General features: G+C 36.4%; 50 protein-coding genes (2 of these 50 running past the window's edge). 21 read left to right on the top strand and 29 right to left on the bottom strand.

What is annotated here, in order from left to right:
• From NCE97_RS02635 to NCE97_RS02620, 4 genes are all read left to right on the top strand, one after another.
• Positions 1-230, top strand: partial view of a M43 family zinc metalloprotease gene (locus NCE97_RS02635; RefSeq protein WP_353777308.1) — the final stretch only. 1,975 nt of this gene lie to the left of the window's left edge; the window shows 230 of its 2,205 coding nt (coding positions 1,976-2,205); its start codon lies off the left edge, out of view; its stop codon occupies positions 228-230.
• A 230-nt stretch (positions 231-460) separates the two neighbouring features.
• Positions 461-4,795, top strand: coding sequence for a M14 family zinc carboxypeptidase (locus NCE97_RS02630; RefSeq protein WP_353777307.1), 4,335 nt, complete (start codon positions 461-463; stop codon positions 4,793-4,795).
• Between the two features lie 184 nt (positions 4,796-4,979).
• The gene (locus NCE97_RS02625; protein WP_353777306.1) at positions 4,980-9,974 is read left to right on the top strand and encodes an immunoglobulin-like domain-containing protein; all 4,995 of its coding nucleotides are present in this window, start codon (positions 4,980-4,982) and stop codon (positions 9,972-9,974) included.
• Positions 9,975-10,178: 204 nt separating this feature from the next.
• Positions 10,179-15,332, top strand: a complete 5,154-nt coding sequence (locus NCE97_RS02620; protein WP_353777305.1) for a DUF8693 domain-containing protein — start codon at positions 10,179-10,181, stop codon at positions 15,330-15,332.
• A gap of 5 nt (positions 15,333-15,337) precedes the next feature.
• Here NCE97_RS02620 and NCE97_RS02615 read toward each other — a convergent pair whose 3' ends face one another.
• Genes NCE97_RS02615 through NCE97_RS02600 form a run of 4 tightly spaced genes read right to left on the bottom strand, consistent with a single transcriptional unit; the run spans position 15,338 to position 18,863 of the window.
• Complete coding sequence (locus NCE97_RS02615) at positions 15,338-16,054, bottom strand: 3'-5' exonuclease (RefSeq protein ID WP_353777304.1); 717 nt, start codon at positions 16,052-16,054, stop codon at positions 15,338-15,340.
• On the bottom strand, positions 16,051-17,202 hold the full coding sequence (locus NCE97_RS02610) for a serine hydrolase domain-containing protein (protein ID WP_353777303.1): 1,152 nt from the start codon (positions 17,200-17,202) through the stop codon (positions 16,051-16,053). Before NCE97_RS02610 ends, NCE97_RS02615 begins: the two co-directional genes overlap by 4 nt.
• A 59-nt stretch (positions 17,203-17,261) precedes the next feature.
• Entirely contained in the window at positions 17,262-17,735 is a 474-nt protein-coding gene (locus NCE97_RS02605) for a methylated-DNA--[protein]-cysteine S-methyltransferase (protein WP_353777302.1), read from the bottom strand.
• Positions 17,736-18,863, bottom strand: coding sequence for a CNNM domain-containing protein (locus NCE97_RS02600; protein ID WP_353777301.1), 1,128 nt, complete (start codon positions 18,861-18,863; stop codon positions 17,736-17,738).
• Between the two features lie 166 nt (positions 18,864-19,029).
• Between NCE97_RS02600 and NCE97_RS02595 the strand changes: the two genes are divergently transcribed.
• The gene (locus NCE97_RS02595) at positions 19,030-19,380 is read left to right on the top strand and encodes a hypothetical protein (protein ID WP_353777300.1); all 351 of its coding nucleotides are present in this window, start codon (positions 19,030-19,032) and stop codon (positions 19,378-19,380) included.
• Positions 19,381-19,382: 2 nt separating this feature from the next.
• Positions 19,383-20,522 carry a hypothetical protein gene (locus NCE97_RS02590; protein WP_353777299.1) on the top strand — a complete coding sequence of 380 codons (1,140 nt, stop codon included), beginning with the start codon at positions 19,383-19,385 and terminating at the stop codon, positions 20,520-20,522.
• A gap of 105 nt (positions 20,523-20,627) precedes the next feature.
• Here NCE97_RS02590 and NCE97_RS02585 read toward each other — a convergent pair whose 3' ends face one another.
• The 12 genes from NCE97_RS02585 to NCE97_RS02530 all read right to left on the bottom strand — a co-directional run bounded on the left by NCE97_RS02585 (position 20,628) and on the right by NCE97_RS02530 (position 29,539).
• On the bottom strand, positions 20,628-21,125 hold the full coding sequence (locus NCE97_RS02585; protein ID WP_353777298.1) for a citrate synthase family protein: 498 nt from the start codon (positions 21,123-21,125) through the stop codon (positions 20,628-20,630).
• A gap of 108 nt (positions 21,126-21,233) precedes the next feature.
• Positions 21,234-21,920 carry a response regulator transcription factor gene (locus NCE97_RS02580; RefSeq protein WP_353777297.1) on the bottom strand — a complete coding sequence of 229 codons (687 nt, stop codon included), beginning with the start codon at positions 21,918-21,920 and terminating at the stop codon, positions 21,234-21,236.
• Positions 21,917-23,323, bottom strand: a complete 1,407-nt coding sequence (locus NCE97_RS02575; protein ID WP_353777296.1) for a sensor histidine kinase — start codon at positions 23,321-23,323, stop codon at positions 21,917-21,919. The genes NCE97_RS02580 and NCE97_RS02575 overlap by 4 nt, the downstream gene beginning before the upstream one ends.
• Positions 23,324-23,419: 96 nt before the next feature.
• Positions 23,420-23,824, bottom strand: a complete 405-nt coding sequence (locus NCE97_RS02570) for a c-type cytochrome (protein ID WP_353777295.1) — start codon at positions 23,822-23,824, stop codon at positions 23,420-23,422.
• Positions 23,825-23,827: 3 nt separating this feature from the next.
• On the bottom strand, positions 23,828-24,817 hold the full coding sequence (gene hemB, locus NCE97_RS02565) for a porphobilinogen synthase (protein ID WP_353777294.1): 990 nt from the start codon (positions 24,815-24,817) through the stop codon (positions 23,828-23,830).
• A 3-nt stretch (positions 24,818-24,820) separates the two neighbouring features.
• A complete protein-coding gene (locus NCE97_RS02560) occupies positions 24,821-25,252 on the bottom strand; it encodes a PaaI family thioesterase (RefSeq protein WP_353777293.1) in 432 nt (143 codons plus the stop codon).
• 11 nt (positions 25,253-25,263) lie between these two features.
• A complete protein-coding gene (gene hemF / locus NCE97_RS02555) occupies positions 25,264-26,166 on the bottom strand; it encodes an oxygen-dependent coproporphyrinogen oxidase (RefSeq protein WP_353777292.1) in 903 nt (300 codons plus the stop codon).
• A 60-nt stretch (positions 26,167-26,226) separates the two neighbouring features.
• Positions 26,227-26,760, bottom strand: a complete 534-nt coding sequence (locus tag NCE97_RS02550) for a GNAT family N-acetyltransferase (protein ID WP_353777291.1) — start codon at positions 26,758-26,760, stop codon at positions 26,227-26,229.
• The gene (locus tag NCE97_RS02545; protein WP_353777290.1) at positions 26,744-27,505 is read right to left on the bottom strand and encodes an EI24 domain-containing protein; all 762 of its coding nucleotides are present in this window, start codon (positions 27,503-27,505) and stop codon (positions 26,744-26,746) included. The genes NCE97_RS02550 and NCE97_RS02545 overlap by 17 nt, the downstream gene beginning before the upstream one ends.
• A 6-nt stretch (positions 27,506-27,511) precedes the next feature.
• The gene (gene nadD / locus NCE97_RS02540; protein ID WP_353777289.1) at positions 27,512-28,093 is read right to left on the bottom strand and encodes a nicotinate (nicotinamide) nucleotide adenylyltransferase; all 582 of its coding nucleotides are present in this window, start codon (positions 28,091-28,093) and stop codon (positions 27,512-27,514) included.
• A gap of 2 nt (positions 28,094-28,095) precedes the next feature.
• A complete protein-coding gene (gene gmk, locus NCE97_RS02535; protein WP_353777288.1) occupies positions 28,096-28,677 on the bottom strand; it encodes a guanylate kinase in 582 nt (193 codons plus the stop codon).
• A gap of 1 nt (position 28,678) precedes the next feature.
• Positions 28,679-29,539, bottom strand: coding sequence for a YicC/YloC family endoribonuclease (locus tag NCE97_RS02530; protein WP_353777287.1), 861 nt, complete (start codon positions 29,537-29,539; stop codon positions 28,679-28,681).
• A gap of 126 nt (positions 29,540-29,665) precedes the next feature.
• Between NCE97_RS02530 and NCE97_RS02525 the strand changes: the two genes are divergently transcribed.
• A complete protein-coding gene (locus NCE97_RS02525; RefSeq protein WP_353777286.1) occupies positions 29,666-30,142 on the top strand; it encodes an acyl-CoA thioesterase in 477 nt (158 codons plus the stop codon).
• Between the two features lie 48 nt (positions 30,143-30,190).
• Positions 30,191-30,625, top strand: coding sequence for a DUF1761 domain-containing protein (locus tag NCE97_RS02520; protein WP_353777285.1), 435 nt, complete (start codon positions 30,191-30,193; stop codon positions 30,623-30,625).
• 23 nt (positions 30,626-30,648) lie between these two features.
• On the opposite strand, the gene NCE97_RS02515 is transcribed toward NCE97_RS02520, so the two are convergent.
• Genes NCE97_RS02515 through NCE97_RS02500 form a run of 4 tightly spaced genes read right to left on the bottom strand, consistent with a single transcriptional unit; the run spans position 30,649 to position 33,865 of the window.
• The gene (locus tag NCE97_RS02515) at positions 30,649-31,824 is read right to left on the bottom strand and encodes a hypothetical protein (RefSeq protein WP_353777284.1); all 1,176 of its coding nucleotides are present in this window, start codon (positions 31,822-31,824) and stop codon (positions 30,649-30,651) included.
• A complete protein-coding gene (locus NCE97_RS02510; RefSeq protein WP_353777283.1) occupies positions 31,824-32,726 on the bottom strand; it encodes a DMT family transporter in 903 nt (300 codons plus the stop codon). The genes NCE97_RS02515 and NCE97_RS02510 overlap by 1 nt, the downstream gene beginning before the upstream one ends.
• Positions 32,719-33,072, bottom strand: coding sequence for an arsenate reductase family protein (locus NCE97_RS02505; RefSeq protein ID WP_353777282.1), 354 nt, complete (start codon positions 33,070-33,072; stop codon positions 32,719-32,721). Before NCE97_RS02505 ends, NCE97_RS02510 begins: the two co-directional genes overlap by 8 nt.
• A gap of 52 nt (positions 33,073-33,124) precedes the next feature.
• Positions 33,125-33,865, bottom strand: a complete 741-nt coding sequence (locus NCE97_RS02500) for a DUF3298 and DUF4163 domain-containing protein (RefSeq protein WP_353777281.1) — start codon at positions 33,863-33,865, stop codon at positions 33,125-33,127.
• 74 nt (positions 33,866-33,939) lie between these two features.
• Between NCE97_RS02500 and NCE97_RS02495 the strand changes: the two genes are divergently transcribed.
• Positions 33,940-35,079 (top strand): cystathionine gamma-synthase, encoded by a 1,140-nt coding sequence (locus tag NCE97_RS02495; RefSeq protein ID WP_353777280.1) that lies wholly within the window; start codon positions 33,940-33,942, stop codon positions 35,077-35,079.
• Between the two features lie 107 nt (positions 35,080-35,186).
• Here NCE97_RS02495 and NCE97_RS02490 read toward each other — a convergent pair whose 3' ends face one another.
• Both NCE97_RS02490 and NCE97_RS02485 read right to left on the bottom strand, forming a co-directional pair.
• Entirely contained in the window at positions 35,187-35,546 is a 360-nt protein-coding gene (locus NCE97_RS02490) for a YraN family protein (protein WP_353777279.1), read from the bottom strand.
• 2 nt (positions 35,547-35,548) lie between these two features.
• On the bottom strand, positions 35,549-36,583 hold the full coding sequence (locus tag NCE97_RS02485; protein ID WP_353777277.1) for a S66 peptidase family protein: 1,035 nt from the start codon (positions 36,581-36,583) through the stop codon (positions 35,549-35,551).
• A 57-nt stretch (positions 36,584-36,640) separates the two neighbouring features.
• Here NCE97_RS02485 and metG point away from each other — a divergent pair, with 57 nt between their 5' ends.
• The 8 genes from metG (at position 36,641) to NCE97_RS02445 (ending at position 43,625) form a co-directional block, all read left to right on the top strand.
• Entirely contained in the window at positions 36,641-38,698 is a 2,058-nt protein-coding gene (metG, locus tag NCE97_RS02480; protein ID WP_353777276.1) for a methionine--tRNA ligase, read from the top strand.
• Between the two features lie 172 nt (positions 38,699-38,870).
• Positions 38,871-40,139 (top strand): T9SS type A sorting domain-containing protein, encoded by a 1,269-nt coding sequence (locus NCE97_RS02475; RefSeq protein ID WP_353777275.1) that lies wholly within the window; start codon positions 38,871-38,873, stop codon positions 40,137-40,139.
• Between the two features lie 91 nt (positions 40,140-40,230).
• Entirely contained in the window at positions 40,231-41,133 is a 903-nt protein-coding gene (locus NCE97_RS02470) for a histone deacetylase family protein (RefSeq protein ID WP_353777274.1), read from the top strand.
• Positions 41,134-41,173: 40 nt separating this feature from the next.
• The gene (locus tag NCE97_RS02465) at positions 41,174-42,013 is read left to right on the top strand and encodes a helix-turn-helix domain-containing protein (protein WP_353777273.1); all 840 of its coding nucleotides are present in this window, start codon (positions 41,174-41,176) and stop codon (positions 42,011-42,013) included.
• Between the two features lie 91 nt (positions 42,014-42,104).
• Positions 42,105-42,263: a hypothetical protein gene (locus NCE97_RS02460; RefSeq protein WP_353777272.1), complete on the top strand. Its 159-nt coding sequence runs from the start codon at positions 42,105-42,107 to the stop codon at positions 42,261-42,263.
• Between the two features lie 31 nt (positions 42,264-42,294).
• Complete coding sequence (locus tag NCE97_RS02455) at positions 42,295-42,843, top strand: carboxymuconolactone decarboxylase family protein (protein ID WP_353777271.1); 549 nt, start codon at positions 42,295-42,297, stop codon at positions 42,841-42,843.
• Between the two features lie 16 nt (positions 42,844-42,859).
• Positions 42,860-43,213: a hypothetical protein gene (locus tag NCE97_RS02450; protein ID WP_353777270.1), complete on the top strand. Its 354-nt coding sequence runs from the start codon at positions 42,860-42,862 to the stop codon at positions 43,211-43,213.
• 28 nt (positions 43,214-43,241) lie between these two features.
• Positions 43,242-43,625, top strand: coding sequence for a cupredoxin domain-containing protein (locus tag NCE97_RS02445; protein WP_353777269.1), 384 nt, complete (start codon positions 43,242-43,244; stop codon positions 43,623-43,625).
• 58 nt (positions 43,626-43,683) lie between these two features.
• Here NCE97_RS02445 and NCE97_RS02440 read toward each other — a convergent pair whose 3' ends face one another.
• From NCE97_RS02440 to NCE97_RS02410, 7 genes are read right to left on the bottom strand one after another with little or no spacing between them, the layout of a single operon-like run.
• Positions 43,684-45,297, bottom strand: coding sequence for a sulfatase family protein (locus tag NCE97_RS02440; RefSeq protein WP_353777268.1), 1,614 nt, complete (start codon positions 45,295-45,297; stop codon positions 43,684-43,686).
• Position 45,298: 1 nt separating this feature from the next.
• The gene (locus tag NCE97_RS02435; RefSeq protein ID WP_353777267.1) at positions 45,299-46,672 is read right to left on the bottom strand and encodes a sulfatase family protein; all 1,374 of its coding nucleotides are present in this window, start codon (positions 46,670-46,672) and stop codon (positions 45,299-45,301) included.
• 15 nt (positions 46,673-46,687) lie between these two features.
• Positions 46,688-48,241: a sodium:solute symporter family transporter gene (locus tag NCE97_RS02430; protein WP_353777266.1), complete on the bottom strand. Its 1,554-nt coding sequence runs from the start codon at positions 48,239-48,241 to the stop codon at positions 46,688-46,690.
• Between the two features lie 9 nt (positions 48,242-48,250).
• Positions 48,251-49,885 (bottom strand): alpha-amylase family glycosyl hydrolase, encoded by a 1,635-nt coding sequence (locus tag NCE97_RS02425; RefSeq protein ID WP_353777265.1) that lies wholly within the window; start codon positions 49,883-49,885, stop codon positions 48,251-48,253.
• Position 49,886: 1 nt separating this feature from the next.
• Positions 49,887-51,965: a beta-L-arabinofuranosidase domain-containing protein gene (locus NCE97_RS02420; RefSeq protein WP_353777264.1), complete on the bottom strand. Its 2,079-nt coding sequence runs from the start codon at positions 51,963-51,965 to the stop codon at positions 49,887-49,889.
• Positions 51,962-52,786, bottom strand: a complete 825-nt coding sequence (locus tag NCE97_RS02415; RefSeq protein WP_353777263.1) for an IolE/MocC family protein — start codon at positions 52,784-52,786, stop codon at positions 51,962-51,964. The genes NCE97_RS02420 and NCE97_RS02415 overlap by 4 nt, the downstream gene beginning before the upstream one ends.
• Positions 52,786-53,592, bottom strand: a complete 807-nt coding sequence (locus NCE97_RS02410; RefSeq protein ID WP_353777262.1) for a phytanoyl-CoA dioxygenase family protein — start codon at positions 53,590-53,592, stop codon at positions 52,786-52,788. The genes NCE97_RS02415 and NCE97_RS02410 overlap by 1 nt, the downstream gene beginning before the upstream one ends.
• Before the next feature lie 210 nt (positions 53,593-53,802).
• Here NCE97_RS02410 and NCE97_RS02405 point away from each other — a divergent pair, with 210 nt between their 5' ends.
• The 4 genes from NCE97_RS02405 to NCE97_RS02390 all read left to right on the top strand — a co-directional run.
• A complete protein-coding gene (locus NCE97_RS02405; protein ID WP_353777261.1) occupies positions 53,803-54,576 on the top strand; it encodes an AraC family transcriptional regulator in 774 nt (257 codons plus the stop codon).
• A complete protein-coding gene (locus NCE97_RS02400; protein ID WP_353777260.1) occupies positions 54,573-55,469 on the top strand; it encodes a carbohydrate kinase family protein in 897 nt (298 codons plus the stop codon). The genes NCE97_RS02405 and NCE97_RS02400 overlap by 4 nt, the downstream gene beginning before the upstream one ends.
• A gap of 96 nt (positions 55,470-55,565) precedes the next feature.
• A complete protein-coding gene (locus NCE97_RS02395) occupies positions 55,566-56,162 on the top strand; it encodes a TetR/AcrR family transcriptional regulator (RefSeq protein WP_353777259.1) in 597 nt (198 codons plus the stop codon).
• Positions 56,163-56,326: 164 nt separating this feature from the next.
• Positions 56,327-57,671: the 5' portion of an efflux RND transporter permease subunit gene (locus tag NCE97_RS02390; protein WP_353777258.1), read on the top strand. Its footprint extends 1,031 nt past the window's final position; 1,345 of the gene's 2,376 nt are visible here — the first part of the coding sequence; the start codon lies at positions 56,327-56,329; its stop codon lies off the right edge, out of view.

The raw sequence follows: 57,671 nt of genomic DNA, 5'->3' as shown, positions 1-57,671 counted from the left end.
CTGAAGAAGATTTTGTATTGTATCCAAACCCAGTAAAATCTCAACTGAATATTAAGATGCTTGATAATAATGATGCTATTAATTACCGTATCATTAACATGCTTGGACAAACAGTTCAAGAAGGTAAAACAACCCAAATTATCGATGTTGAAAACCTAAGATCTGGCATCTACTTCTTAGAGGTAAATGATGGAGACGAGGTGTTAACTAAGAAATTTATTAAAGAATAATTTCTTCATAAAACAACCTAATTTTGGAAAAGCTCGGCGATTTTGCCGGGCTTTTTTGTTATTTACAAGTTTAATTTAAATGCAATTCATCGGTTATATGTGTATTTTATGGATTGTAATTGTTTGAATATTAGTTCATTTCTTACAAAAAATGCATTTCATCGTGTTTTTTTGCTTTTTATAGATATTTTGTTCTATATTGCCAATCGAATATTTAACCCACTTCTACTATGAAAATAACCTACCCTCTAGTACGTAGTCTATTTATAGGCGCGCTTTTGTTTGTGACCAATGTTTCCCTGTCGCAAACTACAAGCTTAGAAAAAGCTCAAAATTTCATTAATTTAAAAGGCGAAGTAACTTTTGATTTCCAAGTAAGTGGACGAGAAGCCTTAGGGCCTATCTCCCATCAAATGTCTATTGTTAATTTTGACCCAACAACAAATACTGTAAAGGTATGGGCCAATCAACAACAATTCGAACAATTCCTAACACAAGGTATTCCATTTCAAGTTTCAGACTTTGATAATGTCTCTGGTGTTTTACAAGAACCTCAAACGGAAGAACTTCCTGATGTCGCGTTTGATGCTCAGGCAAATACCTTAACATTTCCAATCACTAGTTATCCAACATATGCTGATTATGCTCAGCAGATGCAAGACTTTGCTAACGATAACCCTGGGATTTGTGAATTTGTAAATCTAGGAGCAACTGCTGAAGGTGATAAGGATATCTTATTTGTAAAGCTTTCAGACAATGTGACTACAAATGAACAAGAGCCTCGATTGTTATATACATCGTCGATGCATGGTGATGAAATTGCTGGGTATCCAATGATGTTAGAGTTAATTAACTATTTAATTACCGCTTACAATGACACTGGCCATGCTGAGCATGCAAGAGTCCAGGCATTATTGAATAATTCTGAAATCTGGATTAACCCAAATGCCAACCCAGACGGAACCTACTATAATGATCCAACAAACACATCTGTAGCTAATGCTAGACGTGCAAATCATAATAATATAGACCTTAACCGTAACTATCCAGACAATGTTGCTGGTGCGCATCCAGATGGTGAGGCATATCAACCAGAAACAATCCTATTTATGGATCTAGCGGACGATTATCATTTTGTAATGTCTGCCAACTTTCATGGTGGTGTAGAGGTAGTTAATTATCCATGGGATAATACGTTTACAAGACATGCGGATGATGCTTGGTACCAGTTTATTAGTAGAGAATATGCTGATAACTGTCAAGGAAGCGGTGCACCAATGGGTTATTTTGATTATCTAGATAACGGTATTACAAATGGAGCCGATTGGTATCGAGTAGAAGGGGGTAGACAAGATTACATGAATTATTACCACCAATGTAAAGAAACAACGGTAGAATTATCAGACCAAAAAACACCTCCTGCTAATCAATTAGATGATTTCTGGAACTACAATCGTGAGGCACTAATCGATTACTTAGAGCAAGGAACCTATGGTTTTAGAGGTGTTGTAAAAGATGCAACCTCAGGTAACCCTATCGAAGCTACCATTACTTTAGTAGGCCATGATAATAATGGATCACATACAATATCAGAGTTACCGCATGGAGATTTTTATAGACCAACTATTGCTGGTACTTATGACATCTTAATTGAAGCGACATGTTACCAACCCGTAACCTTGCCTTCACAAGCAATTTCAAACTATTCAGTTGTAGATCTAGGAGACGTTTTACTGACATCTGTAGCAAGTCAAGTACCGACAGGTTTAGCAGCTTCAAATGTATCTAGCTTTTCTGCAGATATGTCTTGGGGAGCAATTGCTTCAGCAAATTATGATATACGATATAAACCAACAAGCTCTGGTTCTTGGACTGAAGTTACTGGACTAACAACAAACTCAGAAGGTTTAACTGGCTTAACAGATACAACAGAATATGAGGTGCAGGTAAGAACTAATTGTGGTTCATCAGTATCAGCTTACTCTTCTTCTGTAACGTTTACAACAACAGCTCCTGCTCCTTGTACAGGAACTTTAATCACATCCTACCCTTATGTTGAAACTTTCGATTCTGGTATAGGTGATTGGGTTCAAGGTTCTGGAGATGATGGTAACTGGACATTAGATGCCAGCGGAACTCCAACTAATAATACTGGACCATCCAACGATATTACTGGTGGTGGCAACTATTTTTACACTGAAGCAAATGGTGCAGGTTTAGGTAATAATAACACTGCTTATCTAGAAAGCCCTTGTTTTGATCTAACCTCAGCATCTAATCCTTATTTTACTTTCTATCATCATATGTATGGAAGTGCTATGGGTACATTAACCTTAGAAGTTTCTGTCGATGATGGATCTAACTGGTCTTCCTTATTCTCTCAAAATGGAAACCAAGGAAACCAATGGAATACAGAAAGTATAGATATCTCAGCCTATGTTGGTCAAACTGTTAAGTTCAGGTTTACTGGTTTAACTGGAGGTGGCAACAGAAGTGATATGGCTATAGATCAAATACGTGTTGGAACTCCACTTTACTGTGCTTCTAACGGAAACAATACTAATGATGAGTATATTTCTAGAGTTCAGTTGAGTTCAATAGACAATTCATCAGGTGTTGGAACTTCAGGTACAGGATATTCAGACTTTACCTCAACAGCAAGTACTGACTTAGATGTTGGAACACAATATACAATTACAATTACGCCTACTTGGCCAGGCACACCTTATGATGAAGGCTACTCAGTTTGGATTGACTACAATGCTGATGGTGACTTTAATGACGCTGGAGAACAGGTCTTTACACAAGCACCGACGCAAACTAATCCAGTAAGTGGAAACTTTACGGTTCCGGCTAGTGCAAAATTTGGTACTACTAGAATGCGTGTGTCGTTAAAATACAACGGAATACCTACAGCTTGTGAACAACCATTTAATTATGGTGAAGTTGAGGATTACGCCATAAATATTACTTACGATGGATTACTATACATGAACAATGCATGGACGCCGTATGCTCCTAGTGGATCTACAGGGTCTGAAAATGTATTAATCATGAATGGATCGTGTAGTATTAGTTCTGATATTATGTTGAACAACATGACAGTAGAATCAGGTGCTTCGGTTGAAGTTGACAAAACTGCATCGATTAGTCTTGGTGGAAATTTGGTAAACAACGGAAACATTATCTTAAATTCAGATTCTGATGAGTATTCAAGCTTAATTGTTACTGGAACAGTTACTGGAAATGCACGCTACTTAAGACATGTTAATGCTAATGCTGGCGGAAATGATCTTATTGCGCCTCCAGTTTCTGGTGAAGCGTTCAATTCGTTCATTACTAACAACAGTAATATTCTAAGTAACCCTGGAAATACACAATTCTTATTTGGACCTTTCGACAAGGCCACAAGTAATTACTTATTATATTCAAATACTGAAACTGCAACGTTAGATGCCGGTACAGGATATAGAGCTGCATCTACAGATAATTCAACCTTTAGCTTTAATGGTACTGTAAGCACAGGTAATGTTAACATCCCTATTTTAGATTCTGGGTCTTCATTTGCCAAGTGGAATCTTATAGGTAACCCATATACATCTTATGTGTCTTTAGCAGATTTCCTTACGGCTAATAATACACAACTAGATGGATCTAGTGCTGGTGTGTATGGTTACGATGGTGACGCTTCTAATGGTTGGACAATATGGAACCAAGCCTTTTCTGATGCTAACCCTGGCTCTCTTATTGCGCCTGGTCAAGGATTCTTCGTAGCCTCGACATCTGGTGGAGGAACTATTGGGTTTACACCTAGTATGCGTTCTACAGGAACCAGTGATGATTTTATTATAGGTAGAGAAGGTATAGTTGGTAACATTTCTTACTTGAAATTAAATCTAGATAATACTACTAACACTCATAACACAGAGTTTTATTTCAGTGATAATGCTTCTCTTGGTCTTGATCCTGGATATGATGCTATGTCATTTGGTGGAACAGCTCCAAGCTTTGGAATCTATTCTCACTTAGTTCAAGATGGTGGTGGTACAGATATGGCTGTACAAGCCGTTGGGAACATTGACATAAATAATAGTGTTGTTATTCCTCTAGGAATCAATGCTGCACAAGGACAACAGCTTACAGTGAGCATTGCTCAAACAACTTTAGATCAAAATGTTGATGTCTACTTAGAAGATAATCTGACCAATACATTTACATTACTTAATGAAGGAGATTATGTCTTTACACCAGACACTAATCTTGATGGTACTGGTCGTTTCTTCTTACGTTTTGAGCCTGAGGCATTGTCTACTAATGAAAATAGTTTTGATGCTTTAGAAATATATACTACAAGCAAGCCTAAACAATTAATTATAAAAGGTCAGTTACAACAAGATACTAATCTTAACCTTTATGATGTTCAAGGCCGTTTGATTATCTCTAAAGCATTAGATTACAGTTCTATCAATAATGCTGTCAATATGACTAGCGTAGATGATGGAGTTTACATTGTGGAGCTTGTCAACAAGACACAATCAAAATCCACAAAAGTGATTATCAGGTAAATTAGTTACAACCCTAATCTTAAGCATGAATGTGCGGATTTTCCGAATATTTTTTACGGATTTTCCGCATATTTTGTTGATTATCAGATTTTTTATTAACAATTTACTTCACCTGCGCTGAAAAAGGGTTACATTAATAAAGAGTCTTCGGACGCTATTAATTAATCACAAATAACCCTCGCAAATGAAAGCTAGATTTTTGGCGCTCATCTTTTTGATGAGCTTATCAAACTTGTTTGCCCAAAACAGCCCTCTCTGGCAAACAATGTCCTCGAAAAGTAACAGCGAAATTAAAGCTGCGCATCGTAATTCAACTCCAACCAATCTTTACAATTTAAACATTGAAGGATTAAGACAACAACTAGCCAACTCACCAAACAGGCTGGTCAATGGAGCATCTTCAAATGTTATTATATCCATTCCAAATGCTGAAGGCACACTAGAACAGTTTAGGGTATTCGAAGCTTCTGTCATGCACCCAGACTTACAAGCACGCTATCCTAACATTAGGTCTTATGCAGGGCAAGGTATAGATGATCCTACTGCGGTATTACGCTTCAGTATTTCTCCTTACGGATTTAGTAGTATGGTATTGTCTGCAAACAAACCAGCATCCTTTATAGAACCCTATACTGAAGATTTAAACACCTATGTAGTCTACAATCGTTCTCAAAGACTCAACACTAATGACCCTTTCGAATGTTCTGTCGTAGAGGGAGTGTCTAAAAAAATGTCTGGAGATGCAAGTATGCAGCGAAACGCTGATGATAGTATTCTTAGAACTTATAGACTTGCCGTCTCAGCAACTGGAGAATATACACAATATCATGGTGGTACTAAGGCTCAGGCTTTAGCTGCTATCAATACTACGATGACTCGTGTTAATGGTATTTTTGAGGTAGACTTTAATGTTAACATGGTACTCATCGCGAATACCGATGACGTTATCTATACCAGTACTTCTTCGGATCCTTATGGCAATACTACAGGTGGATACAACTCTGCCTTACAAAGTACATTGACCTCAGTTATAGGAGAAGCAAATTATGATATAGGACACCTTTTTGCTAATCTGCAAAATAATGGTAATGCCGGTTGTATCGGTTGTGTTTGTGTGAATGGACAAAAAGGTAGTGGATGGACGTCTGGAACTACACCTGAAGGCGATTTCTTTGATGTAGATTATGTTGCTCACGAAATGGGACACCAGTTTGGTGCCAATCATACATGGACTCATGGTGGTAATGAAGGCACTAATGTTCAAGTTGAACCTGGAAGTGGAACAACCATTATGAGTTATGCTGGTATTACAGGTTCTACAGATGTTGAACCCAATGTAACACCAAACTTTCATGCTGTCTCCATTGAACAGGTCACAGATTATGTAAAAACAACAAGTTGTCAAGTAAACACCAATACAGGAAACTCAGTGCCAACTGTAAATGCTGGTGCTAATTATACGATTCCTAGAGGTACGCCTTTCATTCTTGAAGGATCCGCAAGTGATGCAGATACTGGAGATGTGCTTAGCTATGTTTGGGAACAAATGGATGAAAATAATGCTTCTACTACATTCCCAAGTACTACTGCAACATCTGGTGTAGCATTTAGAGCATACGAACCAACAACTGACTCATTTAGATATTTCCCAAGATTACAAACCATCAAAGCTGGTGCGACGTCTTGGCAATGGGAAGCTGTTCCAAATGTCGCCAGGACGCTCAACTTTAGACTCACAGTAAGAGATAATGTTGCTGGCGGCGGAACTAACAACAGTGATGATATGATTGTTACCGTGAATGGTACTGCAGGTCCTTTCGTAGTGAATTCACCGAATACCAATGTAACTTGGAATGCTGGGACTACCCAGACGGTAACCTGGGATGTTGCAGGTACGACAGGCAATGGTGTTAATGCAGCTAATGTAGATATCTTCCTTTCAACTGATGGTGGTGACACCTATCCTATCGCTTTAGCTTCAGGCGTGCCAAATGATGGATCGCATGACATCTTAGTGCCAAATAATCAAGGAACACAAAACAGGGTTATGGTGAGAGGTTCTAACAATATCTTCTTCGATATTTCTAATACCAACTTTACCATAGCGGGTGAGGTCGTTTGTAATCCTGATGTTCCTACTGGACTAGCTGCTTCAAATGTTGCTACTACGACTGCGACTCTAAGTTGGGATGCAGTTCCTGGAGCAACTTATGATTTACGATATAGAGAAGTTGGTAGTTCTACCTGGACTACAAATGCTGTAACTGGTATATCTGATAACCTTTCTGGACTAGCTGCTTTAACGCAATATGAAGCTCAGGTAAGAAGTAAATGTAGCGGCGGAAGCAATTCAGCTTATACAGCTTCTGTGACGTTTACAACCTTGGACGTTCAACTTAATTATTGCGGTTCAACAAGTTCGAATGTAAACGATGAATACATAAGTAGAGTTCAATTGAATACTATTGACAATTCTTCTGGAGCACAGTTTTATTCAGACTTTACAGGAATCAGCACAACGCTAACTAAAGATACACAATACACGATTTCCATTACACCTACATGGACTGGTACTTTATATAATGAAGGCTATTCAGTATGGATCGATTATAATAGAGATGGTGATTTTGATGATGCAGGCGAACAAGTGTTTACGCAATCTCCGACACAAACCACACCAGTTTCAGGAAACTTTACAATCCCTTCAAGCGCGGTTGAAAATTCAACGAGAATGAGGGTTTCCATGAAATATAATGATGTACCTGATCCTTGTGAAAGTTTCACTTGGGGAGAAGTTGAAGATTATACAGTCATTATTGAAGGCTCTGGTCCAGATACCGAAGCTCCAGTAATTACATTGAATGGTGCTTCAACAGTAAATCTAAATGTTGGTGATACTTATACAGAATTGGGTGCAACTGCAGTCGATAATGTCGATGGTGATATTTCTGGTAATATTGTCATTGGTGGTGATACCGTCAATACAAGTATAGCAGGAACTTATGTCGTAACTTATAATGTAAGCGACGCTGCTGGAAACGCAGCTACTGAGGTCACCAGAACTGTAAATGTGATTCCAGATACTACTCCTCCTGTAATTACCTTGAATGGTTCGGCAACTGTAAATCTTAATCTTGGCGAAACCTATAATGAACTAGGCGCTACTGCTACAGATAATGTGGACGGTGATATCTCTGGTAGCATTGTTATTGGTGGTGATACCGTTAACACAAGTATAGCCGGAACTTATGTCGTGACTTATAATGTTAGTGATGCTGCGGGTAATGCTGCTACAGAAGTCACCAGAACTGTAAATGTAACTGCGGATACTACGCCTCCAGTAATTACTTTAATAGGAAACGCATCTATAAGTTTAGAACTTGGACAAACATATAACGAGCAAGGTGCGACGGCAACAGATAATGTGGATGGCGACATTTCTGCCAATATTGTAATTGGTGGCGATACGGTTAACACAGGTTTAGCCGGAACTTACATCGTTACTTATAATGTAAGTGATGCAGCAGGTAATGCAGCTACTGAAGTGACTAGAACTGTAACTGTAAACCCAGATACTACGCCACCAGTGATTGTACTCAACGGATCGTCTCCTGTAAACTTAACGGTTGGTGATACCTACACGGAGTTAGGTGCAACAGCTACTGATAATGTCGATGGTGATATTACAGGAAGTATTGTTATAGGTGGTGACACCGTAAATACAGGCTTAGCTGGAACATATGTGGTCACTTATAATGTTAGTGATGCAGCAGGTAATGCAGCTGCTCAAGTCACTAGAACTGTTAATGTATCTGACCCTTCTAGTGGTTGCTCGGGTGGTATTTCCACCTATCCATATTCTGAAGGATTTGAAGGAGGAATTGGTGCCTGGAGTCAATCTGGTGCAGATGACTTAGACTGGCTAGTAAATTCTGGCACAACACCTTCAAACAATACAGGTCCATCTAGTGCTACTGAAGGTTCTAACTATATTTATGTGGAAGCCTCTGTCAATGGTACAGGCTATCCAAATAAGCGAGCAATAATTACGTCGCCATGTTTTGATTTGAGCGGATTAACTAATCCTAATTTCGATTTCTCTTACCATATGTTTGGCGCTGCAGATATGGGAACAATCGACTTAGAAGTTAGCGATGATGATGGTGGTTCTTGGACTAGCATTTGGAATCAATCAGGTAATCAAGGGAATCAATGGTTAGATGTTAGTATAGATCTCTCTGCTTACGCTGGAAGTAATATTCAATTACGTTTCAATAGATTTGTAGGTAGCACATGGCAGGCTGATATTGCTATTGATGATATTAATCTATTAGAACCTGCGGCTCCTACCTGTGATGATGGTATCCAAAATGGTGATGAAGAAGGTGTAGATTGTGGTGGTTCATTCTGTGATCCTTGTAGTACTTCCAATGTGGTATTACATCAAGGGTTCTTTGAAACTGGGCTTGATGGCTGGATCGATGGTGGTAATGATTGCGCAAGAGTAAACTCTGCAAACTCTTTTGAAGGTAATTTCTCTATTAGAATACGTGATAATTCTGGAGTAGCATCTTCAATGACCTTCTCTAATGTTGATGTAACGCCATTCTCAGAGGTTGAAGTTGATTTTTATTTCTATGTAGAAAGCATGGAGAACAACGAAGATTTCTGGCTTAGATTCTTTGATGGTTCTACGTGGATAACTGTCGAAACCTGGGTAAGTGGTGGAAATATTGAGAACAACAACTTCTACAATGCCACAGTCACGATTCCTTCATCAACCTATAATTTTGCGTCTGATTCTGGATTTAGATTCCAATGCGATGCGTCTGGTAATGGAGATAGAATCTTTATCGATCAAGTTACTATTACTGGTATTTCAGGCACTTCTAGAGGTAACAATGATAAACTGGTAATTGTTGGATCGAGAGATGTTATTGCTGATAGCTTTGAAGAAGATTTCAAACTCTATCCAAATCCTGTTAAAGGAAATATCCTAAATATTGAATTACCAGAAGGCGATAAATTCACTTATAGAGTTATTGATATAATGGGTAAAACTATAATGAATGGATCTTCTGAAGGTATTATAACTATTGAGAAGCTAGATGCTGGTATTTACTTCCTTGAAATTAATGATGGTGAAGAGATTATGAGGAAGAGATTTGTAAGAAACTAATTAACTATACTATTTAATTAACTGAAACCCGGGCAAATAACCCGGGTTTTTGTATGGTAATTCTTACTTATGGTGCATCTTGTCTATATTTCTTAAAATTTTCATAATTTCTCGATAAAAGTCATTATTTTGCGATGTATCGCTAACAATAAAACTTTTTTTAACTCACTATAAGTTTTTGCCTTAGGCCATAAATTTTAACCTATGATCAAAAAAATACCTCAACTCTTCGTTGTATGTTTTGTGCTTGCACTTACTATCACAATTTTTCAAACTAAAACAGAAGAAACTTCAACAGATACCAATCAAGTTTCGATTGAAGAACTAAGAGAAAAGCATAAAAGCTTCTTGGAAAATAGCCCGTTTAAAGAAACGCTCACATGGGATAAGAAAAAGCGTAAACTCAATGGGTTGCCGCCAAACCGTTATTTCGAACAGATGTGGGAGCTTAGTATAAACCCTTCAACAGGAAAATTGGATGATGGTGAGCTTACACTTCTTAGAGAACAATTAATACAACAAAGGGAATCTCAAAGAAATCCGGGTGATGCCATGAATGCTTGGGAAGAACGTGGACCAAATAATGTTGGGGGTAGAACTCGCGTTGTTATGTTCGATCCGAATGACGGAACAAATAATACTGTTTATGCTGGTGGTGTAAGTGGTGGTTTATGGCGAAATACAGATATTTCTAATCCTGCTTCATCATGGACTAGAGTAACTAATGTTCCTGGAAATCTTTCGGTTACATCTATAACTGTTGACCCAAGAAATTCTAATACTTGGTACATAGGAACTGGAGAGCAATACACAGCTGGTGATGTTGTCGGAAATGGTGTATATGTTACCACTGATGGTGGAACGACCTGGACAGCAGTTAATATTCCTCCTGCTGGCGCTGGCACTTTTAACTTTAACGCTTCTAACCTATTCTTATCTGGAATTTACTACGTAAATGATATCATTGCATGGGATAATGGTAGTTCAACCGAGCTATTTGTTGCTGTTGGAGCGCACCTTTATGATCAGGCAGCTAATCCAACCAACTGGTTAGGACTTCAATCCGCAGGATTGTATCGTTCTACAGATGGAGGCACAAACTGGAGTCGAATCGAATCTGTTAATATGCGTTTTTCATTTAGTGGAAGTAACTATTATTATATTCCTAATGACTTTGAAATTAGTGCCAATAATACACTATGGATGGGAACCATTGCTACGCCAGGAATTGGTGGAAGTGGTGGTAGAGTTTATAGCTCTACTAATGGTAGTACATGGACAGAAGCTGCTGCTTCTCCTCTCACAGATTCTAATAGAGTTGAATTAGAATGTTCTGCAACAAACGCTAATAAAATATATGCTTTAACGCAAGGTGTTAGTTCGCCTGTTCATATTTATGAAACTACAAATGCTTTTGGAAGTACCTCATCATTGAGTTTACCTAATGATGTAGATACAGGGATTCCTGCCAATGACTTTTGTCGTGGTCAAGCTTTTTACGATTTAGTCATTGAAGCAGATCCAACCAATGATGATATTGTTTACGTTGGTGGTATTGATTTATTTAGGTCTACAAATGGAGGTAGTTCTTGGGCTCAGATTTCGAAATGGTCTAACAACAACAATCTGGCAGCACTTAACTGCTCATTAATGCATGCGGATCAACATGCATTGACTTTTAGACCAGGAAACTCTAATCAAGCGGTTATTGGTAATGATGGTGGTGTGTATTATGCCTCTAGTTTATCAACAGCACAAACCTCCGATGTTTTGGGAGCGAGAAATACTGAATATAATGTTACCCAATTTGTAAAAGCTGGTATTGGACCAGATGGAGTTGGTGACACAAATGGTATATTTTCTGCTGGTTCTCAGGACAACGGTACTCAGGCGTTTAGAGATGGAAATACTTCACCTGGTATAAATCCTTCCGAGGAGCTTAGTGATGGTGATGGTTTCTATACGTTTATTGATAAAGACGGGCAATATGCTATAGCAACTTTTGTAAATAATGTCATCTACAGGTTCAACTTACCTTGGAATGGTTTAGGTAGAAGACAAGGTGGTGCAACGACCCTTTTGAGTGATCAAACCACAGGAGATTTTGTTAACCAAATGGGCTATGATAGTGATGCTAATCGTCTTCTAACAAACAATTCAGTTGGTACTAGTTATTCTATTCGTAGTATTAATGTTGCTGCCAATAGCAATGGTTCGTTTACGAATGCTGCATTAACTGGAAAGCCTACAGCCTTCAGGGCATCTCCGTTCGCTGCCAATACTTGGTATGTCGGTATGTCTGATGGCGGATTATTAAGGTTAACCAGTGTGACAAATTCTTCAGCCACTTGGCAAACCATAACGACGCCTTTTGTTGGTTCTGTGTCTTCGGTTCGTTTTGGAGAAACGTCTCAAGATTTAATTGTTACCATTCACAATTATGGTGTTACTAGTATTTGGTATTCATCAAATGGAGGTACAAGCTGGGTAAGTAAAGAGGGAGACCTTCCAAATTTACCTGTAAGAGATTTTCTTCAGAATCCATTAGAGCCAAATGAAGCTATTGTTGCAACACAATTGGGTGTTTGGCAAACTTCCGACTTTGATGTTGCGAACCCATCATGGACTCAGGCTTACAATGGTATGAGCGATGTTAGTGTTACATCTTTTGATTATTGGGATATAAGCGGAGATGATACCAACAATATAGTTATCGCTTCAACTTATGGTCGAGGTGTATTTACAGCTAGTTTTACAGAAACAGCAGCACCAGATACAGAAGACCCTACTGCACCAGCTAATTTAGTGTCATCGAATATTACTTCAACATCAGTAGATTTGAGTTGGGATGCTTCAACAGATAATGTTGGTGTTACAGAATATGAAGTGTATCAGGATGGCGGATTAATTACTTCGGTTTCTACTACAACACATACGGTTACGGGATTAACGCCTTCAACCAATTACGATTTTTATATTATTGCCAAAGATGCGGCTGGTAATAGTTCGCCTCAAAGTAACACTGAGAATATTACAACATTGGCTCCAGATACTGAGGATCCAACGACGCCTTTAAACCTTATGGCTTCTAATGTTACCTCAACAACTGTAGACCTCTCTTGGGAAGCTTCTACGGATAATCAAGGTGTTGTAACTTATGATGTTTACCAAGACGGAGGTATTATCACTAATGTGTCTACAATTACACATCAGGTGACAGGTTTAACACCAAACACCATTTATGTTTTTAAGTTAAGAGCAAAAGATGCTGCCAATAATGAATCTGAAGATAGTAATGAAGTTGCTATTCTAACCTTGCCTACTAGTTTAACCTATTGTGGTTCTCAAAGTAGCGATGTTAGTGATGAATATATTAGCAGAGTACAATTGAATACTATAGACAATTCTTCTGGTGCTCAGTTTTATTCAGACTTTACAAACATATCGACTTCTCTAAGAAAAGGAAGTTTATACACGGTAACGATAACACCAACCTGGACTGGTTCAGCTTTTAATGAAGCCTATTCAGTTTGGATCGATTATAATAATGATGGTGATTTTGAAGATGCTGGAGAGCAAGTATTCACGCAATCGCCAACACAAACCACACCTGTTTCTGGGGACTTTACAATCCCTGCTGGTGCTATGGAAGTTGATACAAGAATGAGAGTCTCTATGAAATTTAATGATATTCCTGATCCTTGCGAAAGTTTCACCTACGGAGAGGTAGAAGATTATACAGTCAGAATCGTTGGTAGTAGTGATCTCATTTACTCAAGTAGCGCTTGGTCACCATATGCGCCTTCTTCTTCAACAGGAGCAGATAACGCTATAGTTCTAGATGGCACATATAGTCTTACAGGTGATATAGAAATAAATGATATTAGAGTAAATAGTGGAGCCTCTATGGTTATTGAAAAAGCACAATCCTTAACTGTTAATGGGAATCTAATAACAAATGATAATGTTGTCTTAGAATCTGATTCTGATGAGTTTTCTAGCTTAATCGCAAGCAACCCAGTCGTTGGAAATGTAGAGTATAGACGATATGTAAATACTACTTCTGCTTCAGCTGGAAATGACTTAATAGCGCCTCCTGTTTTTGGAGAATCGTTTACAGATTTTAGAGCCGCTAACTCTAATATATTAAGCAATCCAGGCAATACATTATTCCTGTTTGGACCATTTGATAAGCCTACAGCTACCTATCTGTTATATTCCAATACTGAAACAGCACCTATGTATGCTGGTACTGGTTACAGAGCGGCCTCAACCAATGCTAGTACGTTTACATTTACAGGATTAGTTGAGACAAGAAATATGAGTGTCTCCATTGTAAATAGTGGCCCATCGTACTCTATATGGAATTTAGTAGGAAACCCTTACCCTTCCTATATCCTATTGTCTGATTTTCTAGCAGCTAATAATGCTCAATTCGATTCAATGAGTGGTGGAGTTTATGGTTATGATGGTGATGCTTCCAATGGTTGGACAGTGTGGAATCAAGCCTATTCGGATGCAAATCCTAATGCAAGAATCGCACCTGGACAAGGATTCTTTGTGAGTTCAGGGAATAGTACAGGTACTATCAGTTTTACTTCAGCAATGCGTTCTAATGGAAATTCAGATGATTTTATTCTTGGAAGAAGCGGAAATAGCAATGACATTGTTCATCTTGGGTTATTGTTGGAAAACTCTTCTCAAGAAGACTTCAAGACTAATTTCTACTTTACCAATAATGCTACTAATGGTTTAGATCCTAACTATGATGCAAGCATTTATGGCAATGTAGCACCTTCAAACTTTGCATTGTATTCTCACTTACTTGAAGATAATAATGGTATCGATATGGCTGTACAATCCTTGGGATTTGATGCATTATCTGATGCAGTTATTCCTCTGGGAATTCATATTCCTCAAGGGCAGCAATTCACTTTAAGTATTTCTGAGACTACTTTACCGTCGAATATCGAAGTCTATTTAGAAGACACACTCAATAATACATTTACCTTATTAAATAATGGTGAATTTACTATGACTGCAAATGAAGATTTAAATACTATTGGACGTTTCTTCTTACGTTTCTCAGAAGATACGCTGAGTGTAAATTCTAATGAAGCTAACGCCATAGATATCTATACCATAGATCAACATAAAGCACTTTATGTAAAAGGTCAGTTATTGGAAGATTCTCAATTATCGATTTACGACGTTCAAGGTAAATTGATTAAGTCTCTAGAATTAGCTAGTAATGAAACCTTGCATACTATTGATATGGCTTCCTTTACTACTGGAGTTTACTTTGTATCGTTAGAAAATAATAGACAGAGTAAGGTTCAGAAAGTAATCATAAGATAGAATTTCTATACGTGAAGGATTTCATTATCCTCTAATAAGTTATCACCTCGCAATCGTAATAAAATTTGAGCGATTGCGATGGTGTCTTTTTCACAATAGGTAATGATTCTGTCAATGTCTTTATCCTTGTAGTATACTTCATAGACCTGACTTCCATCAATATCATCTTTTGGAGATGGAATGCCAAGTACATTGGTCATTAACTTTAAAGAGGTATAGTGCTTATAGTCTCCAAACTTCCAGAGTTCAAGTGTATCTATATGTGGTACTTCCCATGGTTTTTTTCCAAAAAGATTGAGTTTATACGGCAACTCTATTCCATGAATAATCATTCGCCTTGCGATATACGGAAAGTCAAACTCTTTACCATTATGGGCACACAGTAAGTGTTTTGCTTGGCTAAAATGAGAGATTAAGAGATTCTTGAAATCGTTCAGTATTTTCACTTCATCTCCAAAAAAAGAGGTCACTCTAAATTGTCTTGGATCACTTGTAGCATTCGAAAAATATCCAACCGAAATACAGATAATTTTACCAAACTCAGCCCAAATCCCTGCTCTGTTGTAGAATTCTTCAGCAGTAAATTCGTCTCGTCTTTGATACTTAGATTTGCTGTCCCACAACTCTTGTTTTACTTCATCTAAATCATTAAAGCTTTCTGTTTCTGGGACGGTTTCAATATCTAAAAATAAAATGTCTTCGAGGTTTAATCTTGAAATCATTGGCCTAATAGTTTATAGGCTTCATCGATATAAATTCCAAGGTCTTCAGAAAACATCCCAACTGTAGCGTCTGGACTTTTTTGATGCCCTAGTCTAATAATAATAACATTATCGTTTGGTTCCACTACGACATATTGTCCAAGATGTCCGCGCATCATAAAGAATGATTTGTCTCCGTCTTCTTTTAGCCAAAACCCATAACCATATTGTGGGCTATCAGAAAAACGTGGTGTTATAGATTTTGCTACAAACGTAGAGTCTAATAATTGTTTGCCGTTCCATTTTCCATGGTCTTTGTATAGCTTTCCAAGTCTTGCAAAATCTAATGCATTACTAGCTATACAACAATAGGCTTTCTCGTGTCCTTCTCCTTCGCTATCAACTTGCCAAAACGCATCGCTTTCGCAGCCTAAAGGCTTCCAATAGCTTTCTGTTAAGTACTCGGATAAAGACTTTCCAGTAGCTTTTTGGAGAATCAATCCCAATAATTGTGTGTCTCCACTTAAGTATTTGAAGCGTTGACCAGGTTCTTCAATAATCTCTCTATTGAGCATTACTTTTTCCAAATTATCATCGAAGTAGGCTCTTGTAGTCACAGAAAATGGGGAGTAATAAGCCTCGTCCCAATCCGATCCCGAAGCCATAGATGATAGGTCTCCAACTGTTAGTTTTGCAGCATTGCCTTCACTAAATTCAGGATAAAAATCGCTCACAGGTTGATCTAGTCCTTCTATCTTTCCTTCCATGATTGCCTTACCTAGCATAGCAGATACATAGCTCTTTGCCATAGAAAAGGAATTACTTTTAGAGGTTTTTCCAAAACCATCGTAGTATTTTTCGAACCAGACACTATCATTTTTAATAATTACATAAGCTACTGTACCATATTCTTCATTTGCTTGATTTAACCCTTCTGTTTCGGTAACAGTATTATAATCTTTGTGGTTTGGCCATGGTTGTGCAGTGCCATTACCAATAGTATTGTTATCAAACTCTTTATAATCTTCCAAGTAGGCCGTAGTATGCCCTTTCATATAAATAGTTCTAACTGCTTTTATGAGGTAATCTGTATCTGTTATATACAATAACCCAACTAACAGCACTAATACGATTAATAGCCATTTCACAAATTTCTTAATGTACTTCATAATATTATCTAGGATTGAATTCTAAATATAATAAAATTACACTGTAAAGTGCTTTAACTCTAAAAGAGCTTTTGTTGCTTCGCAGGGCTTTCGTGCTCTAGAAGCCATTGCTTTCTGTGCAAGCCTCCTGCATAACCCGTAAGACTGCCATCACTACCAATAATTCTATGGCATGGTACAATAATCCACAATGGGTTTTTACCATTGGCACTAGCAATGGCTCTAATTGCTTTTACATCTCCTAACTCTTTTGAAAGGTCTAAGTAAGACTTACTTTTACCGTAAGGTACTTTGAGTAGTTGATCCCAAACACGCTTTTGAAAATCAGTGCCTTTTGGATTGAGTTTCAGGTTGAATTCTTTACGTGTTCCTTCAAAATATTCATTAAGCTGTACAGCACATTCTTGAAGGTTTTCAGGTATTGTATCTGAAAGCGACTCTACCTCATCGTGAACAGACACAGAACTAATCCCATCTTCGTTTCCTTCAATATAGGCTACTCCGATAGGTGTATGTATGTAGCAACTTTGCATTTATTCGTTAGATTCAGGATTTTGTTCTTCAATGAGACCAAGACGTTTAGCTCTGGTTTCCCAACTTTTTCTAGCGTACATCTGTAGGTCAGCAACATTATCACTCTCGTCCATAATTTCGAATCCAAGCAGTGTTTCTATGACGTCTTCCATAGTTACCAAACCACTTACAGATCCATACTCATCCACAACTAAGGCAATATGATTTCTGTTTTTAACCAATTCTTCAAAAAGCGTTGGGATGGGTGTATCTCTATTAGTAACGAGAATATCGCGTTTTATTTCATCTAACTTTTTTTCGCCATTGTCAAACGCCATTTCTTTAAACACATCGTCTTTTAGAACCAAGCCAATAATGTTATCGAGCGTATCTCTGTAAACTGGAATCCTTGAAAATCTAAGATTGGTGTTTTCCTTAAAGAAGGCTGCAATCGATGTGTTAGCATCTTCTACCTTCATCACTGTTCTTGGTGTCATAATATCCTTTACCAAAACTTTTTTGAAGGATAACAGGTTTTTAATCACTGTGCTTTCATTCTCTTCAAAAACACCTTCTTCTTGTGCGATATCTGCCATGGCATGAAAATCTTCGCGACTTAACACACTACCATGATGTCCTTTGCCTCCAATCAGTTTTGTCGTAAGTTGCAACAGCCATAAAATGCCTGTCCATTTCAACGGAAAGATTAAAACATTGAGTGCTTTTGTAGTAAAGTTCGTTAGTTTCTTCCAGTAGGTTGCACCGATTGTTTTTGGTATAATTTCGGAAGCAACTAAAATTAAAATCGTCATTATTGAAGATACAATTCCCACCATAAGGTCTTCGGTAATTTCGATTCCTAAAACACTTCTAGTTTGCGTTCCGTACATTTCGGCATAAGCAACTTTTGCTTGTACACCAACTAAAATAGCACCAACAGTATGTGCTATTGTATTGAGCGTAAGAATAGCTATGAGTGGCCTATCGACATCTTTCTTGAGTTCTTCTAAATTATTGGCATAGGCCTTCCCTTCTTGCTTTTTTACATTGATAAATGTCGGCGTAACACTTAGCAATACAGCTTCTAAAATGGAACATAAAAAAGAAAAGAAAATGGAAATGATTCCATAGAAAATGAGTAAGCCCATAAACAAATAGATTTCTGCTGCTAAAATAGTCAAAAAAGATTTTGTAACTTTATAGATATATCCCTCTTATCGGGTATTGTTTTCCTTCCCTTAAGTTCTCATATTAGTTGCATCCTTGTTAATTCATTGTAACAGGTATATTGTATAATCATATATTAAAAACACCATGGCAGAATTTGAAATGCAACCCAATTCGCAAGTAAAACTTTATGTAACGATTAGTTCTGATGCTATTGTCGGTTCTAATGTATCACTAGATGGTAAGTTTATAAAGAAGAGCATTAGCTACAGGTTTACTGTAGATTTAGGTAATAGTAACGATTTAAACAATTCTAAAGTTAGAACGTTCTCTCACTTTCTCATTGAATCTGGAGACATCGATCCTATTATGGAAAGTACTACAATGAAGTGTGTGATAAGAGATGGTCATAATGAGCAAGAGTACCAAGGTCGAAAAATACCTGGTGATGATGACTATTTTGTTGCTTTGAGATCCATTAAATTAAAATTGGCTTAATCATGAAAATCAAATTATTTTTTATCGGTTTAATGATTCCTGCTTTTCTGTTTAGTCAAGATGCAGAATCTAGTTTGGGTGATTTTACACTATCTAATAATTCTTCACCAGCTTTTTTGCTAGTCGAAGAAACACCAACGTCTATTTATACACCAGAGAATTTAAGAGCTCTAGCCATACATGCGTTGGACAATTTGGGTCAAAGCATTTCTATTGAGTTTGCACCTTACTTTTTTATTGGCAAGGAAAACCGAACATATTACAATTACGTTGGTTTAAAAACTGAAGACGACTCCGATTTTAAAGCAGATATGAAGACCAGTGAAATTAAACAAGACATCTTTTCTGGTGCGTTAAAAACCTTATCCATTTCTGGTGCTTATGTCGATAAAGAGTTTGCTGGTATTGGTGATAAACGAAAAACGTATTCTATTGGTGCTCGAACAACGCTTATTAGAGTCTATAGTAATGGTAGCAAAAAACGAATCGTAGATAATGCGACTTCCCTAGCTAAATTGTTAGCTGATTTTGAGTTGAGTGATGATGCTTTCGATAGGATTGAAAATGCAGCTACAGATGAAGAAGCACAACGAATTTTAAAAGAAGAAAGAAAGGCATTTGTTAAAAGTACAGATGCGCAAAAAAAATTCCAAAAGACTGAAAAACCTGCATTTAGACTTGATGGTGCACTTGGTTATAGTGCCTTATTTAAAAACAACAATATTGATTCTGGTACTGCAAATCGTTTTGGCAGTTGGTTAACTGCTGAGGCTTCTTTGATTCTCAATGCTGGAAAGGATAGTAAAACCAATGATTATTTTAACCTCTTTTTTACTGCTCGATATGTAGAAGATGAATTTAACCTGGACACTGAAGGTAATTTTACAACCAATTATTATAGAGATTTTGGTGTAAAGGGTGAATTTGAATTTGGACGATTCGCTATTTCTTATGAGTATATCTCAAGAAATGGAACGATTGATAGTGAGCGCTCTGTTGGAAATGTCAAATTCGTAATCAATAAAGACATTAGTATTATTGGTGGCTTTGGTAAGGATTTCCCTGAAAATGATAATCTAATTACCATATTTGGGCTCAATCTTGGATTGAATATGGGAGATAATACGGTTTCGTTAAAATAAAAACACCCTTTTGGTCAATACCCAAAGGATCATTTTAAAACCATTAAATAAAAAAGCCAGAATACTTCTTATTCTGGCTTCTGTGACATCTATAAAATATCTGCTTTAGTTTCTTTTCTGTTCTAATCGTTTCTTGGCTTCTTCCAATTCTTGTTTTGCTTTTGCTATTTCAGCTTCAGCACGTTTAATATCATCTTCTGGGCTACCTCCAGAAATTAAATATTTTAAATCTTTTCCTATGTCTTCTACAAGTTCAGCAAAGGTTTCATTCGTGAGCTCATAGTCCATGTGCAGTCTCAAACTGGTTCTGGTAAGTTTACATTCGAAGTCGTTAGCTCCATTTGACCATAGATAAGAATTCCCTTTTATGGTTAAATCTTGCTTACCTAAATTATCTATAAGGTAACTCTTCACGATTTCGAATCGAGACTTATGGAAACGTGCCTTTATTCTGTAATCGTCATCTGTTTTACTTACAGATATAGAACTACTGTGTGAAGAACTATAAGTTTGTGGAGGTTTTGGTGGTTCAGGAGTTGTGGTTTGTGCATTTACACTAATTGAAAATACTAAGGCTAATACCATCTTTACTAAAGTTTGCATAACTGTTCGTTTTAATAATTAATACTGAAGCAAATGTATAGTGTGATTTCTGATAAAAAGAAGAAAACAAGAGTGTTAACCTAGGATTAACCAACTTTAGAAAGTGTATTAACTCAACTTAAATTCTAAGCCTACACCTCTTATGCTTTCAATTGAAATAGAAGGGTCTTGTTTAAAGTATTTGCGCAATCTACTGATAAATACATCCATACTACGACCAGAGAAGAAATCATCATTATGCCATACCGCTTTGAGGATTTCTTGTCGCTTTAGCAATTGATTTTTATGTTCAAACAGGAATACTATTAAAGCTGCTTCTTTTTCTGTTAACTGCTGAATCGTATTATTAATTGTAAGTTGTAGTCGCTTTGTGTCAAAGACATACTTTCCAATCTGAATCTTTGTGTTGCTAGGAATTGAATGAGCTACCTTAGAAGTGCGTTTAAGGATGTTGCTCAAGCGTAAAACCAATTCGTCTGCTTCAAAAGGTTTTACGATATAATCGTCTGCGCCTAATTTTAACCCTCTGATCTTATCTTCTTTCATTTTTCTAGCTGTAAGGAAAATAAAAGGGATTTCCGGGTTGATCTCAATGATTTGTTCAGCTAAGTTAAAACCGTCCATCTTTGGCATCATAACATCCAACACACAGATATCAAAAGTTTCCATTTTAAACTGCTCCAGAGCTTCATTACCATCCTTTGTCCAAGTAACTCCAAATCCAGAAATTTCGAGATACTGCTTGAGTATTCCTCCAAAATCTATGTCGTCTTCTGCTAAAAGGATCTGTTTCATTGGTTTTTATGGATTGGAATCGTGATTGTAAAAATAGCACCTTCTCCCTCTGCACTTTCAATAGTGATCTTCCCTTGATGGGCTATCACGATTTGATTTGTATAGTATAATCCTAGACCAAGGCCTTTAACATCATGTACTTCTTTATTGCCTACTCTATAAAATTTTTCAAAAAGCTGTTTCTGATTATGTTCTGATATCCCTATACCATTATCTGTAATAGAAATTTTCAGATCATTTTCTAAATCTGCCGTAAAATCTATATCTACATTTCCTGCATTATATTTTACTGCATTCTCTAAAATATTGAATAACCCAGTGGTGAAATAAAATTTATCCAGAATAGCACTCGCGCTATCAGTCATTATGTTACGCTGAATGTTTACGTTATCATTTTTTACTGAAAGCTGAAAGTCATCCAGAACAGTGTTTAAGTAGTCACTAATTACAACCTCCTCCTTCACCAATTCTATATCCTGATATCCAAGGCTATTGTTTAGTACTTGATCAATTAGCTTTTGCAATCGATTAGTTTGCCTATCGATAGTATTGATTGTACTTTCTACGATAGTTTGTTGTGCTTTCACCTCTTCTTTTTTCAGCATTTTAGTAGATAGTGAAAGTGTCGCCAATGGAGTCTTTAATTCGTGAGTAATATTATTGATAAAATCCGTTTTTACTTCTGCAATCTTTTTTTGTGTTATAAGGCTTTTTATTGAATAATAGAGCAATCCGATAACCAGAGAAAAAATTAAAATCGAAAGCACCAGCACACTAGTCATTCTGCCTAGAACAATACCTTTCCAGCCATCTATATTAATATAATCTTCTGTGACTAACTGAAAATTATAGCTTAAAACTTTTGAAACACCATCTTCCACATAATCACGCTCATAGTCTGTTCTTACTTGTGAATTATTGATCGCATAATCATTATGAGCTTCAAATGACTTTCCTAGTAAAAATGTTTTTTTATTATCTACAAATTCAAAATAAAGTGTGTCATTTTTTAGACTATCTAGTATAATTAGAGATTTCAGGCGCTTCTGGTATTCTAAAGGGTACTGTACTCCTCTTCTTTTAAATTCATCTTGATAGGCATTAATAAACAACTCATTAACAGAATCTCTTACTTTTGGAACTTCTCCAAGCAATTCGGTTTTATCAATTCGATTTAACTTATAGTCAGAAATCTTTAAGAGCAAGTGACTGAACATCCTGTCGTAGATAGAATCCATAATTGGCATGTCATCATCAAACCGAGAAATTGTTCGTTTTGTTTCCTCTAAAAAAACATCTTTTTCTAGCTTATAAGTGTTATTTATGAGGTATGCCTGAATAAAGGATAACGCTATAAGTCCTAAGATGGAAACAATGATAAGAATGCGAATGTTCTTCTTCATAGGTCAAAAATAGAAGAAGTCTTGGATTATATCGCTTCTATATTGTGCGTTAACCTAGTGTTAACCTAAAAATCAAACAGATTTACGAGATATTAATCAGTAATGGTAGGCGTTGATATATACTAGTAAATTATTAATATCGTCTTCGGACAAGTGAGGGAAAGAAATACAATGTTGTGAAAAGTCTTCTTGTTTTTCTACAACTCTTTTATTCTCTTTCACAAACGAAGTAAAACTAATTGAATCGTAAGGTTTAATAACCGATTGCAAAGCAGGACCAGTCATATGTCTGCTCAATTTATGACAAGCTGCACAATTGGTGTTGAAGACTTGCTTTCCTAAGGATGCCGATTCACTAGATTCATACAATAAATATGTTCCGCAAACAGGTTCAGGGTTAGGTGTTGCACACCCCAAAGTTTCAGAGCTTTGCAAAACTATCCATAACAATACTAATCCTGAGATTAAGACTAGTGTTGATATGAATAAAAATCGTTTCAAAACTTAACCTAAAATTTTCACTACATCTTTAGCAAAATAACTTGCTATAATATCAGCGCCTGCACGCTTAAAAGCCATAATGCTTTCTAATATAACCTGGTCATGATCTAACCAACCATTTTGTGAAGCTGCTTTAATCATTGCATATTCTCCACTAACCTGGTATACTGCCACAGGAACATTGAAGTTATTTTTTACATCTCTTACGATGTCTAAATAAGGTATGCCTGGTTTTACCATAACGATGTCAGCACCTTCTTCAATATCTTGGCCTGTTTCTCTAATGGCCTCATCTCTATTGGCAACATCCATCTGATAGGTTTTCTTATCCTTAGGAACATCAACCATGTCTACTGGAGCTGAATCCAAAGCATCTCTGAAAGGGCCATAAAACGACGAGGCATATTTAGCTGAATAACTCATAATACCTGCATTATGGTAACCTTCATTTTCTAACAGCGAACGGATTTCCAAAATACGACCATCCATCATATCACTTGGTGCCACAAAGTCTGCACCTGTCTGTATATGTGATAAGCTCATCTGAGCTAAAACAGAATTGGTAGCATCATTAATAATCATTCCACTATCTACAATCCCATCGTGCCCATAAGAGGAGTAAGGATCTAAAGCAACGTCAGTCATCACCAACATATCAGGACAAACATTCTTAATAGTTCTTATAGCGCGTTGCATTAAACCATCTGGATTTAAAGCTTCAGTCCCGTTGTTATCCTTCAAGTTATCTGGAACTTTTACAAAAAGTAATACTGCTTTCAACCCTAAAGCCCATAGCGTTTTAACCTCATCTTCTAATAAGTCTAAACTAAAGCGAAAGTAATTGGGCATTGAGGTTATTTCTTCCTTAACGCCTGTTCCTTCAACTACAAATAATGGGACTAAGAAATCATTTGGCGTAATGACATGTTCTCTTACCAAACTTCTTATGGCTTCATTTTGACGTAAGCGTCTATTTCTTCTAAGTGGAAACATATATTATTTATATCCTATTTCTTCTGTCAAAAGTACTTTGCTTTTCGCAAAATGCCCAGTGCCAAAGGCAATTTCTTTACCGTCTTCATTTACCAAACTGCTTTCAGCAATGAATAAATTTCTTGATTTGAATTTTACCTTTCCTATTGCAGTTATAGTGCCTTCGCTTATTGGACGAACTAGGTTAATATTGAAATTTGTCGTCAATACAAAGACATCGTTTACAACAGAGTTCACGGCAAAAAATGCTGCGTCATCCAAAAGCTTAAAATACACAGAACCATGTATAGCGCCTAGAGCATGGAAGTATTTTGGCTCAATAGTCAATTGAATTGTAGCTTGTTCTTCCTCTATATGTATTGTAGTTGATTGGTAAATTTCCTTATTGAAATTTGCGCTCAAATACATTCGCTCTAACTTTCTATAATGCTCCATTTATTCTAGTTTTAGACCCAATCTACGGGTTTTTTGAGAACCTCAACAAGTTTTTCTTCCTCGCTACCTATCTCTGGGTGATAATCGTATCGCCATTGTACGTGTGCTGGTAAACTCATCAAGATACTTTCTATGCGACCATTGGTTTTCAATCCAAATAAAGTTCCTTTATCATGTACCAAGTTGAACTCCACATATCGTCCTCTTCGTATTTCTTGCCAATCGCGTTGTTCCTGTGAGTAATCCAACTCCTTTCGTCTTTCAACAATAGGTACATACGCATCTAAAAAGCTGTCTCCTACTTCTGTAACGAAGCTGTACCAATCTTCCATGGTCATCTCATCAGTCTTCTTACAGTAATCGAAGAATAAACCTCCAATACCTCTACCTTCATTGCGATGTGCATTATGGAAATACTCATCACATCGTTTTTTATATTCTGGATAGAATTTTGGATTGTGTTTATCACACGCAGTTTTACATACTTGGTGAAAGTGTTTTGCGTCTTCTTCAAACAAATAGTATGGCGTCAAGTCTTGTCCTCCACCAAACCATTGGTCCACAATATTGCCTTCCTTGTCATACATCTCGAAGTACCTCCAATTTGCATGTACTGTCGGTACCATAGGGCTTTTTGGATGAATCACTAAACTCAAACCGCAAGCAAAAAAATCGACATCACCTACATTGAAATACGCTTGCATAGATTTTGGGAGTTTGCCGTGTACTGCAGAGATGTTTACGCCGCCTTTTTCAAACACATTCCCGTTTTGAATGACACGTGTTCTTCCGCCGCCACCTTCTGGTCGTTCCCAAAGGTCTTGTTGAAATGATGCCTTACCGTCAATCTGTTCTAGCGTTACTGTAATAACATCTTGTAAGTCCTGTATGTACTGATAAAATTTGTCTTTCATGTTTAAAATTTTCTACAAATATCCTTCGACATTTTAATGGAATCTATGACATAAATCATATTAAATCGATAACTCATACAACTCCATATCCATAGGCTCTCCATTTGGAGGTGTATACGATTTTAATAATGTTTTCTTCCAGATAAAATCGTTCTTCTCAGCTACTTTAATACTTGCTAAATTGCTTTCATGTGCAATTATTTGAAGCGTCTTTAATCCTAAATTTTCAAAAGCATGTTGTGTTAGTTGCTTTATAGATGTACTGATAATGCCCTTTCCTTCATATTCGTAACCTATGCAATAGGCAAACTCGCCTTGTTGTATTGTCCAGTCGAGCTCTTTGATATACACCAATCCTACCAAACCCTTCTTTTCCTTTTCTTTTATCGTGTAGAGAAACTCTGTTTTCTCTTGAAATTGTTTTGCCTTTTTTTCTGCAAAGAATTTTGAAAGCTCTGGCGTAAGATTCTGCGCCAAGGTTAAAGGAAAAAATGCTCTCAATCGGTCTTCATTGGCTACAGCGAAGTTGCAAAGATTCCAGTAGTCTTTTTCGTGTACTGGTTGGATATTGAATTGATCAAAGCTTAACAACATCTGATGTATTCGTTTCTTCTAAAGCCTCTACGGTTCTAATAGATGCAGCGGTTACAGACAATGGCAATACCAAGATGATTCCAACGACAGGAATCAACAACAGCAACATAAATCCTATACCATTTCCAATGGCCAAGCCTCGTCTTTGCCTTACAAAAGATAAGCTTTTGGAATAGTTGTAATGACGTTCCAATGTATAGTCCATATTACCAAAACCTGCATAATAGGCTTGTACTAAAAATAGTAATGCTGTAGAAAAGATATTGACGATTGGAATGACCTTCAAAATAAGAATCGGTATAGTCAGCAACAATTCCATTCCGAGGTTTCTGATATTGATGCGTATGCCTCGCCATAATTGCGATTGAAATGTACTTTTGCGATGCGAATGCAGTCCTCCTCCAGTAAGATGATTTTCTATTTTCTCTGAAACTGGACTCATAAACGGTGCCGAAAGCGCCATAATAATGTGCTTATACAAGATCAGCCCAATAGCCAAAATGATAATCCCAGAAATAAAATTACCTATACTGGTAAAGGTTTCTTTCCCCCATTCCCAAGGCCAGATTTTTGCGATATAAGCGCCAAGGTTATCGGACAAACCGTAAGCCGCTATTATAATTAAAGCTGCTGTGACTATGCTAATGATAATGGGGACACCAAAATATTTCCAAAGTCCTAGCTTAGAAATCAAATTAAATGATCCTGCATAAGCTTCTAATCCTTTGACTGTGTTCTTTAGCATGGTTGATTATTTATAAAAATTCATCTCGTCTACATATTCCCAAACATGTTCTGGAAGCATTGGTCTTACGTTTTTTCCTGCCATTATCGAATATCTTATAAAGGTAGAGGATAATTCCATAATTGGTGCATCGACTTTAATGATTCTAGGATGATCATTGAATTGAGAATCTACTTTTCCATCGGAAATTCTTGGGTAGACAAAAATGTTATGGTTTTCTAATATCACTTCGTAGTTTTTCCACTTGTGGAAACTCTTCAGGTTATCTTCTCCCATAATCAAAGCAAATTGATAGTCTGGGAATTTCTCTTGAAGGTATGTAAGTGTATTGATCGTATAGTTGGGCTGTGGTAAACCAAACTCAATATCGTTAGGTCTTAATTTTGGATATTCTTTTGTAGCTCTGTATACCATCTCCAACCGATGATGGTTATCCAATAAAGAGCTTTTCTTCTTGAAAGGACTATGCGGCGTGACCACAAACCAAACCTCATCCAAATCACTATTTTCAGCCAAATGGTTTGCTATAGTGAGATGTCCTACATGAATAGGATTAAACGTCCCAAAGTATAGTCCTATCTGTTTCAATTTTACTTTTTTTTTGAGTCAATAAACCCTTCAACTAAGTCTTCTGCTTCTTTAAGGGCTTTATTTAAATCATCATTAAGAATGACTTTATCAAACAGTGGTGCTGTTGCTAATTCGGCTGACGCTTTAGCAATACGCATATTGATCTTGTCTTTAGACTCTGTTTTGCGCTTTTTCAATCGTATCTTGAGCTCATCTATACTTGGCGGTTTCACGAAAATTGCCAGTGTTTGTTCTGGAAATTTGCGTTTAATTCTTAAACCTCCTGAAACATCAATATCAAAAATAACGTGCTTACCCGTAGCCCAAATACGTTCGACCTCGGTTTTTAAAGTCCCGTAAAAATTATCGCGATAAACTTCTTCCCACTCTAAGAATTCATCATTTTTTATTTTGTTCTTGAATTCTTTGAGCGACAAAAAATAGTAGTCTTTAGCATGTTCTTCTCTTCCTCTTTTTTCTCTTGAAGTTGCAGAAATTGAGAACTCTAAATTCAGTTTTTCAATATCTAATAAATGTCTAACGATGGTGGTTTTTCCAGAACCAGAAGGTGCTGAGAATACAATTAACTTTCCTTCTTTCATACTAGAGAACGTTTAGCAGTTGTTCTTTGATTTTCTCTAGCTCATCTTTCATCTGAACCACTAATTTTTGCATAGGAGCATAGTTACTCTTAGAGCCAATGGTATTAATCTCTCTACCGATTTCCTGGCCTATAAAGCCTAGCTTTTTCCCGTTAGAGTCATTAGAGTTAAGTTCTTTAATAAAGTAATCCAAGTGGTTTTTTAATCGGACTTTTTCCTCAGTAATATCGAACTTTTCTATGTAGTAAATTAACTCTTGCTCAAAGCGGTTTTCATCTACACGTTCTTTGATCTCTGCAATGCCTTTTTCTAATCGCTCTCTTACGCCTTGCATACGTTCTGGGTCCATAACGATAACAGCTTCTAGAAGTTTATCGATATTCTCTACTCTAGCTGCAAAGTCTTTTTCTAAGGCATTACCTTCATCCGTTCTGTAGGCATCAATCTTTTTTAGCGTGTCTGCAATGGTTTCAGAAATAATCTTCCACTCGTCTTCATCAATATCTTCTCTTTGTGTAGTGATAGCATCTGGTAAGCGAATTGCCATCTGTAGATAATCTGTATCATCGCCAGTTCCGTCAACAGCTTTTAATTGCTTAATGTATTCTTTGATAACGACATCATTAATCTTACTCGAGGTTTCTTCACCTGTAATTTCTACGTACAGTGAAAAGTCAATTTTTCCTCGTTTCAATACTTTGGCAATGGCACTTCTTATCTCTAGTTCTTTCTCTCTATAGATTGAAGGCATTCTACTATTGAGATCGAGGTTTTTACTATTGAGCGATTTTATTTCGATCGATATTTTTTTTGTTGGTAGTTGAATCACAGATTTTCCGTAACCTGTCATGGATTGTATCATAGACACTAATTGTAAATGTTGCGCAAAGGTAAGCAAAAACGCACAGTTATAGTGAAGTAATTGTATCGAAACCATCCTTGAAAAGCAAATAGAAGTTTTAAATTTGTGACTACCTAAACACAAGAAATGTATTTAAAAGAATTTGAAATTCGCTGGAGCGATATTGATGCCAATGGTCATTTAGCCAATTCGGCCTATATAAACTTTATGAGTCATACCAGAATGTCCTTTTTTACAGAATATGGCTTTTCACTCAATGAAATGGTGAGCCACAATCTTGGACCTGTAATGTTCTATGAAAACATCTATTACTTTAAAGAATCTTTTATCGGGAGACCTGTTAGAGTTAGCTTACAATTATCGGGTCTAAGTGAAGATGGGATGTTCTTTAGGTTTACACACAATTTTTACAATTCTAAGGGCGAAAATTTAGCCACTTGTGACGTAATGGGAGCTTTTATTGATCTAAAACAAAGACAGCTTTGCGGCCTGCCTGAAGAGCTTTTAGAATTAACGAATAAATTCCCAAAATCTGATGATTTTAAAGTGCTTACAAAGGAGGATACGCGCAGTCATGGCAAGCGTCCAGTAAATCTGCACTAAAAATAATTTTGTAAATTGAAGCCACTAACTTTTAAATTTTAATCTATAATGGAACACATTAATTGGCTTGCTCTTGTAGTGGCTGCCTTAATTCCTCTAGCTACTGGTTTTGTATGGTATGGTCCTCTTTTTGGAAAGGCTTGGATGAAAGAGTCTGGCATGACCATGGAAAAGGCAAAACAAATGAACCCTGTAAAAACTTATGGTTTGTGTGTGGTATTTGCATTTATTCTTGCTTTTTACTTAAACATTGAAGTTTTTACTGGAGGAGCACCACCAGATGACCTTCACGGTACTCCTGCCTTTATGACCTTCAAACATGGATTGCTTCATGGTGCATTTTTACCTGTATTTACAATTCTTCCTGCTTTTGCGACCAATGCGTTATTTGAGCAAAAATCATTTAAGTATGTGGCTATCAATGTCGGATATTGGATTTTAACTGCTGGTTTAATGGGCGGATTAATTAACGCTTGGGTATAATCTGAGTAAACACAACAAAGACATTAAGAGGCTGTTTTGGCCTCTTTTTTTGTGCTTGAGTTTTCTTTGAACGGTTGATGCTGCTTATAAGACTTTATCTGCACATTCTTAATGAATGGTTTCATCAATTGATTTTGAATCGTTTTTCTATGTCTTATATAGCATGTTAAATCTTCAGGTAGAGCACCCAATGTGCTTTTTATTTCTGAAGCTGTTCTACCTAAATTGATGCGTTTAGAACCATGTTCAATGCCAAGACGTACATAGTCGTTGAGAATTCTGGGGTAAATAGCATGTGATTTATTCAAACTATAATCTAATCCTATAAAATGAGCATCTAGATTATCTTGATTGACCATCGCAGATAGATAACCTACCAGTTTATCATCTGAGAAGTAACCCTTCACAATAAACTTATCTCCAAAAAAGGCTTTAAGGTGTGTATAGGTATTAAGGTTTAAGACTTGGGCATTAAAGTTGGAATTAGAAATAGTATTCTCATACAATGCTTGCAGCTGGTCTTTGTATCGTTCTATACATTCTGGAGTGAACAACTTTGCCTTGAGACTTTTACTAGTCGAATCAGCTTTGTTTGCTTTCACCCTATACTTAGACTTAAGCGCATTTTTATAATCATCAAAACTTGTCCACTCCTCTTTGAGATAGATAATCATATTGGGCTCTACCTTCATAGGGATATAGTCATAGCATCTTAGGGAGTTTGTAATATAAAGTGACTCTTGCTTGAAGTCTTTTATGAAAATCGCATTGAGAGTTCTATTGGGTTTATAAAGCTCTTTTACAGCATCGGCTATCGCTTTGAAAGTCTCTTCCTTATCCTCTCCTTTTTTCAAAAATGTACCATATTCTCCACTTAAAAAGACATTACCGCAAAATAAAATACGTGGGCTATTCTTATTGAAAAAGTTATTGATGTTGCGCTTTATTGTGTCCGAAATCTTGATATTCTTAGTAATCGTTTCAATGCTAATGGTAACGATTTGTGTATTCGCAAAAGCTATTGCCTCATCTCCTCTAAAAATAATGATGTACTTAAACTCTATGTCATCATGAGCTAGTTCGAAAGCTTTAAAAAATTCTGGAGTATAATAAGTATTATCACAGCAACCCAAACTATCCCAATGTTTGGAATCAATATCATCGATGTGATCAAAAAAAGAAGCTGTCAACTGTCCCATTAGGTTGATTTAAGTTTAGATTTAGGATTAAACGAAACTAAGTATACGCCAGCAAAAATTAGAAGCATTGCGATAATTTTAACACTATCTATGCCATCGATTCCCATGACCAAAGCAAAAATTCCTGCTATTACTGGCTGTAGATAGATAAATGCGCCAACGGTCGAAGCCCTTAGTTTGGTTAGTGCTAATGGATTCAATATATAAGTCGCAAAAGTGGCTCCTATTATTACAAATGCTACGGAAAAAGTAATGTATGGCGTGAATGTTTCCCATTGGATTTCCATTAATTCACCATAACCAAAAGGAATGACTAATACCAAACCAAATAGGAACAACCATTTTATAAACGTAAATGGATGGTACTTAGCTGTAAGCCTCTTAATCAAAATTATATAAATACTGTATGAAATCGCGTTCAGAAAAATAAAGGTATTTCCAAGTAAAACATTATCTGCTGCTCTTGGAGATTTTCCATAAATAGTTAAAACTATGGCTCCGCAAAACCCAAGAAATACACCCAATATTTTCAGCTTGGTGACTCGTTCTTTTAGTAATATTGATGATAGAATTAATATTATAATCGGTGTACTAGTTACAATAGCTGAAGCATGTATTGGTGAGGTATACTCTAATCCTTTGAGGAATAAAAGCATATTGATCGCTACCCCAAAAATTGCTGCATAGAAAAACTGCAAATAGTCTTTCTTCTCAACTTTTTCTGATTTGAAAAACAGACCAAATAACCAAAACAATAGTGTTGCGCCTGCTACACGTAAGATTACAAATGCAAATGGTTTTATGTAGCCGCCATTCATAACAATTTTGGCAAACGTATAGTTAAACCCATAAAGCAGCTGTACCAAAAAAACAGCAATTAATGCCAGCTTCCGATTAAACATGCATTGCTAGTTTTGCTGCTTCCACATTTTTCTTGGAATTGCCAATAAAAATTTGATCATCTACAATCATTACTGGTCTACTCAAAAATGTATAATGGTCCAAAATGTAGTGCTTGTAATCTTCCTCAACTAGATTTTGATTCTTCAAATCCATCTCTTTATAAAGTTTTGCCCTTTTACTGAATAAGCTTTCATAACTCCCTGAAAGTGCTTTCATTTCGTCCAATTGCTTTACAGTAATGGGTTCATTTTTTATGTCTTGGAGAATGTAGTCGTCTGATGGGTTGAGTTCTTTCAGAATACGAATACAAGTGCTACATGTTTTGAGGTAATATATTTTTTTCATTTTGAATCTTAAATAGACTACAAAGAAACGGTATTCTGAGTAAATCTATATCTTATTCAACCTTCAAAAACGAATCTATGTCCGAGAAAGGAATCACAAATTCTGTATAGCCTTGGGCATACGAAGCAATTTCGTAGACATTGTACAGAAATACAACTCCTTCTTCTGTAAACCCTATGTTGGCAGGTAGATGAAATGGTTCACCAAAAAAGTAATCCTTAATTGAAGCATCTTCAGCATTAACTTCTTCTTCAAAATATTTTTGGGCAAGTTCAGTTAATTTATCATTTAACTTCAGAATATCTTCATTCTTAAGTAAGTCTCCTGTTTCAGCATTAAAATTCAGAAATGTGATATTGTCATTCCCATGAGCGCCTCCAGTATCTAAATAGGTATTCATAGCTACCGAAATAATCTCTGGAGATTGATAGATGACTTCTCCTTCTACTGAAGCAGTCCACTCTTGTGCACTATCTGGAAATTCCTCTTTGAATCGTTCGTATTCTGTGTTGAAGGTCTTAACAGCATCAGCCAAATGGACATCCGTTAGTTCTTCTTCAGAAAAACTAATCGCATTCACCACATGATTTTCTATAACCTTGTTTATTTTGGAAACTGCAGGTGTGTTCCCTTCCGCCTCGGGATACAGGATGGTGATTTCAGCACCTTTTACAGAAGCAATAGCTTCTTCTGAAAACGCAATGTTTATTTCCTTCTTACATGAAAAGAGTGCTAACGAAAGCAGTAAAATTGCTACTCTAAAAATGCTGTTGATAGGTTTTTTGTTAAACATCGTCTAAAGGTACCTCTAAGATTTGAATACAACGAATTTAAAATTAAATTTGTTGCGCTGATACAATAAGATTTATGAAATTTAATACTAAAACTATACACGGAGGACAAGAACACGATAAGGCTTATGGTGCAGTGATGCCTCCAATCTATCAAACCTCAACATATGCTCAGAGTACACCTGGCGGTCATAAAGGGTTTGAATATTCTAGAACACACAATCCAACACGAAAGGCTTTAGAAAATTCTTTTGCAAGTATAGAAAATGGTAAGCATGGTTTTGCATTTGCCTCTGGAATGGCAGCCATTGATACTGTAATAAAGCTGTTAAAGCCAGGTGACGAAGTCATTTCTACTAATGACCTCTATGGTGGTTCCTATAGACTTTTTACCAAAGTGTTTTCTAAATATGGTATTAAGTTTCACTTTATTGGTATGGACAACGCCGATAAGATAGCTTCTTATGTCAATGAGAATACGAAACTGATTTGGGTTGAAACACCTACAAATCCAATGATGAATATTATTGATATCAAAGCTGCTTCAGAAGTTGCTAAAGCCAATAATATTTTACTAGGAGTTGATAATACTTTTGCGACACCTTATCTACAAAGACCATTAGATCTTGGTGCTGATATCGTGATGCATTCTGCTACAAAATATCTTGGTGGCCATAGTGATGTGGTGATGGGTGCGTTGGTTGTAAATGATGATGATTTGGCTGAAGAAATAGCATTTCTTCAAAACTCAAGCGGTGGTGTTCCAGGACCTCAAGACAGTTTCTTAATGCTGAGAGGTATAAAAACACTACATATTAGAATGCAACGCCATAGCGAAAACGGAAAAGTCATTGCAGAATATTTAGCGTCTCATCCTAAGATTGAAAAGGTATATTGGCCAGGGTTTGAAAGTCATCCTAACCACGATGTTGCTAAAGCACAAATGGACGATTTTGGCGGGATGATTTCTTTTGTAACTAAAGGCAACAGCTACGAAGACGCAATTAAAATAGTTGAGAAGCTTAAGATATTCACTTTAGCAGAATCTCTCGGTGGCGTGGAGTCTTTGGCTGGTCACCCAGCAAGTATGACACATGCTAGTATCCCAAAAGAAGAACGTGAGAAAACAGGTGTTGTAGATGCTTTGATTCGCTTGAGTGTTGGTATTGAAGATGTAGATGATCTTATTGCTGACCTAGAGCAAGCCATAGGGTAAAAGTTATTTGTCATACCTGCGCAGGCAGGAATCTATATGACATTTTAAGGGTTTTGCATCACACTTCGACTTCGCTCAGTGTTCATACAGAAGGGTCAAAGTCGGTTTTAAAAATGATAAAATGCATCTTCTAGATGCTCTATCTCAAAATCATTATTTTGTTTTACGATAGCAATAATATCGAATCGTACTTCGACATCAAGACTATTGACATTAACATACTCATCAACCGCTTTTATGAGGTTTTTGATTTGCTTGGGTTTTACAAAATCCTGAGGGTTTCCAAAATCTGAAGTAGATCTTGTTTTTACTTCAATAATTGCAAGTATTTCACCTTGTTGTGCTATGATATCGACTTCGGCTTTATCAAATCGATAATTGCGTTCTAGTATGTCATATCCTTTTTCAACTAAGAAGTTTACAGCTAACTGCTCGCCTTTTTTACCAAGTTCAGTGTGTTTTGCCAATCTTAATTTTTGAAGGTTAGTATTGATTGGTCTTTTCCTGATTTTAGCTCAACCTCTCTACCCAAAATCATAGCACGATTATCTCTTTCGTGTCCAGCAGGCATGTTAAAGGCAATTGGGAAGTCATATTCCGAAAGTGCATCGACGATGAGTTGTTCTATGGAGCTTCCCCAAAGTGCAGTGTTATTCTTTTTCATTTTGGTAAAATCCCCAACCAGAACGCCTTTGCAGTTATCGAAATAGCCCGCACGCTTTAAGGTTTGCAGCATACGATCGACATGATATTTATATTCACCAATTTCTTCTATAAAGAGAATTTTTCCAGAGGTATCTATAGATGTATCGGAACCCAGCATGGTATGTAATAGCGTAAGGTTTCCACCTACTAGTTGTCCACTAACCGTTCCTGATTTATTTAAGGTGGATCCTTCTAAAGTATAAGACAGAGACGCTCCAAAAAGTGCATCTTTAAAGGTGTCAATCGCTGGTTTTATCTTACTCAAATCCTTAGTAAGGCTTGTACACATCAAAGCATGGATAGATTCAAACCCTTCGTTATGCAATTGATTGTGCAATGCAGTAATATCGCTATACCCTATGAGCCACTTTGGTTTTTCTTTGAATTTGGTATAATCAATCTTATCCAAAATTCTAACAGTTCCATAACCGCCTCTGGCACACCAAACAGCACTAATAGTTGTATCATCCATCGCGTTTTGCAAATCTTCGCAACGTTCATCATCAGTTCCTGCAAAATGGTTGTTTTGTTTGAAGACATGTTGCCCTACAACCACATTCAACCCCCAACTTTTTAGCAGAGCTTTAGCCTGATCTACTTCATCTTCACGATTAATTAAAATTCCAGATGGTGCAACAATCGCAACGGTATCTCCTGCTTTTAGATATGGTGGCTGTATCAAGGTGTTTGTGTTTTCAGAGTCTTTTTGTTGTGTCGTAGCTGTATTCATTCCGAAGAAAAAAAAGCAACATACAACAGATATTAAAAAGGCATATTTGGACATATCGTAAAAGTACATTTTTTTTCCTTATCCCTTTAAGAATGCGTACTTTTGTGCCCTCAAAAGATGAATATTATGTCGAACAGATATACCATAACAGCAGCACTTCCATATACCAACGGTCCAATTCATATTGGTCACTTAGCTGGTGTATACGTGCCTGCTGATATCTATGCAAGGTACTTACGCTTAATTGGTAAAGATGTTGCCTTTATTTGCGGAAGTGATGAGCATGGTGTGCCAATTACCATCAAAGCAAAAAAAGAAGGTGTCACACCACAAGATGTCGTTGATAAATACCATGCTATCATAAAGCAGTCTTTTGAAGATTTTGGAATCTCGTTCGATAATTATTCGCGTACTTCTGCGAAGATTCATCATGATACTGCTTCAGAATTTTTCAAAACGTTATATGACAAGCATGAATTTGTAGAGGAAGTTACCGAACAACTGTATGATGAAGAAGCAAAACAATTCTTAGCAGATCGTTTTGTTATAGGAACCTGTCCAAAATGTGGTTATGAAGAAGCTTATGGCGATCAATGCGAAAACTGTGGAACAAGTCATAATGCTACAGATCTTATAAATCCAAAATCAGCCATTACAGGAAACACACCTACACTTAAAGAAACTAAACATTGGTTTCTACCCTTAAATAAGCATGAAGATTTCTTGAGAGAGTGGATCCTAAAAGGGCATAAAAAAGACTGGAAACCAAATGTGTATGGACAATGCAAATCTTGGATCGATGATGGGTTAAGACCAAGAGCCGTAACCAGAGATTTGGATTGGGGAATTCCTGTTCCTGTTGAAGGAGGAGAAGGTAAGGTGTTGTATGTTTGGTTCGATGCTCCTATCGGCTACATTTCTGCTACAAAGGAATGGGCAGAACGCGAAGGTAAAAACTGGGAAGACTACTGGAAAGATGAAAACACCAAACTTGTACACTTTATAGGTAAGGATAATATTGTATTTCACTGTATCATTTTCCCATCGATGCTAAAGGCTGAAGGAAGTTATATTTTACCTGATAATGTCCCTGCCAATGAATTTTTGAATTTGGAGGGCAATAAATTGTCAACTTCAAAAAATTGGGCTGTTTGGTTACATGAGTATTTAGAAGATTTCCCTGAGAAACAGGATGCATTGCGCTATGCTTTAATTGCTAATGCACCTGAAACAAAGGACAATGATTTTACTTGGAAAGATTTTCAAGCTAGGAACAATAATGAATTGGTTGCCATCTTCGGAAACTTTATTAATCGTGTGGCTGTACTCACTAATAAGTACTATGATGGGGAAGTTCCTGAGCCTTCAGAATTTACTAAAATAGATGAAGATACTTTAACAGCAGTTAAAGCCTATCCTGCCGTGATTGCTAGTTCTATAGAACGTTATCGTTTTAGAGAAGCAAGTCAAGAACTTATGAATCTTGCACGTTTAGGAAACAAGTACTTAGCAGATGAAGAGCCTTGGAAAAAAGTTAAAGATGATCCTGAACGGGTAAAAACAATCATGTTCGTTGCGCTTCAAATAGCATCTGCATTAGCTATACTCAGTGAACCATTGTTACCATTTACTTCAAATAAGCTGAAGTCAATCTTGAATAGTGATGGTAATTCTTGGGAAGAGGTTGCAACTAAAGATATTCTACTTCCTTCTGGTCATAAACTTCAAGAAGGAAAAGCTGAACTATTATTCAAACCAATAGAAGAAAAAGACATCCAAGCACAATTAGATAAGTTAGAGGCTAGCAAAAAAGCTAATGAAGCTGCCAATGCTACTGTTGAACCTCAAAAGGATACCATTACTTTTGATGATTTCACGAAGTTAGATATCCGAGTCGGTACCATCCTCGAAGCGGAGAAAATGCCAAAGGCCAAGAAGCTTCTCGTTTTAAAAGTGGATACTGGAATTGATGTTAGAACCATTGTATCTGGTATTGCTGAAAGTTATAAAGCGGAAGACGTTATCGGAAAAAAAGTAACTGTTTTGGTGAATCTTGCACCAAGAGCCTTGAGAGGTGTGGAAAGTGAAGGCATGATTTTAATGACCGAAACACCTGAAGGTCAATTGGTATTTGTGAATCCAGATAACTCTGTTGAAACTTCTAATGGGTTGAAGATTAGTTAAATAAGTCAATATTATCTAACTAATCTTCAGCATAATACTTTTCATATTACATCTCTGTTTAACACTAGTTAACACTCATTGACACCATTTTTTTGAGATCCTAAAAAGTATTTTTTTATTTTTGTAGTACTTTTATTACAAAAAAGTCCCTTAATCTAAAAAATTCTTTTATATGAAACGAAATCTACTTACGCTTATAGTATTATGCATAACCTTCTATTCTCTTGCACAAGTGCAGGTAACTCCAGGAACTGAACCTTTTTATTTAGATAGAGACGTTTGTACCTATTATGCAAATCCAACTCCAAAGAAAGTATCAGTACTAAGGTCAAATGCCTTACAAGAAAGAATGGCTAACGATACACCTTGTTCTACAATTAATGTTATCTACAACGGCTTTACTGCTGAAGCTCAAGCTGCTTTTGAGTTTGCAGTAAGTATATGGGAACACTCTTTAGAATCTTCTGTACCAATCACTGTAAATGCCAACTTTAGCTCTCTCCCACCTGGTGTTTTGGGTGGTGCTGGACCTAATGGGCTTTTTCCGCTTACTGGTGATGAAATTCCTGAAAATACACTTTACCCTGCTGCATTAGCCGAAAAAATCACTGGCTCGGAAATTGGAGGTGATAACTCTGTAGACATTAATGCCACTTTTAGCAATATTGCTAACTTTTATTTTGGCTTAGATGGCAACCCTCCTATTAATCAAATCGATTTTGTTTCTGTAGTTTTACACGAATTAGGCCATGGGTTGGGAATCTCTGGCTTTGGAACTGTAAACAATAATAATGAAGGTGCAATAAGAAACTCTGGAGGTTTTGTAAGTATATGGGATCAATTTATTGAAAATAACTTTGGGATTTCTATCTTAGCATATCCAGATCCTTCTATTTTATTACGCAATCAACTTACTAGTAATAACCTATTTTGTAATAGTGCTGAAGCAACAGCTCAAAATAACAACATACAACCAAAAACATATGCGCCTACTGTTTTCCAACAAGGCTCTAGTTACAGTCATTGGGATGAAACTACTTACCCTGCCGGGCATCCAAACTCATTAATGACACCATCTATTGCATCGGGGGAAGCAATGCATGATCCTGGTCTAGTAACTTTAGGATTTATGCAAGATATGGGTTGGACTATATGCGGTTCTTTGCTCAGTGTAAATGAGCTTACAGTAAATGATTTGGAGGTCTTCCCTAACCCGTTTACTTCTAGTATAAAAATAAAACTCCAAAACGGTTCTTATTCCAATTTTGATGTCAGTATCGTAGATATTAACGGAAAAGCTGTTTACAACAATTCTTATAATGTTCAAAATGGTGAAATAAACATTAATGATCTAAAAAATCTTGGAAATGCGATGTATTTCTTAATTATTAAGGATAATGAGACTGGGGCTAGTTTAACAAAAAAGATAGTCAAGCAATAAGCATTAGCGTAGATCAATGAAAAGATATAATTTAGGGGACTACGAATCGTAGTCCCTTTTTATATTATCATATTCTTAAGGCGTTAATATCATGCTCAAAATAGCATACCATCCAATCTACAAACATCCTTTACCTGAAGGACATCGTTTTCCCATGATAAAGTATGAATTGCTCCCTGAGCAACTCCTCCATGAAGGTACTTGTACTAGAGATAATTTTTTTGAGCCTGAAAAACCTAATGACAAGCATATTCTTAACGTTCATACTCCTGAGTATTATTATGATTTGGTCAACATAACGCTAGATCGAAGTGCTGCTCGCAAAATTGGGTTTCCATTGAGTGAGGTTCTGGTAGAGCGTGAAGTAATCATTGCTGATGGTACTATAAAAGCTAGTGAATTCGCTTTAAAACACGGTATCGCCATGAATATTGCTGGAGGCACACATCATGCCTATACAGACAGAGGTGAAGCATTTTGTTTACTGAACGATCAAGCAATAGGTGCACGATACCTTCAAGCAAAAGGATTGGTTAAAAAAATTCTGATTGTTGATCTTGATGTGCACCAAGGTAATGGTACCGCCGAGATTTTTCAGAATGATGCTTCAGTATTTACCTTTTCTATGCATGGTAAGAGTAATTACCCCTTCAAAAAAGAACAAAGCGATTTAGATATTTCCTTAGACAATGATACAGATGATGAGACTTATCTAAAATTACTGAAATCAATGTTACCCAGACTCATCCAACAGGAGCAACCCGACTTTATATACTACCTAAGTGGCGTGGATATTATTGCTTCGGATAAGCTTGGAAAACTGGGCTTATCTATAGAAGGCTGTAAAGAGCGAGATCGTTTTGTACTGCAAACCTGCAAAGACCAAAACATCCCTGTAATGTGTTCCATGGGAGGAGGCTACTCTCCTGATATTAAAATTATTGTAGAGGCACATGCTAATACCTACAGACTAGCGCAAGAGATTTTCTTTTGAAACACTGTAAGGTTTGTTGGGAAAAATTGACAACCTCTACATGACAAAAGAATTCAGAGAATTTAGCACAGGAGCTATCTTAAATGTAGCCAACGAGACATTACTACAAAACTTTCAAACTACAAAGCCTATTGGGCTTTTCACATTTATTTGGACCACAAGTTCTGATGCCGAAATTGAAGTAGATGGAATTCCTTTCACTTTGGAGGCTAATAAAATTCTGGCATTAACGCCAATTCAAAACTTTCAATACAAAAAAGGGAAAGACATTATCGTATATCAGTTTAACAGAGAGTTTTATTGTATCAAAGATCATGACAAAGAAGTCGGTTGTGTTGGTTTATTATTCTTTGGAAATGATTTTGTCCCTATTATTAGTCTGAATAAAAAAGAGCAAGAAAAATTCGACTTCCTTCATAATGTGTTCTTAGATGAATTGGAAACCAAGGATAACATACAGGCTGAAATGCTTAGAATGCTTATGGCGAGGTTCATGATAAAAGCAACTCGAATCCTTAAAAATAATTCTGAAACATTACGAACGCATGAATCTAAAATAGATCTGCTGAGGCATTTCAATGTTTTGGTGGATGCACATTTTAAACAAGAGCATAGTGTTTCTTTTTATGCGGATAAGTTGTTCAAATCTCCCAAAACCTTATCTAATACATTTGCAAAATTCAAGAAGAGTCCACTCAAGATTATTCATGAACGCATCATTCTTGAAGCAAAGCGTCAATTAATGTATACCGATAAATCTGCAAAAGAAATTGCTTATGATATCGGTTTCGAAGACGCTTCACACTTAAGTAGATTATTCAAAAAACACACTTTATTATCGCCTTCTCAGTTCCAAAAACAGCTCAAAACAACCGCTTAGGGAAAAATTGACAAGCGCTAAGGAAGTTTCACCATTCTATAGCCTTGTTTTCAGTCGCATCTTTGCAATGTAAAATTAAAACAAGGTAAAGATGAATGTAAAACATACCTCGATTTTCAATCTTATTGAAATCTTCAGAAAAGGAAAACAAAGGATAGAACATACTATAAGTCCTAAAACGCATTGTGAGCAAAAACACATTCACGACTTCTATTGTGATAGTGAGAAGCCACATATAAATATTCAATAAATAAAAATTAATACTTAAAAAAATAGAAATTATGAGCACATTTAATGTACCAACTAGAGACCAAGTAAGCGAAAATAACCAAGCAATTTTTGACACTTTAAAAGGAAAACTTGGATTTGTCCCAAACCTTTATGCTACTTACGCTTATAGCGACACAGCACTAGAAAACTACTTAACATTCTCTGGAGCAAAGACATCACTTTCTGCTAAAGAAAAAGAAGTTGTGAATCTTGCTGTGAGTCAAGTGAACGATTGTATCTATTGTTTATCTGCTCACACAGCAATCGGAAAAATGAACGGATTCTCAGATGATCAAATCTTAGAGTTTAGAGGAGGATACTCAACGTCAGATACTAAGTTGAATGCTTTAGCTAAGTTGGCTAAAAACATTACTGAAACTAGAGGAAAAACTGATGCTGATACTGTTGAGGCTTTCTTTAATGCAGGATACGATAAAGGAAATTTAATTGATGTAATCTCTTTAGTAGGTGATAAAACCATCTCTAATTACATCCACTCAACTACTCAAATTCCTGTAGATTTTCCAGTAGCTCAACCATTAGAAGCTCAAACCGTTTAAAAAATCATATCAAAAAATGAACGCAACTATAGAACATGCTCTAGCTGACCTTAAAGACCTTTTAGGCAAAGGGCAATTCCTTGAAGCAATGGATAAATATCTAGATGATGATGTGGTTTTACAAGAAGCCAATAATACACCAAAAGAAGGAAAAGAAGTATGCATCATTGCTGAAAAAGAATTGTTAGAAACCGTTACAGAATTCATTAGATACGACATAAACAATATCGCTATCGCTGGAGATGTATCTTACTATGAAGCTGTAATGGAATTCAAAACCAATGATGGTCAGCATCACAGATTTGAACAAGTCAATAGAACACAGTGGAAAGATGGCAAAATTATCAACGAACGCTATTACCACGCATAACAATAATTAACCTTAATTTTTATACAAAATGAAAAAAGTAATTGCAATTATCGCACTATTCGTAGGATTGACATTTAATGTTAATGCTCAAGACAAAATGATGAAAGACGCTAAAGTTGTGTCTTTTGAACAAACAAAAGGTGAATTCACTCAACAAAGTGTAACACTAAAAGAAGGAAATTACATCTTTGAAATATCCAATAATAATGTAGGACACGATGTAGGATTTGTATTAGTTCCTAAAGGCAAAGATGCATCAAAGCCAGAAAACCATATTAAGACAGCTTATGTTACTAAAGCTGTAGGTAACAACAAGGCTGAAAAGTCTCAAGTTACTGAGTTGAAAAAAGGGGAGTACATATACTTCTGCCCTTTGAACCCAACACCACAATATACTTTAACTGTAAAGTAGGTTTGTTTGTTAGATTAATTGAAAGTTGAAAAAGCTCCCAATATTGGGAGCTTTTTTATTAATACCATCCAAGACTTTTTAAACGTTCAATATCACTTTGTATCCATTGAAGATTAAGGCTATCGGAATCATCTTTGTATTGAACTCTCAGCTCTTGCAACTTCTTGTGTAATTGCTCTTGAACTGTTTTATATTCTGGTGAATCGTATACATTATTTAGTTCTTGGGGATCCTTTTCTAAATCATAAAGTTCCCATGCTTCAGTATTATAGTAAAAACGAATGAGTTTGTGTTGTGCCGTTCTTACCCCATAATGACGTTTCACCATATGGATTCCTGGATATTCGTAATAATGATAATACAAGGCATCTCGCCAATTGGCATTATTTCCTTCAAACAATGGCAATAAACTAAGTCCTTGTATATCTTCTGGGATGTCAACCTCAGCAATGTCTAAAACTGTTGGAGCAAAATCTATATTCTGAACTAAATCAGAGTTTACAGTACCTGCTTCAATTGACTGAGGATATCTAATCAATAAAGGTGTTCTAAACGATTCTTCATACATGAAGCGTTTATCGAACCAACCATGTTCCCCTAGATAGAATCCTTGATCAGAAGTATATACTACAATTGTGTTTTCAGTAAGGTCATTTTCATCCAAATAATCCAACAATCTCCCAATGTTGCGATCCACACTTTTTATCACGCCAAGATAATCCTCCATGTAGCGTTGATACTTCCATAGCGTTAAAGCTTTTCCCTTTGGTGTATTTTGCTGGAAATCTTCATTGATGGGTCCGTAAACCTTAAGCCATTGCTCTTGCTCTTCTTTGGTTAATCGGTTGAAACGCTCCGTGTAACTACTCGAGTACCAACCCAAGAATTCTTCATAATCCAATTTCTCCAAAATTTCTGGTGCAATCTTATTGTCCATGGTTAATGCCATATGGTCTGCGATGCGCATTTCTGCTTCTGCTGAAGCATTACTTTTGGTCTTGTATTCATCAAACAATGTTTCAGGCACTGGTATCTTTTTGTATTTGAAATCTTCCAAGTCGTGCATAGAAGGCCACCATTGTCTATGAGGTGCTTTATGATTGTACATAAGCATGAACGGCTTATTAGTATCTCTCAACGAATCTAGATAATGAATGGCTTTGTCTGTAATTACATCTGTAACATAGCCTGTTGTTTTTATGTCTCCGTCTGGAGTTAAAAATTCTGGGTGATAATAATGGCCTTGATCTGGCAATACTTCCCAAAAATCAAATCCCTTGGGTTTAGATTTGAGATGCCATTTCCCATAGATAGCAGTTTCATAACCTGCACCTTGAAGCAATCTTGGAAATGTTACTTGAGTGGTATCGAATACATCTAGATTATCCCTAACACTATTGAGATGGCTAAACTTACCAGTCAAAGCCACAGCACGACTCGGTGAACAAATAGAATTAGTAACAAAAGCTCTATTGAATAGCATACCCTCATTAGCCAATCGATCTATATGTGGTGTCTTAATGAGCTTATCGTCATAAGCGCTTAGTGCTTGGTAAGCATGATCATCTGTAATGATAAAGACAATATTTGGCTTTGCACGCAAGGATTCTTCCTTCTCTTTACAGCCTAATATTGAAAGGCCAAACACAAATATCCAAAGTAGTTTGTTCATGTTATTTGGATCTTTCTAATTTCCATGCCTCTATTTTATTCTGAAACTCTTTAACCTTTTCTGGATTCGCTTCAGCTAAATTATTATCATTACCAGGATCTGTTTTCATATCAAATAATCCAATAGTTTCAGTGGTTAAGTTCCATTGAAAAAACCAATCATTAGTCCTCGCCCAATAGGCTTCAATCTTCATTCCCATCATATCATCTTCTGAACGCATCTGAGTTGCTTTTCCGACGATAATATTTCGGTCAACTTTATTGGTGTCTTCTATAAGTTCCTTGTAAGATCTTCCAAAATAATTCTCAGGAACTTCAACATCGATATAATCCAGAATTGTAGCAGGTATATCAGCACTATGCATCAAAGCTTTGGACTTAGCCCCTGCTTTGATTTTGTCCTTCCATGAAAATATAATTGGTGTTCTAAAGGATTGATCATATACTGACAGTTTGCCTTTGTCGCCTCCATTATGCCAACGCAAGGAATCGTGTCTAAACTCCTGATGTGGTTCTTGTTCCCAGCCATTGTCATTGACATACACAAAAAGTGTATTGTCGAATTCGTTTTTCTCTTTAAGGTATCTTACCAACTCACCAACACCATCATCAAACCATGTACAGTTTGCGTAGTAACGTTTAGCAGATTCTGTCATATCTTCATCCTTGTAGATATTATAATATTTGTCTGGAGCATCAAAAGGATAATGTGGTAATTCTGGTGCAAACCAAATAAAGAATGGTTGCTCATTATACTTATCTATAAAATCATACACTGGTTGCATGGTCGCCCTAGCGAGTTGTCTTCCATCACCTCCCATAAATTGTAAGAACCAGTCATTTTTGCCTTTGTCTTCTTCTTTCCAACCTTTGGTCATCCCTTCATCGAAGCCTCCATTTTGATAATTGAACTCCCACCATTTCCCGCCTTGAAAACTTTTATAGCCTTCTTTTGCCAAAATCCTCGGAAGCGTTTGAAAGTATTTCATGGCGTGGTGTTTAAAGCCTATTGCCCATTGATCTGAATCTTGATATGGAATTCTTTGACTGTTAAGGGTATCTATTACCATTTGATTAACTTCCTGTTCATAATCAATTGGCAATGTTCCTGTCATTAGTGTTTGCAACGACGGTCTACAATGATTTTGCGGCACATAACCTTCCGTAAACAACGTTCCACTAGCAGCTAGAGCATCCATGTTTGGTGTTTGGACATAATCAGCCCCCATAAAACCAAAGTAAGGATAGCCTTGATCGTCACCTACCAACAAGATAATGTTAGGGTTTTCGGCGACTACAGTTTCTGCTTCTTTTTTGGTTTTCTTTTTACAGCTCAAAACGGCTATACAAATAAATAAAAGTGCTATCTGTCTCATGTGATAAGGTTTCAATTAATAAAACAATGAATAAATTACGGTTATTATTCCAATAGTAGTAAAGGCTAAGGCATTAAATTTTAATGATGTATTGAATAGTCCTTTTGGGTTGTAAAAATAGTTTGCCTTCTCATATTTGCTTTCAATGATTGATATTCCTATTGAAGCCACCATACACAATGCAAAAACAATTTCGATACGATTCATGAATGGTAACTCTGGAAATAAAAACTTCAGGAATATTGAAAACGGAAACGATAAAATCACACTCCACAATGCAGCATTAGAAGACATCTTTTTCCAGAATAACCCTAAAACAAAAATCGTTACGACTCCTGGGCTAATAAAGCCTGTGTATTCTTGTATAAATTGAAATGCTTGGTCTATATTCCCTAATAATGGTGCCACAATTGCACCAATAATCAAAGCAACTGCCGAAGACATCTTTCCGACTTTAACCAAACGTTTTTGAGAAACATTCTCTTTTGCCTTAGTCAAAAAAGGTTCGTAAATATCTAATGTGAAAATTGTCGATGTACTATTCACCATAGAACTCAACGAGGACCCAATAGCAGCAATCAATGCAGCTATAGCAAGCCCTTTGAATCCAATAATCACATAATTATTAATAATCCATGGGTAGGCTTCATCTGGTTTTGAAATTGGTGCATCCAACACAAACGCTGCAATTCCAGGAAGGACAACGATAAATGGCAACAATAACTTCATTAATGCAGCAAATGCGGTTCCAAGTTGAGCTTCTTTTAAGCTTTTAGCAGCTAAAGACCTCTGGATAATATATTGGTTCGTTCCCCAATAATAAAGGTTCGCCACCCAAATTCCTCCTATAAGCACACTCAATCCTGGAAGATTCTTATATTCTGGATTGGACTTATCTAAGATGAGATCGAACTTATCTGGTGCTTTGTGGTATAACTGATTCAAAGCTTCTATGATATTACTATCAATAGCATTGAGAATCATTATGGTTGCTATAATCCCTCCAATAATCAACACCACTACCTGTACTACATCTGTCCAAACTACTGTTTTGAGTCCACCAAAAATTGAAAAGGTAGCTGAATACAACACTAAACCAATAATACCAAGCCAAAGCGGAATGCCCAATAGTGTTTTTAATGCTAAGCTTCCGAGGTAAAGAATAGAGGTAATGTTTACAAACACGAATAAGAATAACCAGAAAATCGCCATACCAGTTTTGACGCGATTGTCAAATCGTTTTTCCAAGAACTGAGGCATGGTATAAATTTCATTCTTTATAAAAACCGGAAGAAAAAATTTAGCAACTAACAATAAGGCTAAAGCTGCCAACCACTCATAGGAAGCAATCGCCAATCCAACAACATAACCTGAACCAGACATCCCAATAAATTGTTCGGCCGAAATATTTGAAGCAATCAGAGAGCCTCCAATTGCCCACCATGGTAAAATATTACTAGCAAAGAAGTAATCCTTAGCGTTTGTACTTTCCTTTCGTGATAGATATATCCCAATACCTACGATAACGAGTAAGTACGCAACTAATATGATAATGTCTAATTGTTCCATGTTTTGAGCTTATTGAGAGATGTAAAATCCGTTAGGTTCAATCACTAAAGTACCTGACTGGTTCTTAGTTCCATTCTGGTACAACATATTGCCTAGTGTTTCTCCTTCAATTGGAAGTTCAATAGCTGTATTTGTAGTATTAATGAATACAAATACTCTATCATTTTCATAAGTCCTTTTGAATCCAATGAGCCCTTCTATACCTATAAACAAAGGTTGATAATCTCCGAGTCTAAACGCTTTGTTTCTGGTTCTAATAGAAATGAGTTTTTGATAATGGTACCACAAGGAGTTTTTATCTTTTTTTTGAGCTTCTAGACTGAACCTGTGTATCGCATCTGTATTCCAAAACGATAAATCCCACCATTCTCCAGTATCCTTATACCAAAGTGCATTCCCAGAATCGGTTTGGTTTGCGGTCCAAGGGAAAGCTTCTCTAACCGGAATATGGTTGGCATCACTTCCCCATTCGTGAGTTTGTCCGGTAAGACCTAGTTCTTGTCCGAAATATATTGAAGGGATTCCTGGTAATAAGACATTTAAAACTGAGGCGATTCGCTTTTGTCCTTCATTGTTATTGACTACTGAAGCCCATCGTGCGGTATCATGATTTTCTAAAAAATTGACTGTAAATGTACTATCCGTAAAACGCGACAAGCTTTCTTTTACAACATTGTGAATGCGACTGGGTTCCATCTTCACGCCATTTGAAGCCGGATCTATATACATGTCGTGTGTGCCTTCTTCTCCTGCAATTGCAAAGCGTAACGGAAAACTAAATGCGGCATCAGCTCCACTTTTTGTAACCATGGATTCGCCATACTCATTCCAGTTGGACTGCTCTCCCAAAACGAAAAGGTTTGGGTTTACTGCTTTACAAGATTGGAATATTGGCTTCCAGAAGTCTTGATACATATTGGTAAACAACCCTTTATAATCCAAGTCATCCATTATGTGATCTATTCTAAACCCATCTACACCATCATCGAAATTGCCGTCTTTGTTTGGATCTACCCAATACACATAGAAATCAGTCATCCATTGTTTTACCCTTTCATTATTAAGGTCTAGAAACACAATGTTATGCTTATCTCCTGGCCAAGCAGTAAAATCATACATAGGCGATCTAGACGGCATAAAGATTTGTTCTGGATACACATTTAGAGAATCTGAATAATAGATAAAATCTGAATACTTTGATTGCGGGTTTTTATAAGAATCATCAAACCAAATATTACCACTTTGAGCATACTGCGTTTCCATATCCATTAAAAACTTCAGTCCTTTTTCATGAACCGCTTTTACAAAATTGATGTAATCTTCTTTTGTGCCATACTCTTGGTCAATGTTCTCGTAATTGGTTGGAAAGTAATTATGGTAAAAACCCGATTCGTATAATGGCGTAAACAATATTGTAGTAACTCCAAGCTCTTTTAAGTAATCCAACTTTTCGACAAAGCCATTAAGGTCACCATGCAAGTCGCCATTACTGTCATAGAAACTGCGTTGCATGACATGGTATATAATCTCATTATTCCAATTAATAGCTTCGTCAACTTTTTCAGTTTCTTCAGAATTTTCTTTACAGCCATAAGCAAAAACCAATACAGCTGATAATGCGATAAAATATAGTTTGCGTTTCATGTTAGTGAGAATGTTTTGAAAAGGTGGTTTTCCTAAGTACTGTCTTTCCTATAGGGATAAGTTTCACAGGTTGAGCTTCTTTATTTTTTGTATTATACAAATGTCCTTCCAAGTACGTGTCAGAATTATAAAATGACACAGATTCTTTACTGGTAGTCCATTCAAACTTGGAATCCTTTGGCAATACTAAATCTTTATAATCTTCACGCTCAGGAAAGCAATAATAGTCTACAAACTTCTTATCTGAATATGTTTTTATAATGTCTTCCCTATGTGGAATTTCATAAGCATACACTATAGGTCCTCGTTGCAAATAATACTCTCCATTATTGGTTATGTTTTGTTGAGTTTCATTTTGAAATGTTATCGTAAAAGATTCTGAAAGTTGCCATTCTTTTTCAATTTTATAATAACCATCTATCAGTTTTATGTCTGCATCTTCCAAATTGAAAGTACTGTTTTGTGTCCATTCTGGTTTACGTAAATACAAAGCAAATCGTGTAGGTTTATCTAAAGACAGTTCAATTTTAACCTCTTCAGATAAAGGATAATTAGTTTGCTGTTCAATCTTAATATTTGATCCTTTTATATTGGCGCTTATCTGTGATGGCCCATACATAGTAATAGCGATACCATCTTCAGATTTCATATACATCTGCTCTAAAAAATACGTGAAGTTTCTACCATAGTTTGGCACACAGCATACTGCTGGCTCGGAATGTGTTGGTGAATATTTGTAACGTGGATCTGCTTTTGCCTCTCCATTTTCGTGATGATGCCCATCTAACACGTAACAATTATCTGCCTTACCATAAGTTATTGCTGTACCTCCTTTGTTTCTGAATCCCAACATGGCATTATACGTGAGTTTTTCTGCTGCATCTGCAAAAGCTACATCTCCTGTTTTTTGAATAAGACTTCCGTAAGAATTACGCAACTCCAACAAAGTGCAATACTCACTACTTGTATTGGTTGGGTGAGCTTCCATCTTAAGAATCCATTCATTACCATGACCAGCACCACTTGGCAATATGCAAGGCTCAAGTTTAGCTAACATATTACCATAAGCATTCTCTAATTCTGAATACCCTGTATTGTAATATGCATTGACCATGGTTCTTATATGCTCGTAAGTATGCACACCATGACCTTCGAACAAAGAATCTTTTTCCTTTAAATAAGGATAGCGCAAATCGTTGAAAGAACGATTTATTGAGTATGTCGAAAAGGCTTTGTACAAATAAGTTGCATAATCTTGATAGGATTGGTTTCCTGTGATTCTATATAAGGTTTCACAAACATCTGTCATCATTAAACCATGTGTCACGCCTCCAAAAGCATTTTTTAAATAAAACGGATTCTTTGAGCCTTCACCATACTTATTCATAGTAACCTTCATAGCGTTTTCAACTGCATTTAAAACCTTCTCATCATTGGTCAATTCATAGTATGCCAACATCGTTCTATAGGCGGTTGTCTGCGCCCAAAGTTCTCCATTAGACCCATCGTGCTGATAGCGCAGATTGGGTTTATAAATGCCTATGTATCCATCGTCATCTTGCGATGCTAATAGGTTACTAATAATATCGTGAGACTGCCGAATGGCTTCAGTATTATTGGTCAAAAAGGCATGTCGTATAAAACCATCCCACCAATTGCCAATGGTTTCCGCGTTCCACCACATAATCGATTTTTCCCACGCTGCTCCTGTAAGCACCAAATCGCCCATTTCTGGAATATCTTCCATACCGCCTCGTCGAGCCGTATTGTATAAATCATCGGATTTTATTCCAGGGTAAAGCTCATCTAAAGCACCTACAACACCTTGCTCTAAATCCTCATTCATCATATTCAGAATCCATCCTTTGGGCTTTACGCTTCCTGTCGGGAATTGTTCAAACTTTGCTGCTATCGCATTGGTTGGGTTATCAAAAAATGTTAGTTGGCCGCTGTCGTCAATAATCGTTGATGCTACCTTATTGACATTTTCAGTAAAATCTTCACCTTGAGAATTGGTTTTGTCTTCTTTACATGAAAAGAAGATTATAAAAACTACTATAGAAATAATTGCCTTTTTCATTTTAATCGTGCTATTAAGTAATCTCTCATTTTGGTATTTACTTCTTCTTGATTCGCTAAAGGCTCTTGCGTAAATGGCATTTGCGGCATATAAGGAAATGGTCCAAACTCTGGTGTGATGGTGAATTGTTCTTTATCACTGTGGTATGAGATTGTATTTTGCCAAATGTTCGCAAACCGCTCTAAGTGATCTGCCCATTCTGGGGCAAATGGACTGTTGACTTGTGATGCTTGCTCTGTGGCTACTCTTGCATGTAAATGAGAAACGTGTGGGATTATTTTTTGAATTGCTTCTTGTTGATCTTGTAACAAAGATTCTGAAACCACACACCAATGCGAAAAATCTCCAACCAGTTTTAGCTCTGGAAATTTTTCAAGATATTTTAATGTTGTTGTTGAATGAAACGTAAATCGCCCTCGGTGAATTTCGTGATATACCGGAATGTTATGTTGTATTGAAAAGTTTTCAATAGCTTCAATGATTCGGCAATTATCATCAAAGCTATAGTGGTCTTTTCCTGTGTGGGAATTGATAAAGTTAGGTCGATAATGAACCATATCTTCAAGACGCCTTATAACTTTTAAAGTGTAAGCTTCTGGGGTTTCAATTTTAACTCCAAACACCTGTTGAAGCACGCAAGTAAAGTTAGGATTAAAGCTTCTAGCCTTGTTTAATGCATCATAAAAATTGGTTTCAAAAATTGAATCCTTAGGAACATTAATTTCTATGCCATCAAAACCTTTAGCCTTTACTAAAGCCAGAAAGTCAGATGCGTTTAGATGCTCGCTTCCCCAAAAAGGATATAAATACCTTAAATCCATTAATACAAAACAGGGTTTAAAGGCGTATTAATAACTTCACCTACTTTTGCACCCTTACACCACTTTTCCCAATCGTCTTTTTGACCATCATTGGATGGCTGCTTTAAGATCATATCTTTATCCATGTAGATTATAGTCATCACTTTTCGCATCGTATCTGTAGTGTTAGCGCCTGCTCGGTGAAATACCCATCCTGAGTGAAAGCTAATCTCGCCTGCATCGAAAGGCTCAATGATGTGCTCAAAATCAGTGACTTTTAACCGTTTCTCAATCTGAGCTTCACTATCATCGCTAATCGATAACTCTCTCCCTTCCATTATTTCATGACTCCCCGCACTAAACTCTAATGGCCCCATTTCTAATGGTGTTTCTTGTAAAGGAATCCAAGCCGTAATGGTTTTATCCGTTGCCAATGGCCAGTAATGCTGATCTGCATGCCAAGGTGTAATACCTCCTCCAGCTTCTTTAAATAAAGCTTGGTCATGATACAAACGAACACCTTCAACTTCCATTAAGTCTGCGGCAATTTTTGCAATACGCTTACTAAAAACCAACTCTTTAATAACCTCATCTTGTAGCCAAAGATTAAAAAGTTGAAGAAAGGCTTTACCATAGGTTGAACGCTCTTCCAAAGGAACATCAACATCATTGAGTTCATCAACTTTATTACTAATAACAGCATTGTAATGTGCTAAAGTACTTGGGTCTAAGACGTCTTTCAGCTTAATAAATTTATTAGCTTTATAAAACTCTACCTGTTCTGCCGAAAGTGTGTATGGTGTGTCAAGAATGTCAGTAGCTATCATAGTTTTAAAGGTTTAATTCGATTTCAAAATTATACCTTGAACGTGATAGTACTTTTACGAAATTTAACCAAAACTATGCATATCTAAACTTTATTTAATATTTTTAATTGACTAAACTGTTAATAATAGGTTGTTTTGAAGCCCGAATTAGAACATATTGACATAAAAAACACCAAACGTTCCTTTCATTTTTTTAAACATGAAAACACGGTGTTCACTCCTTTTTGGCATTATCATCCGGAGCTCGAATTAACTTTAATTTCAAAGGGGGAAGGCACTCGGTTCGTTGGTGATTCCATTAGCTCGTTTTCAAATTTTGATCTGATTCTAGTTGGTGAAAACTTACCTCATCATTGGGTTAGCATTACAGAGAATGGTATTAAAAACCATGAAGCTTATGTATTTCAATTTGATAAAAATCTATTTGAACATTTTCCTGAGTGCAATACCTTCAGAACACTTTTTGAAAACGCAAAACGAGGCATTCATTTTTCTAAACCCAAGGATGAATTGATTAAGAAGATTATTGCGTTCGAAGCATTGTCGCCAATATCTCGTCTTAGTGCACTCATAGAAATTCTTCAAAATTTAATAGAAGACAATGACACAGAAACGTTAGCTTCTGAAGATTATCTAAATCGATTTTACACTGAGGGGTCTCAAACCAAGATATCAAAAACCACTAATTATATTCTGGATCATCTCGATCAAAAATTGAGTGTAAATCAATTAGCAGAATTCACTCATATGGTGCCTCAATCATTTTGTAGATGGTTCAAAAAGCACTCTGGTCATTCGTTTATTTCATTTTTAAATCAAACCAGAATCGAACGTGTTTGTCATTTGTTAGTAAGCACCAATATGAGGGTTCAAGAAATTGCCTTTAGTTGTGGTTTTGAAAGCTTAAGTCATTTTAATAGAACTTTTAATAAATTAAAGCACATGAGTCCGAGAACGTATAGACAATTAAATGCAGTATTATGAAAACAGTATTCACTTGTGGTGGAGCATCCTGGAATTCGGTGATTACACTAGATGAATTTCCAGAATCGATTCCACAAACCATTCATCATTGCGAATTTGACGAAACCTTGGGTAATACAGGAGCTGGTAAAGCTTTAGCACTTTCGCATTTGGGCTTCAAAACCACGTTTCATGCTTTAATTGGTGACGATACTTTGGGAAAACAGGTAAAAACTGAATTACAACACCCAAACCTAAACTTAATCACAGACAGAGATCCTCAAGGCACGGAGCGTCACCTCAATATCATGAATAATAAAGGTGAGCGCATATCTATTTTCATGAACCCTAGTTCCGATAAACCCAATATTGACTATTCTAAATTCGAAGCGCTAATAAATGAGACAGATTATGCAGTTATTAATATTTCTAACTACTGTCGAAATTTGCTTCCAATTTGCAAGGCTTTACTAAAAGATATTTGGACAGACTTGCACGATTATGATTTAGGTAATCCTTATCATCAAGATTTTATCGAAGCAGCAGATTATATCTTCCTTAGTTCCGATAATCTAAAAGACTATAAATCGTTCATGGAGCAACAAATCAAAAACGGTAAAAAACTGGTGGTGTGTACTCATGCAAAGTATGGTGCTTCTGCAATAAATGAAAAAGGCGAGTGGTTAAACGTTCCGATTATTGATGCTTACAACATGTTGAATGCAAACGGTGCTGGCGATTCGTTCTTTTCAGGATTTTTATACGCTTATTCAAAAGGTCATGACACCTTAAAATGTTTGCAGTATGCAACCATAGTCGCTGGACTATGCATTAATTCTTCAGCAATATATAATCCAAAATCTACTCCAGATATTATTGAATCAGAATATCTAAAGCACTTCCAAACCCTCTAAAACACTGAGCTTAGAACTTCGTTAAAAAAATTTTAACATCTAAAATTTGGATTTACTAGACGGGTGGTCATATTTTTGCCTCGTAAAAAATTTATAATGTCAAAAACCTTAAAACACGAGATTAAAGCAGATGCCCTTTTGGACAAAGGCGTGCCTTTGTTATGGTCTAAAGGTTACAATGCTACTAGTGTAAATGACATTGTAAAGGCTGCAGGAATCCCTAAAGGATCTTTCTATTTTTATTTTGACAGTAAGGAAGACTTTACAGCAAAAGCAATAGAACGTTACTTTAATCTTCAGTTTACTCCTGCTAAGGAAGTGTTACTTAATAAGAGTATCTCTCCTAAGCAACGTCTTCTAGATTTCCACGAATTTAGATACAATATGCTCAAAAACGATATGGAATGTCGTATGGGTTGTATGGCCTGCAACCTTGGTAGTGAAATGGCTGAGCATAGTGAAAAAATAAGAAATGCCATCCATAACAAAGAGCAAATGGTTATTGATTTAATTACTGAAGTGATTCAGGAAGCTCAAGACTATGGAGAAATTGACAATACTATAGAAGCCAGAGATCTTGCCACATTTATAGAAGATGCTGGAAAAGGCTCTATGACAAGTATGAAAAACATGAATAGTTCTTATCCTATCGACAATTTTATGACGATGATAAGAAAAGTTCTTTTGAAATAATTTTTTTTGAATTAATCATAGACGACTGGTCAATTATAAAAAGAATGTTAGAAATTCTGTCCCCAATTGATCATTTCGAATCGTTATAGACATAAAAAACTAAAACAAATCATTAATCAAACCAGGACATTATATAATCGACTGGTCAACTAAACAATCAAATTATGAATGCACTAAAAAGAATGGGAAATGCTTCTAATCGTTTTGCCAAACGATGGGCAGAATTTATCATAAAGCGCAAATGGGCTGTCATTGTTGCGACACTAATTCTTGCAATGGGACTCGGTTCTCAAGGCAATATGGAGTTCGATGGTGATTATCACGTATTTTTCAGCAAGTCAAACCCAGAGTTGGAAGCCTTTGATGCGCTTCAAGAAAAATATACTAAGGACGATAATGTTATTCTCGTCCTCTCACCTTCCAATGGCAATGTCTTTACCAAAGACAATTTAGTCGCTATAGAAGAACTCACTGCAGAAGCATGGAATACACCATACTCTTCTAGAGTAGATGCGATTACAAACTTTCAACATACAAGAGCTGAAGGTGACGATCTATATGTTGATGATTTATCCTATGAGTCCTCACTTAAAACCGAAGAGGAAATTACAGAGATAAAAGATATTGCATTAAAAGAACCTTTATTGGTTAACAGAATTATCAACGAAAAAGGAAGTGTTACTGCTGTAAATATCACAGTAAGACTACCTGGAGAAAATAGTGCTACGGAAATCCCTGAAGTAACTGCCTTTGTTAGAGATATGATCTCTAATTTCAAAGAGAAAAACCCAAACTTCGAAGTTCACTCTTCTGGTTTAGTGCCTTTGAACACAGCGTTCTTTGAGGCATCAATGAGAGATTTGGCATTGACTATGGTGATGCTCATCATTGTAATCCTAACTACGTTCATTCTTACAAGAAACATATATAGCACAATAGCCACTTTGGTTGTAGTCATGTTCTCAATAATGAGCGCAGTCGGTTTCGTTGGGCTTATGGGAATTAAACTAACACCACCTTCTTCGGTATTCCCTACTATGATTCTTACGCTAGCAGTTGCAGATAGTATTCACATCCTCATCACCATGCTGCAAAAAATGCGTAAGGATGGCATGAACAAATTTGATGCACTAACTGAGTCCTTGAGATTAAACTTCATGCCAGTATTCATAACAAGTTTAACAACTATCATCGGATTCTTAACCATGAACTTTGGAGACGTGCCTCCATTCTGGGACTTAGGTAATATTACAGCATTTGGTATGCTTATGGCATTCTTATATTCAACCACTACACTACCTGCGCTTATGGCAGTGTTACCTGTGAAAACCAAAGCGAAAAAAGAAGCCACAAAAGAAAAAGTTGGGTGGTATACCTCTTTAGGGAACTTTGTAGTTAAACGTCCAGTAAACCTTACGATCATTTCTGTGTTGGTGATTTCAGCATTGACATTTTTAGCAACTAAGAACACGTTCAATGATGAGTTCATTAACTATTTTGATGAATCAG

Source organism: Winogradskyella sp. 3972H.M.0a.05, assembly GCF_040493455.1.
GTDB lineage: Bacteria > Bacteroidota > Bacteroidia > Flavobacteriales > Flavobacteriaceae > Microcosmobacter.
This window is presented reverse-complemented; position numbering and strand designations above follow the sequence as displayed.

Coding starts and splice junctions, on each gene's coding strand:
- NCE97_RS02630 (WP_353777307.1), top strand. CDS start 461: ATGAAAATAACCTACCCTCTAGTACGTAGTCTATTTATAGGCGCGCTT.
- NCE97_RS02625 (WP_353777306.1), top strand. CDS start 4,980: ATGAAAGCTAGATTTTTGGCGCTCATCTTTTTGATGAGCTTATCAAAC.
- NCE97_RS02620 (WP_353777305.1), top strand. CDS start 10,179: ATGATCAAAAAAATACCTCAACTCTTCGTTGTATGTTTTGTGCTTGCA.
- NCE97_RS02615 (WP_353777304.1), bottom strand. CDS start 16,054: ATGATTTCAAGATTAAACCTCGAAGACATTTTATTTTTAGATATTGAA.
- NCE97_RS02610 (WP_353777303.1), bottom strand. CDS start 17,202: ATGAAGTACATTAAGAAATTTGTGAAATGGCTATTAATCGTATTAGTG.
- NCE97_RS02605 (WP_353777302.1), bottom strand. CDS start 17,735: ATGCAAAGTTGCTACATACATACACCTATCGGAGTAGCCTATATTGAA.
- NCE97_RS02600 (WP_353777301.1), bottom strand. CDS start 18,863: ATGGGCTTACTCATTTTCTATGGAATCATTTCCATTTTCTTTTCTTTT.
- NCE97_RS02595 (WP_353777300.1), top strand. CDS start 19,030: ATGGCAGAATTTGAAATGCAACCCAATTCGCAAGTAAAACTTTATGTA.
- NCE97_RS02590 (WP_353777299.1), top strand. CDS start 19,383: ATGAAAATCAAATTATTTTTTATCGGTTTAATGATTCCTGCTTTTCTG.
- NCE97_RS02585 (WP_353777298.1), bottom strand. CDS start 21,125: ATGCAAACTTTAGTAAAGATGGTATTAGCCTTAGTATTTTCAATTAGT.
- NCE97_RS02580 (WP_353777297.1), bottom strand. CDS start 21,920: ATGAAACAGATCCTTTTAGCAGAAGACGACATAGATTTTGGAGGAATA.
- NCE97_RS02575 (WP_353777296.1), bottom strand. CDS start 23,323: ATGAAGAAGAACATTCGCATTCTTATCATTGTTTCCATCTTAGGACTT.
- hemB (WP_353777294.1), bottom strand. CDS start 24,817: ATGTTTCCACTTAGAAGAAATAGACGCTTACGTCAAAATGAAGCCATA.
- NCE97_RS02560 (WP_353777293.1), bottom strand. CDS start 25,252: ATGGAGCATTATAGAAAGTTAGAGCGAATGTATTTGAGCGCAAATTTC.
- hemF (WP_353777292.1), bottom strand. CDS start 26,166: ATGAAAGACAAATTTTATCAGTACATACAGGACTTACAAGATGTTATT.
- NCE97_RS02550 (WP_353777291.1), bottom strand. CDS start 26,760: ATGTTGTTAAGCTTTGATCAATTCAATATCCAACCAGTACACGAAAAA.
- NCE97_RS02545 (WP_353777290.1), bottom strand. CDS start 27,505: ATGCTAAAGAACACAGTCAAAGGATTAGAAGCTTATGCAGGATCATTT.
- gmk (WP_353777288.1), bottom strand. CDS start 28,677: ATGAAAGAAGGAAAGTTAATTGTATTCTCAGCACCTTCTGGTTCTGGA.
- NCE97_RS02530 (WP_353777287.1), bottom strand. CDS start 29,539: ATGATACAATCCATGACAGGTTACGGAAAATCTGTGATTCAACTACCA.
- NCE97_RS02525 (WP_353777286.1), top strand. CDS start 29,666: ATGTATTTAAAAGAATTTGAAATTCGCTGGAGCGATATTGATGCCAAT.
- NCE97_RS02520 (WP_353777285.1), top strand. CDS start 30,191: ATGGAACACATTAATTGGCTTGCTCTTGTAGTGGCTGCCTTAATTCCT.
- NCE97_RS02515 (WP_353777284.1), bottom strand. CDS start 31,824: ATGGGACAGTTGACAGCTTCTTTTTTTGATCACATCGATGATATTGAT.
- NCE97_RS02510 (WP_353777283.1), bottom strand. CDS start 32,726: ATGTTTAATCGGAAGCTGGCATTAATTGCTGTTTTTTTGGTACAGCTG.
- NCE97_RS02505 (WP_353777282.1), bottom strand. CDS start 33,072: ATGAAAAAAATATATTACCTCAAAACATGTAGCACTTGTATTCGTATT.
- NCE97_RS02500 (WP_353777281.1), bottom strand. CDS start 33,865: ATGTTTAACAAAAAACCTATCAACAGCATTTTTAGAGTAGCAATTTTA.
- NCE97_RS02495 (WP_353777280.1), top strand. CDS start 33,940: ATGAAATTTAATACTAAAACTATACACGGAGGACAAGAACACGATAAG.
- NCE97_RS02485 (WP_353777277.1), bottom strand. CDS start 36,583: ATGTACTTTTACGATATGTCCAAATATGCCTTTTTAATATCTGTTGTA.
- metG (WP_353777276.1), top strand. CDS start 36,641: ATGTCGAACAGATATACCATAACAGCAGCACTTCCATATACCAACGGT.
- NCE97_RS02475 (WP_353777275.1), top strand. CDS start 38,871: ATGAAACGAAATCTACTTACGCTTATAGTATTATGCATAACCTTCTAT.
- NCE97_RS02470 (WP_353777274.1), top strand. CDS start 40,231: ATGCTCAAAATAGCATACCATCCAATCTACAAACATCCTTTACCTGAA.
- NCE97_RS02465 (WP_353777273.1), top strand. CDS start 41,174: ATGACAAAAGAATTCAGAGAATTTAGCACAGGAGCTATCTTAAATGTA.
- NCE97_RS02460 (WP_353777272.1), top strand. CDS start 42,105: ATGAATGTAAAACATACCTCGATTTTCAATCTTATTGAAATCTTCAGA.
- NCE97_RS02455 (WP_353777271.1), top strand. CDS start 42,295: ATGAGCACATTTAATGTACCAACTAGAGACCAAGTAAGCGAAAATAAC.
- NCE97_RS02450 (WP_353777270.1), top strand. CDS start 42,860: ATGAACGCAACTATAGAACATGCTCTAGCTGACCTTAAAGACCTTTTA.
- NCE97_RS02445 (WP_353777269.1), top strand. CDS start 43,242: ATGAAAAAAGTAATTGCAATTATCGCACTATTCGTAGGATTGACATTT.
- NCE97_RS02440 (WP_353777268.1), bottom strand. CDS start 45,297: ATGAACAAACTACTTTGGATATTTGTGTTTGGCCTTTCAATATTAGGC.
- NCE97_RS02435 (WP_353777267.1), bottom strand. CDS start 46,672: ATGAGACAGATAGCACTTTTATTTATTTGTATAGCCGTTTTGAGCTGT.
- NCE97_RS02430 (WP_353777266.1), bottom strand. CDS start 48,241: ATGGAACAATTAGACATTATCATATTAGTTGCGTACTTACTCGTTATC.
- NCE97_RS02425 (WP_353777265.1), bottom strand. CDS start 49,885: ATGAAACGCAAACTATATTTTATCGCATTATCAGCTGTATTGGTTTTT.
- NCE97_RS02420 (WP_353777264.1), bottom strand. CDS start 51,965: ATGAAAAAGGCAATTATTTCTATAGTAGTTTTTATAATCTTCTTTTCA.
- NCE97_RS02415 (WP_353777263.1), bottom strand. CDS start 52,786: ATGGATTTAAGGTATTTATATCCTTTTTGGGGAAGCGAGCATCTAAAC.
- NCE97_RS02410 (WP_353777262.1), bottom strand. CDS start 53,592: ATGATAGCTACTGACATTCTTGACACACCATACACACTTTCGGCAGAA.
- NCE97_RS02400 (WP_353777260.1), top strand. CDS start 54,573: ATGAAAACAGTATTCACTTGTGGTGGAGCATCCTGGAATTCGGTGATT.
- NCE97_RS02395 (WP_353777259.1), top strand. CDS start 55,566: ATGTCAAAAACCTTAAAACACGAGATTAAAGCAGATGCCCTTTTGGAC.